The sequence below is a fragment of the Gordonia sp. 135 genome, from assembly GCF_009720185.1.
GTDB lineage: Bacteria > Actinomycetota > Actinomycetes > Mycobacteriales > Mycobacteriaceae > Gordonia > Gordonia alkanivorans.
This window is the reverse complement of sequence record NZ_CP046257.1, coordinates 2641770-2699440: the sequence shown is the minus strand read 5'-3', so window position 1 is coordinate 2699440 and position 57671 is coordinate 2641770. Positions and strand designations below refer to the sequence as shown.

47 protein-coding genes, 1 tRNA gene and 1 pseudogene (1 of these 49 only partly in view) are annotated in these 57671 nt (G+C 68.0%); 29 read left to right on the top strand and 20 right to left on the bottom strand.

Features of this window, described 5'->3' with window-relative positions:
• The first annotated feature begins 34 nt into the window (after positions 1-34).
• Positions 35-1744 (top strand): amidase, encoded by a 1710-nt coding sequence (locus GKZ92_RS12105; protein WP_155225307.1) that lies wholly within the window; start codon positions 35-37, stop codon positions 1742-1744.
• 96 nt (positions 1745-1840) lie between these two features.
• On the opposite strand, the gene GKZ92_RS12100 is transcribed toward GKZ92_RS12105, so the two are convergent.
• Together GKZ92_RS12100 and GKZ92_RS12095 are read right to left on the bottom strand one after the other, a co-directional pair.
• Positions 1841-2983: a lycopene cyclase family protein gene (locus tag GKZ92_RS12100; RefSeq protein WP_075863274.1), complete on the bottom strand. Its 1143-nt coding sequence runs from the start codon at positions 2981-2983 to the stop codon at positions 1841-1843.
• Between the two features lie 41 nt (positions 2984-3024).
• Entirely contained in the window at positions 3025-3840 is an 816-nt protein-coding gene (locus tag GKZ92_RS12095) for an SDR family oxidoreductase (RefSeq protein WP_155225306.1), read from the bottom strand.
• 99 nt (positions 3841-3939) lie between these two features.
• Between GKZ92_RS12095 and GKZ92_RS12090 the strand changes: the two genes are divergently transcribed.
• Positions 3940-5568 carry an ABC-F family ATP-binding cassette domain-containing protein gene (locus tag GKZ92_RS12090; protein ID WP_006357257.1) on the top strand — a complete coding sequence of 543 codons (1629 nt, stop codon included), beginning with the start codon at positions 3940-3942 and terminating at the stop codon, positions 5566-5568.
• A gap of 280 nt (positions 5569-5848) precedes the next feature.
• Here the strand turns inward: GKZ92_RS12090 and GKZ92_RS12085 are convergent, their stop codons facing one another.
• From GKZ92_RS12085 to GKZ92_RS12065, 5 genes are all read right to left on the bottom strand, one after another.
• Positions 5849-7237, bottom strand: a complete 1389-nt coding sequence (locus GKZ92_RS12085; protein ID WP_006360329.1) for an IS1380-like element ISGosp1 family transposase — start codon at positions 7235-7237, stop codon at positions 5849-5851.
• Positions 7238-7388: 151 nt separating this feature from the next.
• Positions 7389-8933: an AMP-binding protein gene (locus tag GKZ92_RS12080; protein ID WP_006360454.1), complete on the bottom strand. Its 1545-nt coding sequence runs from the start codon at positions 8931-8933 to the stop codon at positions 7389-7391.
• Positions 8934-9068: 135 nt separating this feature from the next.
• Positions 9069-10682, bottom strand: a complete 1614-nt coding sequence (locus GKZ92_RS12075) for a GMC oxidoreductase (RefSeq protein WP_042376255.1) — start codon at positions 10680-10682, stop codon at positions 9069-9071.
• A 106-nt stretch (positions 10683-10788) separates the two neighbouring features.
• A complete protein-coding gene (locus tag GKZ92_RS12070) occupies positions 10789-11355 on the bottom strand; it encodes a TetR/AcrR family transcriptional regulator (protein ID WP_006360452.1) in 567 nt (188 codons plus the stop codon).
• A 15-nt stretch (positions 11356-11370) separates the two neighbouring features.
• On the bottom strand, positions 11371-14172 hold the full coding sequence (locus GKZ92_RS12065; protein WP_040004350.1) for an aconitate hydratase: 2802 nt from the start codon (positions 14170-14172) through the stop codon (positions 11371-11373).
• A gap of 298 nt (positions 14173-14470) precedes the next feature.
• On the opposite strand from GKZ92_RS12065, the gene GKZ92_RS12060 reads away from it, so the two are divergent.
• The 9 genes from GKZ92_RS12060 to GKZ92_RS12020 all read left to right on the top strand — a co-directional run bounded on the left by GKZ92_RS12060 (position 14471) and on the right by GKZ92_RS12020 (position 24110).
• Positions 14471-15100 carry an Rv1476 family membrane protein gene (locus GKZ92_RS12060; protein ID WP_006360450.1) on the top strand — a complete coding sequence of 210 codons (630 nt, stop codon included), beginning with the start codon at positions 14471-14473 and terminating at the stop codon, positions 15098-15100.
• Between the two features lie 369 nt (positions 15101-15469).
• A complete protein-coding gene (locus GKZ92_RS12055; RefSeq protein ID WP_127963010.1) occupies positions 15470-17002 on the top strand; it encodes an NlpC/P60 family protein in 1533 nt (510 codons plus the stop codon).
• 142 nt (positions 17003-17144) lie between these two features.
• Complete coding sequence (locus GKZ92_RS12050) at positions 17145-18350, top strand: AAA family ATPase (RefSeq protein ID WP_006360448.1); 1206 nt, start codon at positions 17145-17147, stop codon at positions 18348-18350.
• A complete protein-coding gene (locus GKZ92_RS12045; RefSeq protein ID WP_035751538.1) occupies positions 18340-19278 on the top strand; it encodes a DUF58 domain-containing protein in 939 nt (312 codons plus the stop codon). The genes GKZ92_RS12050 and GKZ92_RS12045 overlap by 11 nt, the downstream gene beginning before the upstream one ends.
• A 3-nt stretch (positions 19279-19281) precedes the next feature.
• Positions 19282-20250: a VWA domain-containing protein gene (locus GKZ92_RS12040; RefSeq protein ID WP_006360446.1), complete on the top strand. Its 969-nt coding sequence runs from the start codon at positions 19282-19284 to the stop codon at positions 20248-20250.
• Between the two features lie 85 nt (positions 20251-20335).
• On the top strand, positions 20336-21070 hold the full coding sequence (gene fabG1, locus GKZ92_RS12035; RefSeq protein ID WP_005194943.1) for a 3-oxoacyl-ACP reductase FabG1: 735 nt from the start codon (positions 20336-20338) through the stop codon (positions 21068-21070).
• A gap of 70 nt (positions 21071-21140) precedes the next feature.
• On the top strand, positions 21141-21980 hold the full coding sequence (gene inhA, locus GKZ92_RS12030) for an NADH-dependent enoyl-ACP reductase InhA (protein ID WP_006360445.1): 840 nt from the start codon (positions 21141-21143) through the stop codon (positions 21978-21980).
• A gap of 17 nt (positions 21981-21997) precedes the next feature.
• Positions 21998-23089, top strand: coding sequence for a ferrochelatase (locus tag GKZ92_RS12025; RefSeq protein ID WP_035751541.1), 1092 nt, complete (start codon positions 21998-22000; stop codon positions 23087-23089).
• A 367-nt stretch (positions 23090-23456) separates the two neighbouring features.
• Positions 23457-24110 carry a hypothetical protein gene (locus GKZ92_RS12020; RefSeq protein ID WP_035751543.1) on the top strand — a complete coding sequence of 218 codons (654 nt, stop codon included), beginning with the start codon at positions 23457-23459 and terminating at the stop codon, positions 24108-24110.
• A 17-nt stretch (positions 24111-24127) separates the two neighbouring features.
• Here GKZ92_RS12020 and GKZ92_RS12015 read toward each other — a convergent pair whose 3' ends face one another.
• Positions 24128-24958: a hypothetical protein gene (locus GKZ92_RS12015; RefSeq protein ID WP_035751545.1), complete on the bottom strand. Its 831-nt coding sequence runs from the start codon at positions 24956-24958 to the stop codon at positions 24128-24130.
• A gap of 119 nt (positions 24959-25077) precedes the next feature.
• Here GKZ92_RS12015 and GKZ92_RS12010 point away from each other — a divergent pair, with 119 nt between their 5' ends.
• The 3 genes from GKZ92_RS12010 to GKZ92_RS12000 all read left to right on the top strand — a co-directional run bounded on the left by GKZ92_RS12010 (position 25078) and on the right by GKZ92_RS12000 (position 27631).
• Entirely contained in the window at positions 25078-25905 is an 828-nt protein-coding gene (locus tag GKZ92_RS12010; RefSeq protein WP_006360441.1) for a DUF3097 domain-containing protein, read from the top strand.
• A gap of 68 nt (positions 25906-25973) precedes the next feature.
• Positions 25974-26402: an NfeD family protein gene (locus GKZ92_RS12005; protein ID WP_035751548.1), complete on the top strand. Its 429-nt coding sequence runs from the start codon at positions 25974-25976 to the stop codon at positions 26400-26402.
• A 44-nt stretch (positions 26403-26446) separates the two neighbouring features.
• Positions 26447-27631 (top strand): SPFH domain-containing protein, encoded by a 1185-nt coding sequence (locus tag GKZ92_RS12000; protein ID WP_035751550.1) that lies wholly within the window; start codon positions 26447-26449, stop codon positions 27629-27631.
• 8 nt (positions 27632-27639) lie between these two features.
• On the opposite strand, the gene GKZ92_RS11995 is transcribed toward GKZ92_RS12000, so the two are convergent.
• Genes GKZ92_RS11995 through GKZ92_RS11985 form a run of 3 tightly spaced genes read right to left on the bottom strand, consistent with a single transcriptional unit; the run spans position 27640 to position 29701 of the window.
• Positions 27640-28269, bottom strand: coding sequence for a hypothetical protein (locus GKZ92_RS11995; protein WP_006360438.1), 630 nt, complete (start codon positions 28267-28269; stop codon positions 27640-27642).
• A complete protein-coding gene (locus tag GKZ92_RS11990) occupies positions 28266-28889 on the bottom strand; it encodes a hypothetical protein (RefSeq protein ID WP_006360437.1) in 624 nt (207 codons plus the stop codon). Before GKZ92_RS11990 ends, GKZ92_RS11995 begins: the two co-directional genes overlap by 4 nt.
• A gap of 53 nt (positions 28890-28942) precedes the next feature.
• A complete protein-coding gene (locus tag GKZ92_RS11985) occupies positions 28943-29701 on the bottom strand; it encodes a TVP38/TMEM64 family protein (protein WP_006360436.1) in 759 nt (252 codons plus the stop codon).
• 164 nt (positions 29702-29865) lie between these two features.
• Here GKZ92_RS11985 and GKZ92_RS11980 point away from each other — a divergent pair, with 164 nt between their 5' ends.
• Genes GKZ92_RS11980 through meaB form a run of 3 tightly spaced genes read left to right on the top strand, consistent with a single transcriptional unit; the run spans position 29866 to position 35080 of the window.
• Positions 29866-31800, top strand: a complete 1935-nt coding sequence (locus GKZ92_RS11980) for a methylmalonyl-CoA mutase family protein (protein WP_155225305.1) — start codon at positions 29866-29868, stop codon at positions 31798-31800.
• Positions 31797-34082 (top strand): methylmalonyl-CoA mutase, encoded by a 2286-nt coding sequence (gene scpA, locus GKZ92_RS11975; protein WP_035751552.1) that lies wholly within the window; start codon positions 31797-31799, stop codon positions 34080-34082. Before GKZ92_RS11980 ends, scpA begins: the two co-directional genes overlap by 4 nt.
• Positions 34082-35080 (top strand): methylmalonyl Co-A mutase-associated GTPase MeaB, encoded by a 999-nt coding sequence (gene meaB / locus GKZ92_RS11970; protein WP_006360433.1) that lies wholly within the window; start codon positions 34082-34084, stop codon positions 35078-35080. Before scpA ends, meaB begins: the two co-directional genes overlap by 1 nt.
• A 42-nt stretch (positions 35081-35122) precedes the next feature.
• On the opposite strand, the gene GKZ92_RS11965 is transcribed toward meaB, so the two are convergent.
• Positions 35123-36160, bottom strand: coding sequence for a nucleoside hydrolase (locus tag GKZ92_RS11965; RefSeq protein ID WP_075863271.1), 1038 nt, complete (start codon positions 36158-36160; stop codon positions 35123-35125).
• Between the two features lie 114 nt (positions 36161-36274).
• Here GKZ92_RS11965 and GKZ92_RS11960 point away from each other — a divergent pair, with 114 nt between their 5' ends.
• Positions 36275-37519, top strand: a complete 1245-nt coding sequence (locus tag GKZ92_RS11960) for a M23 family metallopeptidase (RefSeq protein ID WP_230461795.1) — start codon at positions 36275-36277, stop codon at positions 37517-37519.
• A gap of 81 nt (positions 37520-37600) precedes the next feature.
• Complete coding sequence (locus GKZ92_RS11955; RefSeq protein ID WP_006360430.1) at positions 37601-38530, top strand: mechanosensitive ion channel family protein; 930 nt, start codon at positions 37601-37603, stop codon at positions 38528-38530.
• 68 nt (positions 38531-38598) lie between these two features.
• Here the strand turns inward: GKZ92_RS11955 and GKZ92_RS11950 are convergent.
• Positions 38599-38684: transfer RNA gene (locus GKZ92_RS11950), tRNA-Leu, on the bottom strand.
• Positions 38685-38791: 107 nt separating this feature from the next.
• On the opposite strand from GKZ92_RS11950, the gene GKZ92_RS11945 reads away from it, so the two are divergent.
• Together GKZ92_RS11945 and GKZ92_RS11940 are read left to right on the top strand one after the other, a co-directional pair.
• Positions 38792-40126: a M20/M25/M40 family metallo-hydrolase gene (locus GKZ92_RS11945; RefSeq protein WP_155225304.1), complete on the top strand. Its 1335-nt coding sequence runs from the start codon at positions 38792-38794 to the stop codon at positions 40124-40126.
• Between the two features lie 61 nt (positions 40127-40187).
• The gene (locus GKZ92_RS11940) at positions 40188-40733 is read left to right on the top strand and encodes a YbhB/YbcL family Raf kinase inhibitor-like protein (RefSeq protein WP_006360428.1); all 546 of its coding nucleotides are present in this window, start codon (positions 40188-40190) and stop codon (positions 40731-40733) included.
• 69 nt (positions 40734-40802) lie between these two features.
• Here GKZ92_RS11940 and GKZ92_RS11935 read toward each other — a convergent pair whose 3' ends face one another.
• From GKZ92_RS11935 to GKZ92_RS11925, 3 genes are read right to left on the bottom strand one after another with little or no spacing between them, the layout of a single operon-like run.
• Positions 40803-41939, bottom strand: a complete 1137-nt coding sequence (locus tag GKZ92_RS11935) for a quinone-dependent dihydroorotate dehydrogenase (RefSeq protein ID WP_155225303.1) — start codon at positions 41937-41939, stop codon at positions 40803-40805.
• Entirely contained in the window at positions 41933-42256 is a 324-nt protein-coding gene (locus GKZ92_RS11930) for a DUF5703 family protein (protein WP_035751561.1), read from the bottom strand. Before GKZ92_RS11930 ends, GKZ92_RS11935 begins: the two co-directional genes overlap by 7 nt.
• A gap of 2 nt (positions 42257-42258) precedes the next feature.
• Positions 42259-43320: a hypothetical protein gene (locus GKZ92_RS11925; protein ID WP_006360425.1), complete on the bottom strand. Its 1062-nt coding sequence runs from the start codon at positions 43318-43320 to the stop codon at positions 42259-42261.
• A 157-nt stretch (positions 43321-43477) separates the two neighbouring features.
• Between GKZ92_RS11925 and GKZ92_RS11920 the strand changes: the two genes are divergently transcribed.
• The 6 genes from GKZ92_RS11920 (at position 43478) to GKZ92_RS11895 (ending at position 48479) form a co-directional block, all read left to right on the top strand.
• A complete protein-coding gene (locus GKZ92_RS11920) occupies positions 43478-44320 on the top strand; it encodes an undecaprenyl-diphosphate phosphatase (protein ID WP_006360424.1) in 843 nt (280 codons plus the stop codon).
• Positions 44321-44378: 58 nt separating this feature from the next.
• Positions 44379-45116, top strand: a complete 738-nt coding sequence (locus tag GKZ92_RS11915) for an MSMEG_4193 family putative phosphomutase (protein WP_035751563.1) — start codon at positions 44379-44381, stop codon at positions 45114-45116.
• 25 nt (positions 45117-45141) lie between these two features.
• A complete protein-coding gene (locus GKZ92_RS11910) occupies positions 45142-45849 on the top strand; it encodes a DUF3090 domain-containing protein (protein ID WP_006360422.1) in 708 nt (235 codons plus the stop codon).
• Between the two features lie 16 nt (positions 45850-45865).
• Positions 45866-46741, top strand: coding sequence for an SCO1664 family protein (locus GKZ92_RS11905; protein WP_006360421.1), 876 nt, complete (start codon positions 45866-45868; stop codon positions 46739-46741).
• A gap of 88 nt (positions 46742-46829) precedes the next feature.
• Positions 46830-48080 (top strand): cysteine--1-D-myo-inosityl 2-amino-2-deoxy-alpha-D-glucopyranoside ligase, encoded by a 1251-nt coding sequence (gene mshC / locus GKZ92_RS11900; RefSeq protein ID WP_035751706.1) that lies wholly within the window; start codon positions 46830-46832, stop codon positions 48078-48080.
• Between the two features lie 90 nt (positions 48081-48170).
• On the top strand, positions 48171-48479 hold the full coding sequence (locus tag GKZ92_RS11895) for a hypothetical protein (RefSeq protein WP_006360419.1): 309 nt from the start codon (positions 48171-48173) through the stop codon (positions 48477-48479).
• Between the two features lie 13 nt (positions 48480-48492).
• Here the strand turns inward: GKZ92_RS11895 and GKZ92_RS11890 are convergent, their stop codons facing one another.
• The gene (locus GKZ92_RS11890; RefSeq protein WP_040004349.1) at positions 48493-49599 is read right to left on the bottom strand and encodes an alpha/beta hydrolase; all 1107 of its coding nucleotides are present in this window, start codon (positions 49597-49599) and stop codon (positions 48493-48495) included.
• Positions 49596-50474 (bottom strand): PAC2 family protein, encoded by an 879-nt coding sequence (locus GKZ92_RS11885; protein WP_006360417.1) that lies wholly within the window; start codon positions 50472-50474, stop codon positions 49596-49598. The genes GKZ92_RS11890 and GKZ92_RS11885 overlap by 4 nt, the downstream gene beginning before the upstream one ends.
• Positions 50475-50525: 51 nt before the next feature.
• Here GKZ92_RS11885 and metH point away from each other — a divergent pair, with 51 nt between their 5' ends.
• Both metH and GKZ92_RS11875 read left to right on the top strand, forming a co-directional pair.
• Complete coding sequence (gene metH, locus GKZ92_RS11880) at positions 50526-54116, top strand: methionine synthase (protein WP_006360416.1); 3591 nt, start codon at positions 50526-50528, stop codon at positions 54114-54116.
• Between the two features lie 24 nt (positions 54117-54140).
• Positions 54141-54923: a crotonase/enoyl-CoA hydratase family protein gene (locus GKZ92_RS11875; RefSeq protein WP_006360415.1), complete on the top strand. Its 783-nt coding sequence runs from the start codon at positions 54141-54143 to the stop codon at positions 54921-54923.
• 85 nt (positions 54924-55008) lie between these two features.
• Here the strand turns inward: GKZ92_RS11875 and GKZ92_RS11870 are convergent.
• Both GKZ92_RS11870 and GKZ92_RS11865 read right to left on the bottom strand, forming a co-directional pair.
• Positions 55009-56595 (bottom strand): annotated as a pseudogene (locus GKZ92_RS11870) (DUF222 domain-containing protein).
• 153 nt (positions 56596-56748) lie between these two features.
• A protein-coding gene (locus GKZ92_RS11865) for a manganese-dependent inorganic pyrophosphatase (RefSeq protein ID WP_035751572.1) crosses the window boundary here: on the bottom strand, positions 56749-57671 show its 3' portion. The gene runs 1 nt beyond the window's last position; only the last 923 of its 924 coding nucleotides appear in the window; only part of the start codon is in view: it crosses the right edge, with 2 bases visible at positions 57670-57671; it ends in the stop codon at positions 56749-56751.

Below are 57671 nucleotides of genomic sequence, written 5' to 3'. Positions count from 1 at the left end.
CGCGAATCAGGCCAAGATCGAAAGAGGCTCCGGTATGGACGAGTCCGTTGTCGTCTCGAGCGGACTGACCAGAAGAGGTTTCCTGGGGGCAGCCGCCATCGGCGCCACCGGGGTGGCCGCGATGGGTGTGGGTGGGACGGCGGCGGGCCTACCCGGGGGCAGCGTCCGCACAGCAGCACGTCGTCTACCCCCGCCTGCGTCTATCACGGCCACCGATCCGGCGCTGCTCAGCGCCGTTGAGGCGGCGAGCTTGCTGCAGTCGGGCCGACTGCATCCGAGAGAGCTGCTCGACGCCTGTCTCGCTCGTAGTGGGGCTCTGGACGGACAGATCGGCGGCTGGGTTCGGATCTACCCGGAGATGGCTTACTCGGCCGCGGATGCCGCGGCCCGACGTCTCTCCGCCAAAGGTCGAAGTAGCCATGGTGAAGCGCCTCCCGTGTGTGGCATCCCGGTGGCTCTCAAGGACGTTTTCGCGGTCGCGGGCCTACCCCTCACGGCCTCGAGCAGGGTGCTCAAGGGGAATGTCGCGGCTGGAGATTCCACTGTATGGGCCAAACTTCGAGAATCCGGCATTGTGCTGATGGGGCACGCGCACACAGATGAGTTCGCTATGGTTATCGCCACTGAGCAGGTGGGGAACCCGTGGGACCCGGAATACTCGCCTGGCGGGTCGTCCGGAGGGAGCGCGGCTGTTCTCGCTGCACGGTTCGTCCCGCTTTCGACTGGCACCGACACGGGCGGCTCGCTGCGGTTGCCGGCCAGCGCGTGCGGTGTCACTGCGATCAAACCGACATTCGGTCGGTGCAGCGCCTACGGGGTGATCCCGTTGGTCTGGACCCGTGACCACGTCGGGCCGATGGGGCGCAGCGTCGCCGACGCCGCACTCTTGCTCGATCAAATGGTCGGCGCCGACCCGAACGATCCCATCACCGGCGTCGCTCCACCTGCACCGGCCGAGGGTTACCCCTTGGTCGCCAGGGGCGGTCGATCGCCTTTGGCCGGTTTTCGATTCGGCGTCGCGCGGCGCAAGGCGGAATCCCTCCCCCCGGCCCTCGCCGAGCTGTTCGATCGTTATCTCGACCTCATCCGGCGCATGGGTGGTCGAGTCGTCGACGTGTCGTTTCCGACCCCTGCTCCGTCGCTGTTGACCGGTGATCTAGCCGAGATGGGCAGCTACCACCGGCAGTTCGCCGACCGGATATCAAGCTACCGCGCCGACAACGCCGCGACTGTCGCCGCGGCCGCCGCGGCGCTCGGTATTCCATCGATCGACTACCTCACAGCTGCGCGAAATAGGCTTCGATATCAACACGAGTTCAACAGGATGTTCGCTGCTGACGATCTCGACGCTGTAGTCGTACCCGGCTCGACGGTGGACGGGGCGAAGCGAATCGAGGTGGCGGGGGTGTCGGTCTTCGGCGGCAACACCGGAGACGTCCAGTGGGCCAACCTTGCCGGCACACCTGTCATCTGTACGCCGGCCGGTCGTTCTGCAACGACGGGACTCCCGTTCGGCGTGCAGATCGGAGGGCGAGCTTGGGATGAACAACGTCTCATCGAGATCGTCCTCGAACTCCAGGCGGCCAGTCCGGATTGGCAGGACGCGCCTTCGGTCTCGGCGGCCCCTCGCGACATACCGCGGGCGCGGAGGACCACACCTGGTGCGGGGCCTGATCCCACCAACACGAGCAACGTGGGTGTCGCCTTCAACTTCGTCCCCACGAGGTCGACCGCCGAACTTTGAGTCACGCTTCGGATGTTTTCGGCGGCGACCGGACCCTGCAGGTTCTGCATCCGGGGTGGTGCTGGACTGCGGTAAAGGCCGTCGAGCGTCGCAGATTTACCGAATCGGCGCAGGGCCGACGTCCCCCGCCCAGTCCGGCGTGGACATGGCCCCGCGGGCCACGACGGCCCGCGTGCGCATGTCGACGGCCCGGATGACCCGGGTCATCGCGCCCATCGTCCCGGTCAGGTCGTCGCGCCGGCTGAGGTAGCTGCGCTGCGCTTCGATCGGCATCGCGAAGAACGCCTCGAAGAACGCGATCGTCTGGGTGGGGCTGAGTCGCAACAGGACGCTGAGTCCGCGCAGACGGAGATTGTGGACGGCGCGTGCCGAGGCAGGCCACAGCTCGGGCATCGGGTCCCGCCCCGCGGCCAGCGCGGCGACGACGTCGTCGACGCACATCAGTGAGTAGGCGACGCTGTAGCCGGTTGTCGGATTCTTGAAACCGCCTGCGGCACCGAACCGGAACGTCGGATCCCGCCACGGCTGCGGCGACGACCCCGTCATCGGGAACGCCACCCGTTCGGCCCGGCGGACACCCGACGGAAGCCCGCCGAGCCGGACGTCGAGCCGACGCTTCAACTCGTCGAGACCAAGTGCCGGCAGGCCGACCAGACAGGTCTCCTCCAGGAGGTACTCGTCGTCGCCGAGCGGCACCACATAGAGGAACGACGGCAGCGCCCGGCGGTCGACGATTCCGCCGCGCCAGTCCATCAGCAGCGCCTCGTGGTCTTCGAGAAAAGGTGCGGCGGTGGCCTTGTCGACGACGATGCCGTAGGCGGTCTGCCGGGGCGCCTCGTGGGTGAGCGCCCCCCGGCAGTCGACCACCACGTCGCCGGTCAGGACCCGACCGGACTTGAGATGTACTCGCGCCCCGTCGACCTCGGTCACCCGGTCGGTGACGATGTCCGCTCCGTCGAGTGTCAGGGAGCGTTGCAGACCGGGGGTGTCGAACACCGTGTAACCGCGGTCCACTTCATCGAGAGCGGTGCCGGCTACGCCGACGCGATCGAGGCGGGCGGCGAACGCCGCCGGGTCGAGCCAGTCGGGGAGCTCGTCGGACCAGCAGGCGAAGGTGGACTGCCAGACGCGGTCGGGGTGGGTGTCGACGACGGTCACCGGTACCGCGGCGGCGAGCAGCCGATGGGCCAGGGCACGCCCGGCCGGTCCCGCACCCAGAACGATCACTCCGCCGGCCATGCCCTCGATCCTGCCACGAACCGGCGAGAGCCTCCTTCTCGCTAGGCGCCGCCCGTGGCCAGCGTGCCGCCGTCCACGGCGAGGGTCTCGCCGGTGATCCAGGCCGCCTCGTCGCTGGCCAGGAAGGCGACCGCGCGGGCGACGTCCTCGGGTTCGCCGATGCGCTTCATCGGATATGCCGCGGCGGCGCGGGCCTCGTTCTCGCCCGCGATCAATCCGGAGGCGAACTTCGTGCGCACGATCGCGGGCGCGATCGCGTTCACCCGGATGTTCGGGCCCAGCTCCCACGCCAGTTCCGCGGTGAGACGGATCAACGCGGCCTTCGAGGTGCCGTAGGCCGCGATGACACCGGTCGACCGGAGACCGGCGACGGAGGAGATGTTGACCACCGCGCCCCCGGTGTCCTTTATGCCCGCCCGGTAGGCCTCCTGGACGAAGCCGAGGGCGGCGACGACGTTGGTGTCGAAGGTCTTGCGGTAGGCGTCCAGATCGGCGTCCATCAGTGGTCCGGCGAGCGGGGCGATCCCGGTGTTGTTGACCAGGATGTGGATTCCCCCGCCCTGCTCGACAGCCGCCGCGACCGCACCCGCCCGGTCGTCGGCGTCCCCGGTGTTGGCGGCGAACGCGGTCACCGCCGCCGACGGCACGGCCTCCCGGATACGCTCGGCGGCCTCGGAGAGCGGCTCCGCCTTACGGCTCGTGATGACGACGGAGGCGCCGCGTCGGGCGAGCTCGGTGGCGATGGCCTCGCCGATGCCCCGGCTGGCGCCGGTGACCAGAGCGGAACGCCCCGTCAGGTCGGACGTCTGGGGGAACGAGGACTGGGGAATCGTTGTGGATTGCGTCACGTCTGCCACCGTATCGGTCCACCGTGTCGCCGTGGGGCGACTCCGCGGCGTGGTCTGCGACCCTTTCGTGGACAAACCAGTGGACGCGCGCCGGTAGACTGGTCCGTCGTGATCACCGCGACCGACCTGGAGGTACGAGCGGGCGCTCGGACCCTGTTATCGGCGCCCGGCGACGCCCTCCGTATCCAGCCCGGCGACCGGATCGGCCTCGTGGGCCGCAACGGCGCCGGCAAGACCACGACTCTGCGCATCCTGGCGGGGGAGACCGAGCCCTATGCCGGCACCGTCCGGCGCTCGGGTGAACTCGGCTACCTGCCCCAGGATCCCAAAGAGGGCGATCTGGAGGTCCTCGCCAAGGACCGTGTTCTGTCGGCACGCGGACTCGACGAGATCCTGCGCGACATGGAGAAGCAGCAGGCGCGGATGGCCGAGGCCGCCGATGACAAGCTGCGCGACAAGGCCGTCGCCCGTTATGGACGTCTCGAGGAGCGCTTCGCCGCCCTCGGCGGTTACATCGCCGAATCCGAGGCTGCCCGCATCTGCAACAGCCTGGGTCTTCCGGACCGCGTGCTGAACCAGCCGCTGCGTACCCTCTCGGGTGGCCAGCGTCGTCGCATCGAGCTCGCTCGCATCCTGTTCGCCGCCTCGGACGGCTCCGGGAAGTCCGACACGACGCTCCTGCTCGACGAACCGACCAACCACCTCGACGCCGATTCGATCGCGTGGCTGCGCAGCTTCCTGATGAACCACGAGGGCGGGTTGGTCGTGATCAGTCACGACGTCGAGCTGCTCGCCGACGTCGTGAACCGCGTGTGGTTCCTCGACGCCGTACGCGGCGAGGCCGACATCTACAACATGAGCTGGAAGCGCTACCTCGACGCGCGCGCCACCGACGAACAGCGTCGCCGCCGCGAACGCGCCAACGCCGAGAAGAAGGCCTCCGCACTGCGTGCCCAGGCCGCGAAGCTCGGCGCCAAGGCCACCAAGGCGACCGCCGCCCAGAACATGCTCAAGCGCGCCGAACGCATGATCGACTCGCTCGACGAGGAGCGGGTGGCCGATCGCACCGCGCGGATCCGATTCCCGGAACCGGCCACCTGCGGCAAGACACCACTCATGGCCTCGGGACTGTCGAAGAGCTATGGCTCCCTGGAGATCTTCACCGGCGTCGACCTCGCCATCGACAAGGGCAGTCGCGTCGTCGTCCTCGGACTCAACGGTGCGGGTAAGACCACGCTCCTGAAAATGCTTGCGGGCGTGGAGAAGCCGGACACCGGACAACTCGAACCCGGTTACGGCTTGAAGGTCGGTTACTTCGCGCAGGAACACGACACCCTCGACGACCAGGCCACGGTGTGGGAGAACATCCGCCACGCCGCGCCGGATGCGGGTGAGCAGGACCTGCGGGGACTGTTGGGCGCGTTCATGTTCAGCGGTGCGCAACTCGACCAGCCCGCCGGCACCCTGTCCGGTGGTGAGAAGACCCGTCTCACCCTGGCCGGTCTGGTGTCGTCGGCCGCCAACGTGCTGCTCCTCGACGAACCGACGAACAACCTCGATCCGGTGTCACGCGAACAGGTGCTCGACGCCCTGCGCAGCTACACCGGGGCCGTGGTCCTCGTGACCCACGACCCCGGCGCCGCCGCGGCACTCGATCCGCAGCGGGTGATCCTCCTGCCCGACGGCACCGAGGACCACTGGAGCGACGAGTACCAGGAGATCATCGAGCTCGCCTGACCCCCTTGCTGGCTGATTGAAAGACGCGACACAATCCTCGCTGCCTGAGGTGCGAGGAGCGCAAGCGACGAGCCACGAAGGCCTGGTGAGACAACGTCGCCAGACCCTTCGTGGCTCGCTCCGCTCGCCCCTCAGCCTGGATCCGTGGAGGGGTGTGGGTGAGTGGTGGTGGGGTGTGCGTGAGTGGTTGATCGTGTTGTGGGCGTCGGGTATTCGCTGATCTTGCGTCAGCTTTTTCACTGGGTTTCCTGGTCGTGGGTGGGCGTGTTGGGGTGTTGGGTCAGGTGGTGTTCACCGCGGCCCACAGGGTGGTGAATGCGTGTTGGGATGGCCAGTGTCGGGGCAGGTGCAGGATGGGTGTTCGTGCTGGTCGGGCCAGTCGGGCGGGCACGGCGATGAGCGTGCGGCGCAGCGTCGCTCCGCGCGCGGCTCGTAGTCTGGGGGCCGCGCTGAGCGCGGCGAGGGTGCGCATGAGGTTGTGGCTGATGGCGGTCAGGGCCAGCCAGGCGGCGTTGGCGCCGAAAACGCCGGAGGGAAGATGCGCCAGCGGTCCGTCGATGAGGTCGGCGAACACGGTCTCGATGACGGCGTGGCCGCGGTGGTTGATGTCGGCGGTAACGGTGTCGTCGGTGGTGTTGGTGAAAAACGAGTGATACCGCCAGGCCGGCATCAGGGTGTCGGTGTCGGCGGGGTGATGGGCTTTGACTCGCCGCACGATGAGTCGGGCGGTGATCGGGTGCGGTGAGAGTGGTTTGACCGTGTAGGTGGTTTCGGCGACTTCGGCATCAGAGATCAACTCGCCGGTGTCGGGGTCGGTGACCGCCCCGGGATAGGACACCGGTGTCCAGGCGTCGTCGCCGATGGCGGTGATTGCGCGGGTGATCGCGGTGTTGGTCCGCAGGACCAGCGAGAACGTGGCGCCCAGGCGTTGGCAGGTAGCCATCACCTCGGCCGACCCGTAGGCGGCATCCGCGCGCACGGTGATCTCACCGGCGGCTCCGGCGCGGCGGGCGGTGGCGATGGTTTCGGCGAGCATCGTTGCTGCTCCGGCGCCGGAGGCGGCGCGCCCGGCGCGCAGCCAGGCGTTGGCGATCACCGGTGGGTGCTCGGGTGCACTGAGGGTGGCGATCAGCGGTGAGAGGCCCCGACGCAGCAGTTCACGTCCGGCGATCTTGGCGTGTCCGTAGGAGGCGCCGGTCTTCTGGTAGCCATAGACCGGGCGCAGCAGGGAATCGATATCGAGGAACACGCGGGCACCGTCGGTGGGTAACAATCCTGCCCGGGCACACATCGCCGGCAGCGAGCGCGTCATCACGGCGTTGAGTTGTCGGGTGTGCCCGGGGGTGAACTCCCGCAGGGTTTGTCCGATCGTGGCCGGGGCGTATACGCGGTCGAACAGGCGGGTGTGCCCACCGGCCCGGACGATGTCGAGGTCGTCGATACTGTCAGCGCCGCAACATAACCCGGCGATCACGGTCAGCAGTTTCGCTTCCAGGTTGGCTCCGGCGGAAGCGACCCGGGTGGTGCCCAGATCGACCCGTTCGGCCAGCAATGCGGCCACCCCGGTCGAGTGAGCCAATTCCATCACCGGCACCAACCCGGCATGCGACACCAGATTGTCATCGTCAAAGAGTGCCGACGTGGCCGAGAAGCTGTGTGATACTTTCACTGAAAGTGCCTTCTGAGCTGGGATGTTTAGTGTCTCAACACCACCAATCATCCCAGCTCAGAGGGCATTTTTATATCACCGACACCCCACACCCCTCCACGGATCCAGGCTCAGGGAGCGGTGGCGCGGCAGCTCCCTGAGGGATCGTGAACTAGCCTGCGGGCCAGTACTTCTTGCGCAGTTCGCCCTTGACCAGCTTGCCGGTCGGTGTGCGCGGCAGCTCGTCGACGAAGTCCACCGACCGCGGTGCCTTGTAGGCGGCGATGCTGTCCTTGGTGAACGCGATGAGCTCATCGGCCAGTTCGTCGGAGGGCTCACGACCATCGGCGAGCTGGACACACGCCTTGACGACCTCACCGAGATCCGGGTCGGGAACACCGATCACCGCGACGTCGAAGACCGCCGGATGGTTGATGAGGACGTTCTCGGCCTCCTGCGGGTAGATGTTCACGCCGCCGGAGATGATCATGAAGGCCTTGCGATCGGTGAGGTACAGGTAGCCCTCGTCGTCGACGTAGCCCACATCGCCTGTGGTGGACCAGTTCTCGTGTTCCGGGTGCTGGGCCTTGCGGGTCTTCTCCGGATCGTTGTGGTACCGGAAGGCGACGTCCTCGCGTTCGAAGAAGACCTGTCCGACCTCGCCGACCGGGAGTTCCTTGCCGTCCTCGTCGCAGATGTGGACCACGCCGAGCAGCGGCTTGCCGACCGAACCCGGGTGGTCGAGGGCCTCCTGCGGCCCGATGAAGGTGGCGCCGGCGGCCTCGGTGGACGCGTAGTACTCGTGGATGACCGGGCCCCACCACTCGATCATCGCCTTCTTCACCTCGACCGGGCAGGGCGCCGCGGCGTGGACGGCGATCTTGAGGCTGCTGACGTCGTATGAGTTGCGGACCTCCTCGGGGAGCTTCAGCATGCGGATGAACATGGTGGGTACCCACTGGCTGTGGGTCACCTTGTGGTTCTGGATCGCCGCGAGTGCGGCCTCCGGCTCGAAGCGGTCGAGCATGACCACCGTGCCGCCGACCGAGTTGGTCATGCCGCAATAACGCAGCGGCGCAGCGTGATACAGGGGAGCGGGGGACAGATACACCGACGAGTCGTCGAACCCGTACATCGGCGCGAAGATGGCTGTGTACATGTCGGGGACCTGATCCACCTGGCCGTCGGGCATCGGGGTCTTGATGCCCTTGGGGCGGCCGGTGGTGCCCGAGGAGTAGAGCATGTCGGTACCGCGCGGCTGATCGGCGCGAGGTTCCGCGGACGCGTTGGCCAGGACCTTGTCGTAGCTGTCGAAGCCCTCGAGGTCACCGCCCCACACGAGACGACGGCCGGTGCCGGTGAGGGCCTCGACCTCGCCCGACCGCGAGACGGCGTCGGCGACCGAGGCGCCGGCGAACAGCACCTGGGCGTTGCAGTCGTCGAGGATGTAGTTGGTCTCGGCCGCGGTGAGGTGGCTGTTGACCGCGGTCACGTACAGGCCGCTGCGCAGTGCCGCCCAGTACACCTCGAAGACATGGAGATCGTTGGCGGACACCACCGCAATGGTGTCGCCGCGCTCGAGACCCAGCGACTCCAGGTAGTTGGCGAGCCGCGTCGAGTTCTCGTCGAGCTGACGGTAGGTCAGCTGTTCGCCGGTGGCGGCACGGATGACGGCGGGCTTGTCCGGAGTGGACTTGGCGAAGACTCCAGGGAACAAGGGTGCACTCCTCAGACGAAGGGAACGTTCACCCCGAACGTCCGTTATCTAACGATCGTTCGGGGTGTTGTGTGTCACAGTACCCTAGGCCTCCCGGCCGATCTCACTGCCTTGTGAGGACGACCCGAGTTGTGCTCAGTGGTTCGCCAGGAACCGATCCATCGTGCGTTCGGCGAGTGCCGTGATCGTCAGCGCCGGGTTCACCAGGCCCACGGCACCCGGTACGAACGAGCCGTCGACGACGTAGAGGTTGCCGTAACCGCGGACCGCCCCGTCCATCGATGCCGCGTCTCCCATCACGACGCCACCGAGCCCGTGGTACGTACCCGCCGAACCGAATCCGACGGCGCGGGTGTAGATCGGGACGCCGTTCGCGGGACGGCCGTGGCGTGCCTCGGTGCGCTGGTGGAACTTCCCGACGAAGGCGGCCGCCTGGCGGTCGACCTTGTTGCGTCCCTCCGGGAACGGATAGTTCAGCTTCGCCGTCCGGCTCGCGTGGTCGAAGTCGACCGTGCCGCGTTCGTCGGTGTGTGTCTGTACGAGGTGGGTGGTCCCGGCCTTGCCCAGGGGCGCCGGAAGCGGTGTGGCCTGATAGACCATCGACATCGGCGTCTCGGTGAGACGGTCCTCGTAGATTCGCGCGTACCCCGGTCCGCCCTGGACCAGTCCGAAATCGTCGGACGGGTTGGTGCGGATCGTCAGGAAGTCGCCATTGGTCCCGAACCCGTCGCCGATACGGGGGGAGAGCCGGGGCAGAGTGCCTCTCGCCCGGGCCTCGACGAGCATGCGGGTGGTGTGGAATGAACCCGCCGCCATGAAGAGGTGATCGGCTTCGGCGGTTACCGTCCGGATGGTGCGACCCTGCTCGTCGCGGACCCGGGCGGTGACGACGAATCCCGCCCGGCGTGCGCGCGGTCGGATGTCGAAGACCTCGTGCATCGGCTTGATGGTGACGTTGCCCGTCCGCTCGGCGGCGGCGAGGTAGGTCCGGTCGGTCGACTTCTTGGCGCCGCTGTTCACGCCGTAGCTCAACTCGCCGACGATGACCGACGGGCGTTTACGGCCCGCCATCTCGGCGCGCACGATGTCCCAGTCGATCGCGAAATCGAAGAAGTGCGGGGTGGCGCCGTAGCGCGCGATCACCTTCAGCCAGGACCTGGGCCCGACATAGTTGGGGTGCCTGAGGATGTCGGCCGGCATCGGTGAGACGCCGAGGGTCCTCTTGGCGCGCGGATAGTAGGTCGAGAGGAGCTCGGAGTAGTTCGCCGCGGCCGGGAAGATGTGCTCGAAGTCCTGACGCCGGGGGACCGGGGTGAAGGAACCGAAGACCAGCGAACCGCCCCCGACGCCGGCTCCGTAGACCGCCTCGATGCCGTTGCCGACCACGTGGTCCAGCACGCCCGGGTAGGGCTCGACGGGGATGGACGTGGCGCTGTTCGCGCCGGCTCTGTTGCCGAACCAGGCGGCGCGTTTGTCGGGGCTGGAGAAGGCGGCGAAGGTATCGCCGTCGGGGCGGATCGGCCAGCGGCGGCCACGTTCGAACACTGTGGTCGTGAAACCGGCCTCTCCCAGCCGCAGCGCTGCGACCGACCCGCCGAAGCCCGTGCCGATGACGATCGCCGTACGGCCCGGCGCGGCGTGCGCAGGTGCCGAGGTGGCGCTACCCAGCGCGGCGAGTGCGCCGGCGCCGGCGGCTGTGCCGAGAACGGTCCGGCGTGAGACGGAAATGCTGGATATGTCCAAGTTCACGCTGGAACCCTAGCGTGAGATGAGTTAGGTAAGGAACGCCTTACCGGGCTTTCGTGATGTGGGATGGCTCACCCGAACCTACCCTTCGAGCAGGCTTGCCGGTGGGTCAGTCCTTGGCCCGCACCGATTCCTCGACGAGGTCGAGGACCGCGTGCAGGTCGTCGGTGGGCTGACCCGACGCCAGTCGGGTGATCAGTCCGTCGAGAACGAGGTCGAGGTACTTCAACAGGACGTCGGTGGGGACGTCGTCGCGGAGGCGCCCGGCCTGGCGGCCTCGTTCGAGACGCCTGAGGGTGGCTTGTTCGAGTTCGGCCGACCGGGCCATCCACTCAGCCCGGAAGCTGTTGTCGGTACGCAACTTTCGCGCGATCTCGAGGCGGGTGCCGAGCCAGTCGAAATCCTCCGGCCGCGTGAGCATGTCACGCATGACCTGCACCAGACCCTCTTCGGCGGCGACATCCGCCATCCGCTCGGCGTCCTCATGCGCGAGCGCGAGGAAGAGCGCCTCCTTGTCCCGGTAGTGGTGGAAGATCGCGCCACGGGACAGGCCCGTGGACTCCTCGATCCTCTTGACGGTCGCACCGTCGTATCCGTACTCCGCGAAGCAATGCCGCGCGCCGTCGAGAATCTCCCGACGACGCGCGGCAAGGCGGTCATCACTGACCTTGGGCACGTCGCGTGCTCCTTGTCAGCCGTTGATCATGTTCCGCAGCACGTACTGCAGGATGCCTCCGTTGCGGTAGTAATCGGCTTCGCCGGGGGTGTCGATGCGGACCTTCGCATCGAACTCCACCTTCGAGCCGTCCTCCTTGGTGGCGGTGACGTGCACGGTCTTCGGGGTCTTGCCCTCGTTGAGTTCCTCGATACCGGCGATGTCGAAGGTCTCCGTGCCGTCGAGGCCCAGCGACTTGTGCGACTCACCCTCGGGGAACTGCAGCGGGATGACGCCCATACCGATCAGGTTCGAGCGGTGGATGCGCTCGAAGCTCTCGGTGATGACCGCCTTGACGCCCAGCAGGCTGGTGCCCTTGGCCGCCCAGTCGCGCGACGAACCGGTGCCGTACTCCTTGCCGCCGAGGACGACGAGCGGGATGTTCTGCTCGGCGTAGTTCTGCGCGGCGTCGTAGATGAACGACTGCGGTGCACCCTCCTGGGTGAAGTCGCGGGTGTAACCACCGGACACACCGTCGAGCAGCTGGTTCTGCAGGCGGATGTTGCCGAAGGTCGAGCGGATCATCACCTCGTGGTTGCCACGACGGGCGCCCAGCGAGTTGTAGTCCTTGCGAGCCACACCGTTGGCGTCGAGGTACTGCGCGGCGGGGGTGCCGGGCTTGATCGTCGACGCGGGGGAGATGTGGTCGGTGGTCACCGAGTCGCCGAGCTTTGCGAGGACGCGAGCGCCCTTGATGTCGGAGACGGGCGACGGCTCGAGCTGCATGCCCTCGAAGTACGGAGGCTTCCGCACGTAGGTGGACTTCTCGTCCCACTCGAAGGTCTTGCCCGACGGGGTGGGCAGGTTCTGCCAGCGCTCGTCGCCCTTGAAGACGTCGGCGTAGTCGGCGGCGTACTGCTCCGGCGAGATCGACGAGGCGATGGTCGCCTCGATCTCCTCGTTGGTCGGCCAGATGTCCTTGAGGAAGACGTCGTTGCCGTCGGTGTCCTTGCCCAGCGGGTCGTTCTCGAAGTCGAAGTCCATCGTGCCGGCGAGGGCGTAGGCGATGACCAGCGGCGGCGACGCCAGGTAGTTCATCTTCACGTCGGGGTTGATGCGACCCTCGAAGTTACGGTTGCCCGAGAGCACCGCGGTGGCGGTCAGGTCGTTGTCGTTGATCGCCTTCGAGATCTCCTCGGGCAGCGGACCCGAGTTGCCGATGCAGGTGGTGCAGCCGTAGCCGACCAGGTAGAAGCCGAGCTTCTCCAGGTAGGGCCACAGACCGGCCTTCTCGTAGTAGCCGGTGACGACCTGCGAACCGGGAGCCATCGAGGTCTTGACCCACGGCTTGGAGGTCAGGCCCTTCTCGACCGCCTTCTTGGCGAGCAGCGCGGCGCCGAGCATGACCGACGGGTTGGAGGTGTTGGTGCAGCTGGTGATCGACGCGATGGTCACGATGCCGTGGTCGAGGATCATCGAGCCGCGCTCTTCGGAGTCCACGCGCACCGGGTTGGTCGGGCGGCCCTCGGCGCCGTTGGCGGCCGAGTGCAGGGGCTCCGCGTCATCGTCGGCGAAGGTCAGCGTGGCCGGGTCGGAGGCCGGGAAGGTCTCCTCGACGGCCTCGTCGAGCTTGGTGTGAGCCGGGCTGTTGCCGTTCTCGACGTAGTTGTGGATGTCCTTGCGGAAGGCGTTCTTGGCGTCCCACAGTTCGATGCGGTCCTGCGGGCGCTTGGGACCGGCGATCGACGGGACGACTTCGGCGAGATCGAGCTCGAGGTACTCCGAGTACACGGCCTCCTCGGCGTCCTTCTCCAGCCACATGCCCTGTTCTTTGGCGTAGGCCTCCACGAGGGCGAGCGTCTCCTCGCTGCGGCCGGTGAGCCGCAGGTACTTCACGGTCTCTTCGTCGATGGGGAACATCGCACAGGTCGAACCGAACTCGGGGCTCATGTTGCCGATGGTGGCGCGGTTGGCCAGCGGCACCTCGGCGACGCCGTTGCCGTAGAACTCGACGAACTTGCCGACCACACCGTGCTTGCGGAGCATCTCGGTGATGGTGAGGACCACGTCGGTCGCGGTCACGCCGGGCTTGGTGGAACCGGTCAGCTTGAAGCCGACCACGCGGGGGATGAGCATCGAGACCGGCTGGCCGAGCATCGCGGCCTCGGCCTCGATACCGCCGACGCCCCAGCCCAGGACGCCGAGACCGTTCTCCATCGTGGTGTGCGAGTCGGTGCCGATGCAGGTGTCGGGGTAGGCGACGCCGTCACGGACCATGATCGAACGCGCGAGGTGCTCGATGTTGACCTGGTGGACGATGCCGGTGCCCGGCGGAACGACGCGGAAGTCGTCGAAGGCGCCCTGGCCCCAGCGGAGGAACTTGTAGCGCTCCTCGTTGCGCTGGTACTCGATTTCGACGTTGCGCTCGAAGGCCTGGGCGTTGCCGAAGGCCTCGATGATCACGGAGTGGTCGATGACCATCTCGGCGGGCGCGAGCGGGTTGACCTTGTCCGGGTCACCGCCGAGCTCCTTGACGGCGTCGCGCATCGTGGTGAGGTCCACGATGCAGGGCACGCCGGTGAAGTCCTGCATGATCACGCGGGCCGGCGTGAACTGGATCTCGATGCTCGGTTCGGCACTCGGATCCCAGTTCGCCAGGGCCTCGATGTGTTCCTTGGTGATGTTGGCGCCGTCCTCGGTACGGAGGAGGTTCTCGGTCAGCACCTTGAGGGCGTAGGGGAGTTTCTCGGCGCCCTTGACGGCGTTCAGGCGGTAGATCTCGTAGCTGTTGTCGCCGACGTCCAGCGTGCCGCGGGCGCCGAAGGAATTGATACTCACGTCTAAATCCACTCTCCTCGTGTACCGACGGGCTGCGTCGGCAATGCTCGATGAATTTCTGAACCCGGCGGGCTGCACCGGTGCCATCGGATGTCCGCGAGGCGACCCGCGACAACATCGTCCAGTCTAACAGTACGAGCGTACTGTCCAAGCGGGGTGTCGACGACACGCCGTCGACGACTCACGCTGTGGGCGAATACCCGGACGAGACCATTGTGTCGTACCGTGCAGGTCGAAGTCCGGCGAGCGTCCGCTTTGCTCGCCGCGGGGTGTTACCGACAGACAGGGGTGAGGACAGATGGGTCCCGAGCCGACGATGATGGTGCTGGCCGCACCCGCGGAGAACACCGAACTCACCGGGCTCGTCGGCGTCGACATGGCGCAACTGTCGCGCGACATCGCCGACGACGGGGTCGCCGGCGCCACCCCTGAGCAGGTCCCGGCGATGCTCGAGGTCATCGAGTACGCCAAGAGCAAGGGCCAGGACTTCAGCTTCGTGGTCGTCGACCAGGTCCAGCCTCGGTTCAGCCTCTACCGCGACATCGCCAATCAACTCCAGGAGCAGGTCGGCGGCACCGTCATCGTCCTCGGACCGAACTCGGTGGGCAGCTCCTCGCCGGAGTTCAGCCGCGTCATCCAGGAGCAGGCGACGCAGAACCTGACCCTGACCGACCCGCCCGGGGCGGCCCGGCAGATGGTCGACTCGATGACCGATTCGCACATCGATTGGACCGTCGTCGGTCTGCTCCTCATCCTCGTCGTCGTCCTCGGTGCGGTCGGTGCGCGATTCCGCACGCGGCGCGCCCGCGCGGCGGCCGTGACCGGTGCGCTCGGTCCCGTGACCCCCACCGGGGCGGGTACCGCGTCGTCCGACGACGCGGACGCCCCTCGCGACGCGACCCCGGCCGACTCGTCGGCCTCCACCTGACCTCTCATCTGGTCGTTCCCCGGCGTCGCTGACGACCGCTTCCCGCGGTCCGGCGGCGCCGTCGTCGTCGTGTGGCGCCCGAACCGGTTCGTCTACCGGTTTGTTGCGAATTCGAGACCTGGGCCATGGTGGTGAACTATCTGCAGTTCACAGCATTTTCCCAGGTAATCACCTCTTTGTAATTCATAACTTCCGGTTTTCTCGTGTGGTTGATGTGACGTACGGTTCTGATGTCGCATGTGTGACCTGTGTTTCCTGCAGGGGCGGATGCGACGAATGTGCAGGGTGAGGTCGGGGCGGCCCACAGCGGCCGTTCGATCGACATCCGGGGATCGGACAGGTCTTCGGAAGGAACCGCGAGGAGTTCAGGTGAGGCGACTTAGAACAGGTGCGTCCTGGCCGGCGCGCGTCACGGCGGCCATGGCTGCCGTTCTCATCTGTGCGGTCGGCGCCGGTCATGCCGTCGCGACCCCGAAGAAGGCGCCCGAGTCGCCGGTGAGCGGACTGATCAACGAGATCGCCTCGGTGAACCAGGACATCGCCGACCTCGACGAGGCACTCGCGGTCCGGCAGGAGAACGTCAACCGCGCGATCGTCGACTTCCAGAACTCGCTCGCCCAGCGGCGGCTGGCGACCGTCGCCGCCCGCGGCGCGCGCACCGAGCTCGACCGCGCCGGCCAGGCCGTCACCGAGGCGCAGAAGGCCTTCGACAACTTCGTCCGACTCGCGTATCAGCAGGGCCCGGAGCAGGGTTCGATGTCGAACTACGTCGCGTCCCCGGACCCCCAGGCGGTCCTCGACCGGATGAAGCTTCTCGACCAGGTCGGCAAGAAGCAGCAGGAGACCATCCGTCGTCTCCAGGTCGCCCGCAACCAGAAGGCCAACCGCCTCGCCGCGGTCGAGGCGACCCGGCGGCAGGCGGCGTTCGCCGCCAAGAGCGCCGATCAGCGCAAGCGTGACGCACTGAGCGCGGTCACCGAGGCCAAGACCGCCATCGCCGACCAGCAGGAGCGCAAGTCCTCGCTGGTCGCCAAGCGTGATCGCGTGCAGAAGAAGATCGACTCGATCCGCGGATACGTGCCCAAGAAGCAGGCCGCCGGACCGTCGACCCGTGACCTGCTGAAGAACATCTTCCCGGCGGCCCCGACCCTCCCGGACCTGCCGACGACCAACGTCTCCGACAACGAACTGCTCGCGATCGCGGCGCGTGCCGCCGCCCGGATCGCCGTCGACGTGGGTTCCGCGGCTCTCGGCATGGGCCTCGACATGGGTTCGCAGATGCTCTCGACGATCATCGGCGAGCAGCGGCTCCCGCAGTCCGAACTCCTCAACGAGCTCGGCCTCGGAGGCATGGACCTCACCGGCAGCAGCGGCAACGACAGCCTGAGTTCCCGCCTGGGTTCGGGAAGCCTCGGCTCCCTGTTCGGCGGCTCCGGCGGCGGTGGCGGCTCCGGCGGCATGGTGCGGCCGGGTCTGCGCGGCCCGCAGGCGGTCGAGATCGTCGTCAACCGTGCACTGTCGCAGCTGGGCGTCACCTATGCCTGGGGTGGAGGCGACGTCAACGGTCCGACGCAGGGCATCCGCGACGGCGGCGTCGCCGACAGCTATGGCGACTACCGCAAGGTCGGCTTCGACTGCTCGGGTCTGATGATCTACGCCTTCGCCGGTGTCGGCATCGAACTGCCGCACTACACGGGCTACCAGTACACCTCGGGACCGCACTTCCCGCTCTCGCAGATGCGTCGCGGCGACATGATCTTCTACGGCCCGAACGCGAGCCAGCACGTCGCGCTCTACCTCGGTGACAACAAGATGGTCGAGGCCCCGCAGTCCGGCTCCGTCGTCAAGGTGTCGCCCCTGCGCACCAACGGTGCGATGCCCAACGTGGTCCGGCTGCTCTGAGAACGTCCGAACGACGGGCCGCGCATCTTCTTGGCGCCTTTTCAGTTCGCACGGCTAGGCTGGCACAAGCACACGGGGGTGTCTTCGGCCCCGACGTGGCCACACCAGTGAGCAGCAGAGTTCAGACGAACAGGAGCACGGGTTGACCGAATCGCACTCCCTCGACAAGGCGGCCACGGGGGACCCGGCCGCGGCAGGCGCCGACTCGTCGGTGCTGAGCGACGCCGACGTCGCACTGCTCGAGCGGGCCATCTACGAGGTCAAGCGCGTCATCGTCGGTCAGGACCAGCTCGTCGAGCGGATTCTCGTGGGCCTGCTCGCCCGTGGCCACATCCTCCTCGAAGGTGTCCCGGGTGTCGCGAAGACGCTCGCGGTGGAGACCTTCGCCAAGGTCGTCGGCGGTTCTTTCTCCCGTGTGCAGTTCACCCCCGACCTGGTGCCCACCGACCTCATCGGTACGCGTATCTACCGCCAGGGCCGTGAGGAGTTCGACACCGAACTCGGTCCGGTCGTCGCGAACTTCCTCCTCGCCGACGAGATCAACCGCGCGCCCGCCAAGGTGCAGTCCGCGCTCCTGGAGGTCATGGCCGAGCGGCACGTGTCGATCGGCGGCAAGACCTACGCGATGCCCGACCCGTTCCTCGTGATGGCGACGCAGAACCCCATCGAGAACGAAGGTGTCTACCCGCTGCCCGAAGCGCAGCGCGACCGCTTCCTGTTCAAGGTGCTCGTCGACTACCCGTCGGTCGAGGAAGAGCGGGAGATCGTCTACCGGATGGGCAACGTTCCGCCGACGGCCTCGCAGGTCCTCGACCCCGCGGCGATGCTGCGTCTGCAGAAGACCGCCGCGAACGTCTTCGTCCACCACGCGCTCGTCGACTACGTCGTCCGCGTCATCAACGCGACGCGCCGTCCGGCCGAGCTCGGTCTCTCCGACGTCGCGTCGTGGCTGTCCTACGGTGCCTCGCCGCGTGCGACGCTCGGCATCGTGGCCGCGGCTCGTGCGCTCGCGCTGGTCCGTGGACGCGACTACGTCATCCCGCAGGACATCGTCGAGATCATGCCTGATGTCCTCCGCCACCGCCTGGTGTTGTCCTACGACGCCCTGGCCGACGAGATCGACGCCGATCAGGTGATCACCCGGGTGCTGCAGACCGTGGGACTACCGCAGGTCGGTGCGCAGCCGGTGCAGTCGTCGTACCCGGCGGCACCTCAGGGCCAGGGGCAGGCCGGCGCGCCCCGGGCCGGTGCGTCCCAACCGGCCCCACAGGGCGCCAACGGCTATGCCGGACAGCAGGTTCCGCAGGGTTCCGGTCCCGTGAACCCGAATGCGCGGTATGGCGGCTAATCGCGACCTGCCGAGCCTCGGTGCCGGGCTGCTCGAGGAGCCCCAGCTCACCGCGGCTCTGAAGATGTTGGAGCTCACCGTTCGTCGCAAGCTCGACGGCGTGCTGCAGGGCGAGCACCTCGGACTCATCCCCGGCCCGGGTTCGGAACCGGGGGAGGCGCGTACCTACCAGCCGGGCGACGACGTCCGTCGGATGGAGTGGTCGGTCACCGCCCGCACCACCCAGCCGCATGTGCGCCAGATGATCGCCGACCGCGAGCTCGAGACGTGGCTCGTCGTCGACGCGTCGGCGAGCCTCGACTTCGGCACCGTCGGGTGTACCAAGCGCGACCTCGCAGTGGCCGCGGCCGCGGCGATCGTGCACCTCACCACCGGCGGCGGCAACCGGCACGGGGCGCTCGTGGTGACCGGTGACGACGTCGTCCGGGTGCCCGCGCGAGCCGGACGCGCCCACGCCCAGAACCTCCTCAAGGCGATCGCGACGACGCACCGCAGTGCGCCCGGCGTCCGCGGCGATCTCAAGGCCGGTATCGAGGCGCTGCGCCGTCCGCAGCGGCGCCGCGGTCTCGCGGTCGTGATTAGCGACTTCCTCGGGCCGATCGACTGGGAACGCTCGCTGCGTGCCATCGGCGCCCACCACGAGCTGCTGGCGGTCGAGGTGCTGGACCCGCGCGACCTCGAGCTGCCGGCGATCGGCGAGGTCACCCTGGCCGACGCCGAGTCGGGGGAGATCCACGACGTGACCGTCACCGAGGACCTGCAACGCGACTTCGCCGCCGCCGCCCGCGCCCATCAGCAGCGCGTGCACCGGACGCTGCGCAGTTGCGGAGGAGCGACGCTGTCACTCCGCACCGACCGCGAGTGGATCACCGACACCGTCAAGTTCATCGCCCAGCGACGACGCGGCCTCGCCGCCGGGGTGGGGTAGCCCATGCTGTCCAGCCCCTTCTGGTTGTTGCTGCTGCTCGTCGTGGCCCTACTCGGTGCTGCGTACGTGTACATGTTGCGTCGCCGCAGGCAGCGGGCGCTGACCTTCGCGAACCTCGATCTCCTGAAGTCCGTCGCTCCCGCCGACCGCAACCGGCTGCGCCACGTGCCGATCGCGCTGCTGATCATCTCGCTGATCCTGTTGACGGTGGCTCTGTCCGGACCGCAGGCCGACCGCAAGGTCCCGCGCAACAAGGCGACGGTGATCCTCGTGATGGACGTGTCCCGGTCGATGAACGCGACCGACGTCTCGCCGTCACGCATCAAAGCCGCGCAAGAGGCGGCGAAGAAGTTCGCCGACGAGCTGACCGAGGGCATCAACCTCGGCCTGATCTCCTTCGCGGGCACCGCGGCGAGTCTGGTCTCGCCGACCCCGGACCACAACGCGACCAAGGTCGCCGTCGACAAGCTGAGACTCGACGACAAGACGGCGACCGGCGAGGGCATCTTCGCAGCGTTGCAGCAGATCAGCACACTCAACGCCGTTCTCGGCGGCGGAGAGGCGGCCCCGCCGGCGCGGGTCGTGCTCCTGTCGGACGGCAAGGAGACCGTGCCCGACGATCCCGACGACCCGCGCGGCGCCTTCACCGCGGCACGGAAGGCCAAGGAAGAGAAGATCCCGGTCTCCACGATCTCCTTCGGCACCCGGACGGGCACCGTCGAACTCGAGGGTGATCGCGTGCCGGTCCCCGTCGACGACGATTCGCTGCGCAAGATCGCGAACCTCTCCGGCGGAGACTTCTTCACCGCGGCGAGCCTAGACGAGCTCAACAAGGTCTACGAGAAACTGCAGAACGAGATCGGCTACGAGACACGACGCGGGGACAACTCGAAGCCGTGGCTGATCGCGGGTACGTTGTTCGCGCTGGTCTCGGCGTTTGCAGCCCTCGCGATCAACCGCAGGCTGCCCTGACCCGACCCCGGGCCCGGGCCACCGGCAGCCACGTCCGACGACCACCGCGACGCCGACCCAAACAGAACGGATAGGTTAGACACCCATGACGGCATCCAGCAACGAAGCGCAGAACCCTTCCCGTTCGGTCCTGGTGACCGGCGGCAATCGCGGGATCGGCCTCGCCGTGGCCCAGCGCCTGGCCGCCGACGGCCACAAGGTCGCGGTCACCCATCGCGGCTCCGGTGCCCCCGAGGGACTGTTCGGCGTGAAGTGCGACGTCACCGACTCGGAGTCGGTCGACGCGGCCTTCGCCGAGGTCGAGGCCCATCAGGGCCCGGTGGAGATCCTGGTGGCCAACGCGGGCATCACCGACAACATGCTGCTCATGCGTCTGTCCGAGGAATCCTTCGAGAAGGTCCTCGACGCCAACCTCACCGGCGCCTTCCGCTGCGCGAAGCGCGCCACCAAGGGGATGCAGCGCGCCAAGTGGGGCCGCATGATCTTCCTCGGCTCGGTCGTCGCGATGTCGGGCATCCCCGGCCAGGTCAACTACGCGGCGTCCAAGGCCGGTCTCATCGGCATGGCGCGCTCTATCGCCCGTGAGATCGGATCGCGCAACATCACCTCCAACGTCGTCGCGCCGGGCTTCATCGAGACCGACATGACCGCCGCCATGGAGGATCGCTACATCGAGATGGCCAAGCAGGCCATTCCGCTGGGTCGTACCGGCAAGCCGGAGGACGTCGCCGCCGCGATCAGCTTCCTCGCCTCCGACGAGGGCGGCTACATCTCCGGCGCGGTCATCCCGGTCGACGGCGGCATGGGCATGGGCCACTGATCCTCCGGGTCACCACCGGCCGACGGCCACACCACATCTCAATCAACGTCGATCTCAGGAGCACATCTTCGTGAGCGGAATCCTGGACGGGAAGACCGTCCTCATCACGGGCATCATCACCGATGCGTCGATCGCCTTCCACGCGGCCGCCATGGCGCAGGAGCAGGGCGCGACGGTGATCATCACCGGCATCCCGGAGCGGCTGCGGCTGATCGACCGCATCGCCAAGCGCCTGCCGAAAGAGGTGCCGCCGGCCATCGGGCTCGACGTCACCAACGAGGAAGACCTCGAGTCGCTCGCCGACAAGATCCGCGAGATCGCCCCGCAGGGCATCGACGGTGTCATGCACTCGATCGCGTTCGCGCCGCGCACCCTGATGGGCCCGGAGGCCAAGCCGTTCCTCGAGGGTCCCGGCCCCGACGCCGCCAAGGCGTTCGAGATCTCGGCCTGGAGCTACGCGTCGCTGGCCCGCGCCGTGCTGCCGGTCATGAACGAGGGTGGCTCCATCGTGGGTATGGACTTCGACCCGCGCACCGCCATGCCGTACTACAACTGGATGGGCGTGGCCAAGGCCGCCCTCGAGTCGGTGAACCGGTACGTCGCGCGAGAAGTGGGCAACGCCAAGAACATCCGCTCCAACCTGGTCGCCGCCGGACCCATCAAGACCCTCGCGGCCAAGGCCATCGCCGGCACCGCGACCGACGACGCCAAGCAGCTCAACATGCTCAACGAGTACTGGGACGGCGCGTCGCCCATCGGCTGGGACGTCGACGACCCGACCGTGGTCGCCAAGTCGGTCTGTGCCCTGCTGAGCGACTGGCTGCCCGGCACCACCGGTTCCATCGTCTACGTCGACGGCGGCGCCAGCCACAACACCTGGTTCCCGGAGGGCATGACCTCCGGGTCGTGAGCCCGGGGAGAGACGTCGTGGAGACCGCCTTCGATTCCGTCCTGTTCCTGTCCTTCGGTGGTCCCGAGGGTCCCGACGAGGTCATGCCCTTCCTGGAGAACGTGACCCGGGGCCGGGGCATCCCGCGCGAACGCCTGGAATCGGTGGCGGAACACTATCTGCACTTCGGCGGGGTGTCGCCGATCAACAGGTTGAACCTGGACATGATCGACGGCCTCCGCGCCGATCTGGCACGCCGCGGTCTCGATCTGCCGGTGTACTTCGGCAATCGCAACTGGCACCCCCTGGCCGAGGACACCCTGGCCGAGATGTACCGGGCCGGGCATCGTCGCATCCTGGTCTTCCCGACATCCGCCTGGGGTGGCTACTCGGGGTGCCGTCAGTACCACGAGGACATCGACCGGTCCCTCAAGGCACTCGCCGATCGTGAGCCCGGGTCCACGACGCCCGAGGGTGCCGTGGTGCTCCGCAAACTGCCGCAGTACTGGTCGCATCCGGCATTCACCGCGGCCGGCGCCGACGCCGTCCGTCGCGCCATCGAGAAGCTCGGCGAGTCCGAGGACCCGGTGCGGCTGGTGTTCACCGCGCACTCCGTCCCGAGCTCGGCCGACGCCGCGTCCGGACCGGCTGCCGAGGGCGGTGGTCTCTACTCGCGCCAGGTGATGGCCGCCTCGCAGGCCGTTGCCGACGCACTCGGCGTCGACGACTTCGACCAGGTCTGGCAATCGCGGTCGGGCCCCCCGCAGATCCCGTGGCTCGAACCGGACATCTGCGATCATCTGGAAGAACTTGCGGCGCAGGGTGTTCGCCGGGTTGTGGTCTATCCCGTCGGATTCATCTCCGATCACCTCGAGGTGATCTGGGACCTCGACAACGAGGCAGCCGAGACGGCGCAGCGACTCGGGATGGACTACGTGCGGGCCGACACCGTCGGCACTGATCCGCGCTTCGTCGAGATGATCGGCGAAATCGTGGAGAACTACGTCGGCGGCGCCGGCGATCTCGCTGCGATGGGCTGCGGCGACAACGGTCGGGTGTGTCGAGACCGTTGCTGTGTGCCCGCCGCACGGCCGTCGCGGCCGTCGGCCCACGCATCTGACGGTACGTAGAGACAGCTGATCTCAAGCCCATTGTTAACGATCGTTTCGATGAGTTCGTTGCATCATTTGCGATGATAACAATCGGATAACAGGAGTCGTCATATATGGCTCCGTTGTTCGACAGATGACATTCTGTGGATACGCTGCCTCCCCCCGGGCAGCGATTACCAGAGAGAGGAATCTGCAATGGCAGATGGACCAATCGAATTGGACGGCGAGATTCTCGGACCGATCCTGGACACCCTGATCACCGGCTCGCTCGAGGAAGAAACGCCGACCGTGTGAGAAGTCTTCTCGGGTGGGCCGCGTCGATGACGCGGCCCACCCGTTTTTCTGCGTCGTTTCCGGCATGTCGCACCGGGGAATGCGAGCTGCGATGACTGATGAACAGTACGAATCGATCGAAACGGTCACACTCACCGGCGACGATCTCGACCCGGTCATCGAGTTGCTCGCAGACGGTCTCGACGAGATTCCGTTGTACTCGTGGCTGCTCGGGGAACACATGGCCGACCGCTCTCTGCGGAAATGGTTGGCGGAAATCCTCGTACGACCATTGCTGAACGCGAAATGCGTCGTCGGTGCCCGGCGCGGCGTACGTCTCGTCGGATTGCTGGTGTTTCAGCCGCACGACGCCGATCTGGCCGTCGACGGCAAGCCGCCGCTGACGCCGGCCGACTTCGCCGCGGTCGCGACCGTTCCCGGGGTGCGCGAACGTGTCGCGGAGCTGTTGACCAGTTCGAAGCTCGCGCCTCCGGCGGACGACGCGGTCAACCTCCGGATCGGGGTCGTGGCGCAATCCGAACGCGGCGGCCGGGCCACGATCGGCATGATGCGCGAGATGGAGCGGTTCTGCACGGCCGCATCTCGACCCTATTACGCGTGGACGGGTTCGGAGAGTCTGCGTCGCTACTACACCGAGGTCTGGGGTGCCACCGAGTTCGGGGTCGAGGACTGGAACGGCATCACGATGTACGGACTCGTCTCCGACCGGCCACCGCGGCGCCGGACCTGGTCCGAGCCGGTCTGACACGTACCGCTCGCAGGTCAGCGGCGGAGCAGCTCACCGATCGTGTGATTGACCGCGGCCGCCCGTGCGGTCCGGGTGAGCGTCTGCAACCCGCGCAGGGCGGAGTCGCCCGAATCCCATTGCCCCGCAGTGTCGCCGATCTCGACCCGGCGGGCGCCCGCCAGATCGACGATGGCCTCGACCTGGGCGGCGGTGTCGATCAGGCGCGTCGAGCGGGTGTCGAGCGCATGTGGGGGCAGGGCGACGCGATGCCGGGCGGTGAGGGCCGCGAGTTCCTTGCGGAGGTCGCCGGCGTCGACCGACCGGCGTCCGCCGAGCCCGCCGATGATCGACGCGGCATCGCGAACGGCTTGCCGGAGATCGTATTCCAGGTCACCGGCGGACGGCCCGGACGACACGAGGTGGGCGAGGTCCAGCCGATCCGCATACCGGAAGGTCGTCCACCGGCACGTCACGTACGGGGGATCGACGCCGAGAGTGGAGAACTCGGGGACGAGTGCGAGGGTTCCGGCCGTATCGGAGTCGTCGACGAGGAGTACCTCGCCGGCGACCAGCGCTTTCGCTGTCGCAGGATGCGGTGGCAGGCCCTGCGGATCGCCGGTGGAGGGCAGGCGCACCACCAGCTGCCGGGCCGGTTTCAGGGAACCCAGCAGGTTCACCATGCGGTTCCCGGATCCCGTTGCGGACCTGGACTGTTCGGTCGACACCTCATGCCGGTCGGCTGATTCGGCGAGCGCCTCGATCACGTCGTCGGGGGAGCAGCGGCCGGCGAGCCACGCGGCCGCCCACGCGCCCAGTGCGCAGGTCGGCCAGGCGACGGTGGAGGGGAGGATGTCGCTGCGATTCATCAAGGAGCCAGGATACCACCGGGCCCCGACCGGTCGCCGGGCGTGGCAACCCGCCGCCGGGAGTCCGGGCGCTTACGGTGTTGGGCGCAGATGTCCAGGGACCGAAGAGGTGGAGCGCGATGGATGACCGGTACGGGCGCGATGTGCTGTCTCAGCCACGCCGGGCCAAGCCGCGTCCGGTGGAGGTCGCGGCCGAACGCGATCTCGTCGTGGAAGACGCCGCGACCGGTTTCTGTGGTGCCGTCGTCGGCCTGGAGAAGAGCTACGCCGGTGACCTCGTCCGCCTCGAGGACCGGCACGGCCGGACCCGCGTGTTCCTGATGAACCCCGGCGCCTTCCTGATCGACGGCCGGACAGTGACCCTCGTCCGGCCGCGCACACGTGGACCCCAGAAGCCCGCCATGACGGCGTCGGGTTCCCGCGCCGCGCCCCGCACCCGGGCTCGCACCGCGCGGGCCAGCCGGATCTTCGTGGAGGGTGTGCACGATGCGACCCTGCTCGAACGGGTGTGGGGCGACGACCTGCGGGCCGAGGGCGTGGTCGTGGTGAGCCTCGACGGTCTCGACAACCTCGACGAGGCGCTCGCCGAGTTCCAGCCCGCGCCGCATCGTCGCGCGGGCGTTCTCGTCGACCATCTCGTGGCCGGTTCGAAAGAGGCCCACCTCACCGCAGAGGTCGGCGAGCACGTGCTGGTGTGCGGGCATCCCTACATCGACGTCTGGGAGGCGGTGAAGCCCGCCTCGGTCAAGATCCGGGCCTGGCCGACGATCCCGCGCGGCACCGACTGGAAGACCGGGGTGTGTGCCGAGCTCGGCTGGGGCGACCCGCGGGACGGCTGGCGCCGGGTGCTGGGCGGGGTCAGCAGCTTCCGCGACCTCGAAGTGCCACTCCTGCGATCGGTGGAGGAACTGATCGACTTCGTCACCGCGGCCGAAGAGGCCGGTTAGCGTCGGATCCGCGCGCTCGCGCATCGAACGCGCCGAGGCTGCTCGGACATCTCTGGCAGACTGGACACATGAGCGCCCTGCTGTGGTTGGCGGCCGCGATCGTCCTGGTGGTCGCGGAGATGTTCGGTGGCGAACTGGTGCTGCTCATGTTGGCCGGTGGTGCCTTGGCCGCGGCCGGTGTGGATTTCGTGTGGGAGCCGCCCCTCTGGGTGGACGGCCTGGTGTTCGCGGCGGTGTCGATGCTGCTGCTCGTCGCGGTGCGCCCGGTTGCCAAGCGCCACATGCTCAATCGCCCCTCTGTGCTGATGAACACCGAGGCCCTGGAGGGGCAGCCGGCGGTCGTCACCGAGACGGTCGACGGCGACGACGGCCGCGTGAAGATCGGCGGTGACATCTGGTCGGCGCGGTCGGTCGATCCCGCACAGGTGCTCGAACCCGGAACCCATGTGACCGTCGTCGAGATCGACGGTGCGACCGCGGTGGTGTGGCACGTCTGATAGCTCGATCCGACCTGCTCGACGGTTCGCGAGAAAGGTGAATTGTGGACGATTTCCAGATCTTCGGCCTGGTGGTGGTGGTACTGCTGGTCCTGCTCGTGGCGGTGGTACTGGTCAAATCGGTGGCCCTGATCCCGCAGGCGGAGGCCGCGGTGATCGAACGTCTCGGCCGCTACACGCGCACCGTGTCAGGGCAGTTGACGCTGCTGCTGCCGTTCATCGACCGGATTCGCGCGCGGGTCGACATCCGTGAACGGGTCGTGTCCTTCCCGCCGCAACCGGTGATCACCGAGGACAACCTCACCCTGTCCATCGACACTGTCGTCTACTTCCAGGTGACCAATCCGCGGTCGGCCGTCTACGAGATCGACAACTACATCGCCGGCGTCGAGCAGCTCACCATCACCACCCTGCGCAACGTGGTCGGCGGTATGACCCTCGAAGAGACCCTGACCTCTCGCGACTCCATCAACGGGCAGCTGCGCGGAGTGCTCGACGAGGCGACCGGCCGTTGGGGCCTGCGTGTCGCCCGCGTCGAACTCAAGTCGATCATGCCTCCGCCGTCGATCCAGGAGTCGATGGAGAAGCAGATGAAGGCCGATCGCGAGAAGCGCGCGACGATCCTGGCCGCAGAAGGTCAGCGTGAGTCGGCGATCAAGACCGCCGAGGGCAACAAGCAGTCGCAGATCCTCGCCGCCGAGGGTGCCAAGCAGGCCGCGATCCTCGCCGCCGAGGCGGAGCGGCAGTCGCGCATCCTGCGTGCCCAGGGTGATCGTGCGGCGGCCTACCTGAACGCGCAGGGCGAGGCGAAGGCCATCGAGAAGACCTTCGCGGCGATCAAGGCGGCCAAGCCGACCCCGGAACTCCTTGCCTACCAATACCTCCAGCAGTTGCCGGAGATGGCGAAGGGGGAGGGCAGCAAGGTCTGGGTGGTGCCCTCCGATTTCGGTTCGGCGCTCCAGGGTTTCGCGAAGTCCTTCGGCATCCAGGGCGACGACGGGGTGTTCCGGTACGAGCCGACCGACTCGCCGCCCTCACAGGTCGACGAGTCGGAGACCGAGGACTGGTTCTCGCTGGCATCCGATCCCAAGGTCGCGCAGGCCGTTGCCGAGGCCGAGGCGGTGGCCCGCAAACCCGTCGCCCCCGAGATCGGCACCGGTGTGGGCCGGTTGTCACGTCATGCGTCGCTCGGCGCCGCGATCGAGGAGACCGGAACCACCCCGGGTTAGACCGGCCGTCAGGTGGTGACCAGGTGTGCGATCCCGGCGAGGCCGATCGCCCAGAGCACCGAGGCGAAGGTGCCCATGATGAACTGCTCCGACGCCTGCGGCGCACGTAGTTCGGGATAGCGCGCGAGGCTCTTCACCGCCAGGATGATCGCCAGACCCTCCGGCCATCCGGCCATCAGCGTCGTGACGACGGCCAGCCGCTCGAGATGACCGATGACGCGGCCGCCCCGGAGTGGTCCTACCTCGTTCGGGTCGGACTGTTCGGTATCTGCGTCGTCCGGGGTCTCGGTGTCATCGGGGCTCTCCGGGTCAGGCGTCGGCGTCGGGTTCGCCCGGACACCACCCAGTTTGAGGACCGCCCGCACCACCGGGCCACCACCCGTGACCGCAGCCACGGCCGCGATCACCGTCGCCGCCGCGGCGGGGAACCCGGCTGCGGGTCCGGCGGTGGCGGCGACGACCGCCGTCGCCCCGGCGAGTCCCAGCAGAATCGTGAGTCCGACGGCGTGGACGATTGTCGCCGACGGCGGCACGGTGAGACCGTCGAGTGCGCGGTCACGCATGAGCCGCTCCACCCCGAGCCACCCCACAGGTGCGATGGCGGTCAGCACGAGCAGGACGAGGGCGATCCCGGTCATCGCGCGACCTCCCCGTCCGGCGCCTGCTCGACGGCGTGGAGGCGGTCGGCCTCGGCGAGTGCATCGGCGAGGAGGTCCAGCGAATCGGGTTCCAGATCCCAGCCGGCGGCGCGGAGTCGTTGGCTCATGGCCTGGGGTGAGATGTCGAGGACGCCCGCCGCGTCGGCCTGGGTGAGTCCTCGCCGCATGAGTGCCACCGCCTCGATGCCGGCAGCGCTTCGGGTGGCGACGATGTCGCTGATCAGCCGGCCGGCGGTTTGTGCGTGGCGGCACCATCGGGCATCGGGGCCGCGTACACACAGCGGTATGCGTTGCCGCTTGGCCGCCTCGACCGCGTCCCGGGCGTAGAGGAAAGCGGCTCCGCGGCCTGCGCGGGTCGAGGCGGGGAGCGGCTGTTCGACGTCGCCGGTTCCGATGCCGACGCTCCAGTGACCGTCGGCGGTCAGTTCGACGGCGAGCTGTGCGAGGGTCACCGGGTCGTCGAGGACGCCTTGGATCTCGTCGCCCGCGGTGCGCTCGAAGGGGCGAACCGAGTCGATGGTGCGCAGCCGGTCGAGCACGGCTTCGACGCGATCGATGTCGGTGCGGCTGCCGCGCTGGTCGACGGTCATGACGAACATCACACAAGCCTACTGGCTTGATTAGGACTGATCAAGCCTTTTGGCTGGACCGATCAATCATCAGAACTTGATTCGTCCTTCTCAAGTCTGGGAGGTTGAGGGCTTCCGGTGGTCACCGGCAACCGAGCGTCGAGGACCAGTCCGGCGATCCCGACCGCGAAGAGTGCTCCGCTGATCAGAAGCTGCGCGGGGTTGGTGTCGCCGGTCAGCGAATCGCCGAGCATCACCACCGCCGCGGTTCCGGGGGCCATGCCGATGATGCTCGCCACGGTGAACGGCAGTGGCCGTACCGAAGACAAAGCCGAGCAGTAGTTGGCGACGGAGAACGGACAGGCCGCGATCAGGCGGAGCGAGCCGACGGCCAGCCAACCGCGCCGTTCCAGGCGGTACTCGACGGCCTTGACGACCGGCTTCTTGAGAAACGGTCGCACCCGGTCGCGGCCGAGCACACGCACGAGTCCGAAGGCCGCGACCGCCGCGATCGACGACGCGATCATCGCGCCCACGAAGCCGACGACGGGGCCGAAGAAGATCCCGGACATGACGGTGAAGGTCGAGCGGGGGATCGGGGCGATTGTGACAACGGCGTACGCCGTGAAGAACAGCCACGGAAAGGCCGGACCGAGGTCGTCGCCCCAGGCGCGGACGCTGCCGATCGAGGGGAGCGGGATGAAGTAGGAGCCGAGCAGGACCAGGGCCACGACCGCCGCTGCGACGAGTGCGCGCCGGACGACCCGCCGGTCGAAGGTGACGCGGCGTCGGCTGCCCGTCGCGTCGGGTGTCACCTCGGTGACGGGAGCTGGCTCGGGCACCCGGACACTCTACTCCGGACTGCACGGGGCGCCTCGACGTCGCGACCTGCTCGCACCCGTTGCGTGGTCCATTTCACGCCGACCTCGGTGATGGGCCGAGCGAGCGATCGGCTAAGGTCGTGTACGCGCTCGCACAGAGCATTCACGGAGGTGTGCTTCCCCACATGCCACAGCAAACTGACCAGCCCAAACCCGAGTCAGATCTCGATGGCGCCTACCAGGCGTGGTCGAAGGCCGCCGCGGCCGTTCTGGCGAAATCGCGTCGGGTGGACGTCGACGAGCTCCCGGATACACCGGAGGCCCTGCTCTCGACCGACACCGCCGACGGGCTGACCATCCGGCCGCTGTACACACGTCGCGACGAGACGACCGAACCCGGCCTGCCGGGCCGGTTCCCGTTCGTCCGCGGCGCCGATCCCGCCCGTGACGTGACCACCGGGTGGCGCGTCACCGAGCGGTTCGGCGACGACGAGACCCCGGCCGAGGACGTCAACGAACTCGTTCTCGAGGCGATGACCAACGGCACCAGCGGACTCTGGCTGTCCGTCGGCAAGCCCGGTGGCGGTCTCGGTGTCACCGACCTCGCCGCCGTCCTGCGCGGCGTCTACCTCGACCTCGTGCCGGTGACGCTCGACGCCGGCACCGAGGGCATCGCCGCCGCCCGGGAACTGCTGGCTCTCAAGGAGAAGGCGCAGGCCGCACCGGTCGCCGCCGCTCCCACCGCGGCGACCACGCATTCCTTCGGGCTCTCGCCGCTGACCGCGGCGTTCTCCGGCCGGGCCACGGTCGACGCCGACGAGGCCACGGCACTTGCCGCGTCGAACCTCCCCGTCGGGGTCCGGACCTTCCGCGTCGACGGCAGCGACTTCGCAACCGCGGGTGCCGACAACGGCCTCGAACTCGCCCTCGTGGTGGCCGCCGCGGTGGCGCACCTGCGTGACCTGACCGCCGCCGGCCTGTCCGCCGAGGCGGCCCTGAACCAGATCACCTTCGGTGTCTCGGCCGACGACGACCAGTTCGCGACGATCGCCAAGTTCCGTGCGCTGCGCAAGATCTGGGCCCGTGTGGCCGAGGTCGTCGGTGCACCCGACGCCGGTGGGGCGATCACCCACGGCGTCACGGACCTGTCGATGTACTCCCAGCGTGACCCGTGGGTCAACATGCTGCGCAGCACCATCGCCGCCTTCGGCGCGGGTGTCGGCGGCGCCGACCAGCTGACGGTCCTGGCCTACGACGCGACGATCCCGGCGGACAAGCGCACCTCGAGTGCGTCCTTCTCACGCCGCATCGCCCGCAACACCCAGCTGCTGCTGCTCGAGGAGTCCAACATCGGACGAGTCCTCGACCCGGCCGGCGGTTCGTGGTTCGTCGAGTCGCTGACCGACGACCTCGCCGCCAACGCGTGGGCCGTCTTCACCGAGGTCGAGGCCGCCGGTGGCTACCGCGCCGCCCTGGACAACGGCTGGATCGCCGAGAAGGTCGGGGCCTCGCTGGCCCGCCGCGACGCCGAGGTCGCGCACCGTCGCATCTCGGTCACCGGTGTCAACGAGTTCCCGAACATCGACGAGCGGGCCCTCTCCGACGCCCAGGGCGTCCCGGCGTCGAACGTGACCGACGTGGTCACCGGAACCCCGAAGCTGGCCCGTGTCGGCCGTGCCTTCGAAGCACTGCGCGACCGGTCCGATGTGGTGCTCGCCGAGCAGGGTGCGCGCCCGTCGGTCCTGCTCATCCCGCTGGGCAGCGTCGCCGAACACAACGGTCGCACCACGTTCGTGGCCAACCTGCTGGGTGCCGGCGGCATCACCGTCGTCAACCCGGGTCCGCTGACCGCCGACAGGATCGGCGACGCGGTTGCCGGTGCGAACACCCCGATCGCGGTCATCTGCGGCACCAAGGCCCGCTACGCCGACGAAGGTCCGGCGGCCCTCGCCGCCGCCCGCGCGGCCGGTCTCGCGAAGGTCCTGCTCGCCGGCCCGGACCGGGAATGGCCCGAGTCCGGCGATCGTCCGGACGGTTCGCTGCGTGTCGGCATCGACGCGGTGAGCACGCTCTCCGAACTCCTCGATCAGCTTCTCTCAACCTCGGGAGCGACGGCATGACCCAGACCGAACCCAAACTGTCACAATCCAACTCGGGCCGGTCGATCCCGAGCTTCGCCGGGGTCGAGCTCACCGACGGAACGGCGGCAGCAGCAGCCGGACCGGGCGCGCCCGTCACCGAGGAACTGGCGTCGGCGCACGGCTACTCGGTCGACCAGGTCACCTGGAACACCCCCGAGCAGATCGACGTCGCGCCGGTGTACACCCGCACCGACCGGAACGCGATCCTCGACGACGCCGAGCACCCGTACCCGCTCGACTCGGTTCCGGGTGAGGCGCCGTTCATCCGTGGCCCGTACCCGACGATGTACGTGAACCAGCCGTGGACGATCCGCCAGTACGCGGGCTTCTCGACCGCCGCCGAGTCCAACGCCTTCTACCGCCGCAACCTCGCGGCCGGCCAGAAGGGTCTGTCGGTGGCCTTCGACCTCGCAACCCACCGCGGCTACGACTCCGACCACCCGCGCGTCGCCGGCGACGTCGGCATGGCCGGTGTGGCGATCGACTCGATCCTCGACATGCGTCAGCTTTTCGACGGCATCGACCTGGGCAACGTCTCGGTGTCTATGACGATGAACGGTGCGGTGCTGCCGATCCTGGCGCTCTACGTCGTGGCGGCCGAGGAGCAGGGTGTGCCGCCGGAGAAGCTGGCGGGGACCATCCAGAACGACATCCTCAAAGAGTTCATGGTCCGCAACACCTACATCTATCCGCCGAAGCCGTCGATGCGGATCATCTCGAACATCTTCGAATACACCAGCCAGAAGATGCCGAAGTTCAACTCGATCTCGATCTCCGGCTACCACATCCAGGAAGCCGGCGCGACCGCCGACCTGGAGCTGGCCTACACGCTGGCCGACGGCGTCGAGTACATCCGCGCCGGTCTCGAGGCCGGTCTCGACATCGACAAGTTCGCTCCGCGTCTGTCCTTCTTCTGGGGCATCGGCATGAACTTCTTCATGGAGGTGGCCAAGCTGCGCGCGGCGCGTCTCCTGTGGAGCGAGCTCGTCGCCGAGTTCGGTCCGAAGAACGCCAAATCGCTGTCGCTGCGCACGCATTCGCAGACCTCGGGCTGGTCGCTGACCGCGCAGGACGTGTTCAACAACGTGGCCCGCACCTGTGTCGAGGCGATGGCGGCGACCCAGGGTCACACCCAGTCGCTGCACACCAACGCGCTCGACGAGGCGATCGCCCTGCCGACCGACTTCTCGGCCCGTATCGCGCGCAACACCCAGCTGCTGCTGCAGCAGGAGTCGGGTACCACCCGCCCGATCGACCCGTGGGCCGGCTCGAACTACGTCGAGACGCTGACCCACCAGCTGGCGCAGAAGGCGCGCAAGCACATCCGCGAGGTCGAAGAGGCCGGCGGCATGACGCAGGCCATCAACGAGGGTCTGCCGAAGCTGCGCATCGAGGAGGCCGCGGCCCGCACCCAGGCCCGTATCGACTCGGGTCAGCAGCCGCTGATCGGCGTGAACAAGTACCAGGTGGCCGACGACGAGGAGATCGAGGTCCTCAAGGTCGAGAACTCCAAGGTGCGCGCCGAGCAGCTCGAGAAGCTCAACACCCTTCGCACGCAGCGTGATTCCGCTGCGGTCGAGGCGGCCCTGGCCGACCTGACCCGCGCCGCGGCGTCGTCGGAGGGTGGCATGGAGAACAACCTGATGGCCCTGGCCATCGAGGCTGCGCGTCATCAGGCGACGGTCGGGGAGATCTCCGAGGCGCTCGAGAAGGTCTATGGTCGCCATCAGGCCGAGATCAAGACGATCAGCGGGGTGTACCGACATGAGGCAGGCGAGGTGAGCAACATCGACGCGGCCATCGAGGCAGTGCGCCAGTTCGCCGAGGCCGAGGGTCGCCAGCCGCGCGTGCTGGTCGCCAAGATGGGTCAGGACGGCCACGACCGCGGCCAGAAGGTCATCGCGACGGCGTTCGCCGACCTCGGCTTCGACGTCGACGTGGGCCCGCTGTTCGCCACGCCGGAGGAGGTGGCCGCCCAGGCCGCCGACAACGACGTGCACGTGGTGGGTGTGTCCTCGCTGGCAGCCGGTCACCTCACCTTGGTTCCCGCCCTGCGGGAGGCGCTCAAGGAAGTGGGGCGCGAGGACATCATGATCGTCGTCGGCGGTGTCATCCCGCCGGGCGATTTCGCCGAGCTCTACGAGGCCGGCGCCGCCGCGATCTTCCCGCCCGGATCGGTCATCGCCGACTCGGCCGTGGAGCTCATCGGCAAGCTCGCCGACACCCTCGGCCTGGAGCTGCCCGGGGTGGCCGCGAACTGATGGCGGACAGTCCTCGGCGTCGGGTCGACGTCGACGCGCTGGCCGATGCCGTCCTGGCCGATCGCCGCGCCGACCTGGCGCGCGCGATCACCCTGGTGGAATCCAAGCGCCCCGATCATCGGGCCGCCGCCCAGGAATTGCTGCTGAAGCTGACCCCGCACGCGGGCAACTCGTTCCGGGTCGGCATCACCGGCGTTCCGGGCGTTGGCAAGTCGACGACCATCGAAGCGCTCGGCATGCACCTGGTCGAGCTCGGGCACAAGGTGGCGGTTCTCGCCGTCGACCCCAGTTCGACACGCACCCGCGGGTCGATCCTCGGTGACAAGACCCGTATGGGCCGCCTGTCGACGGAGAAGAACGCCTACATCCGGCCGTCGCCGACGTCGGGCACGCTCGGCGGTGTGGCCAAGGCGACCCGTGAGTCGATCGTGCTCGTGGAGGCCGCCGGCTTCGACGTCGTGCTCGTGGAGACCGTCGGCGTCGGGCAGTCCGAGGTCACCGTCGCCAACATGGTCGACACCTTCACCTTCCTGACGCTGGCCCGCACCGGGGATTCGTTGCAGGGCATCAAGAAGGGCGTCCTGGAACTCGCCGACGTGGTCGTGGTGAACAAGGCCGACGGCAAGCACCTCAACGAGGCGAAGGGCGCGGCGCGCGAACTGCGCAACGCGCTCGGGCTGATCTATCCGCACGACGCCCTGTGGACGCCGCCGGTCCTGACGATGAGCGCGATCGAGAAGACCGGCGTCGACGAGTTCTGGAACACGGTCGTCAAGCACAACCAGACCCTCAGGGAGGCCGGCGAGTTCACCGCCCGCCGCAACCAGCAGCAGATCGACTGGACGTGGTCGATGGTCCACGACATCGTGCTCAGCAGGCTCGCGGAGTCGCCCAGCGTCCGCGACATCCGCGACGAGGTCGAGGACGAGCTGCGCGAAGGTGTGTTGACGCCGGCACTCGCCGCGCAGCGCATCGTCGACGCTTTCGACAACAGGTAGGTGAAGTCGGCGATCTGAGCCGAGTCGCCTCACGGTTCGACGCTATGCGGGTGCGTGCCTGAGGTTTCGGACGAAGGCGCCGATCGTCTCGATCAGGTCGTGGAAGACGGCGTCGAGGTCGGTGGCGGTGGCGATCCGGGCGTTCGGGCCGAGCGGCGACATCCAGCGTTCGTCGGCGACCGTCATGCCGCGGGTGAGGGTGCCGACGAGTTCGACGTCGACCCGCGCCGGGATGGTCGTGACGAGGTCGGGGTTCAAGGCCACCATCGCCGCGAACGGGTCGTGGAGGTGGGCGATGTAACCCTCGTCGTGGTCGTGGTGGAACTCGAAGTAGAAGCGCAGGGCGTCGGTGAGGTGCCGGATGATCTCGTTGTCCGCGACCGAGCGCAGACCCCGTTCGTCGCCCGGGTCAGGGCGTTCCAGGGGCGAACTCCCCGCTGCGGCGGACAGGCGCACCACGTGGCCGGGGGTCAGCACGACCTGTTCGGTGAGATCCAGCGCGCACACGATGGGCTCCGGCGCGCCGTCGGTACCGAATGCGGCGAAGACCTCGGCGGCGGCCTCCGGGTCGACGGCGACGTTCCACTCCGAGGTCGGCGTCGTGTTGCCGTGGGTGTGGAAGGCCCCGCCCATGATCACGAGGCGGTGGAGGCGGGCGGGCAGTGCGGGGTCCCGGCGGATCGCGGTCGCCAGCGAGGTGAGCGGACCGGTCACCAGCCCGACCAGTTCTCCGTCGTGCGTGCGCGACGCCTCGATCCACGCATCCGGGGCGTCGAGGTGGCTCGGCGTGCTGGTCGGTGTGGGCAGCGCCGCGTGACCGACCCCCAGCGGTCCGTGCGTGTCCTCGGTCGTCATGAGTTCGGCGACGAGCGGCGCGGCCGGCCCGACGTGAACGGGGACCTCCGGGCGGCCGCAGAGTTCGAGCCAGGCGAGGTTGTTGGTGGTGACCACGTCGACGGGGACGTTGCCGGCCGTCGAGGCGATGCCGACGAGGTCGACGTCGGCGCGCGCCAGCAGGTAGAGGAGTGCGACCGAATCGTCGATGCCGGTGTCGCAGTCGAAGAACAGGCGCTGGGTCACGTCACAATTGTGCCCGGTGTGCGGAGGGGGCGGCGCGTCGGCCCGGGGGTCCCTAGTATTCCGACGCAGGAAGCCGGGGCGGATCGCCGTCGGCGCGGCCGCGGAGGAGCGCACATGCACACACCACGACGTCCATTCGCGGTCTTCGGGGTGTGCGCAGCGCTCGTCCTGTCCGCCTGTGGCGGCGGCGAGGAGAACGGAGATGGTACGGCGGTACCGGTTCCGCCCGACCCGGTCCTCACCCCGGTCGTTGGGTCGGTGATGTTCGCTCCGACGCCGTTCGCCGGGTCGGACGGATCCGATCACCTCGTCTACGAGGTGTCGCTGACCAACTTCATGCGCACCCCGGTGACCATCACCGGCGTCAAGGCGCTCGACGCGGGGGTGGACGGTACCCCCGAGCTGCTCGGCCTCGACCAGGCCGATGTCGGGGAACGGCTCAAGCCCACCGGGGCGCCCTCCGTCCCGCCGAGACCCGGTGTGCCCGAGGGATACTCGGACGTGCTCGCACCGGGGCAGAACGGCGTCCTGTTCCTGCATCTGAAGTTCGAGGGAGCGGCGCCGACGAAGCTCGTCCACGAGATCTCGGTCCGTGCCGACGGGGCGCCGCCGGAGATGCGGGAGACCACCGAGCGGATCGCGGAGGTCGAGGTGAACGACGGTGTGGTCCCCGTCCTGGGTCCGCCCCTGATCGGCGAGCACTACATCGCCGCCGACGCCTGCTGCGACGCGGTCCGGCACACGCGCGCGATCCTGCCGTTGGACGGCGCTCCCGTCGTCGCCCAGCGATACGCGGTGGACTGGGAGCAGGCCGGACCCGACGGCAAGATCTTCGTCGGCGACGCCAGGAACCCGGCGAGCTACCGGATCTTCGGCGACGACGTGCTCGCCGTCGCCGACGGCACCGTCGTCGCCAGCCGCAACGACCTGCCCGAGCAGGTACCAGGGGAGTTCCCCGCGAACCTGCCGATCGCCGAGGCCGACGGCAACAACCTCGTCCTCGACATCGGCGACGGGTTCTTCGTGAACTACGCCCACATGCAACCCGGTTCGGTGCGATTCAAGCCGGGGGACCGGGTACGACGCGGCGAGGTCATCGGCAAGGTCGGCAACACCGGCAACTCGGTCGCACCCCACCTGCACGTCCACGTCATGAACGGGCCGTCGTTCCTGATGTCCCAGGGTGTGCCGAGTGTCACCGACCTGTTCACGATCACCGGCCGGGTGGCCGGCACCGCCGCCTTCGACGCCTCGGAGGGCACCGGTGTGCCGCTCGAGATGGCGCCCGGTGTGACCGTCTCCACACAGCAGGACCGGATGATCCTCGATCAGAACGTCGTCACCTTCCGCGCAGGCTGACAACGGTTCTCGGCGTCGACACCGACGCTCTCGGGTCGATCCCGACTGGACAACGAATTCAACGTCCGTACGGTCGGGGTCATGACCATTCAGAACCTGGCCTTCGAATGGACCGAGACGAATCGCGAATGGATCATCGAGAATCCGATCCGCATCGCGGCCTACATCCTGGCCGCACTCGTCGTGCGTTTCGCCATTCACCGCACCATCGACCGGGCGACCCGTCCACGCTCGCGGGACGGCGAGAAGTCGCGTGGAGCGACCCTCATGCGCGGTCTGCGGCCCAAGACGGTGACCACCGAACGCAGCGCCCAGATCGCCGCCCGGCGCGCGCAGCGGGCCGCCACCATCGGTTCGGTGTTGAAGTCGACGGTGTCGATCGTGTTGCTCGTCTGGGTGGTGCTGTCGGTGCTGAGTGTCCTCGGCGTGAACATCGCGCCGTTCATCGCCTCGGCCGGAATCGTCGGTCTGGCGATCGGCTTCGGTGCCCAGAATCTGGTCCGCGACTTCGTCACCGGGGTGTTCATGCTCCTCGAGGACCAGTACGGGGTCGGCGACATCGTCGACCTCGGCGAGGCCATCGGCGAGGTGGAGACCGTGGGTCTGCGCGTCACCACGCTCCGCGACATCGACGGCACCCTCTGGTATGTCCGCAACGGCGAGATCGCCCGCGTCGGCAACATGAGCCAGGAGTTCGCGGTCGCTCGCGTCGACACCCCGGTTGCGCCGGGCGCCGACATCGACAAGGCGCAGCGGGTCGCCGCCGAGGCGGCACGTCTGGCCGTCGAGGAGGACGACACCGACATCCTCGGAGCCATCGAGATGCTCGGTGTGCAGGAGGTGTCCTCGGATCAGGTCGTCCTGCGCCTGACGGTCAAGACCAAGCCGAACGGGCAGTGGGCCGTGCAGCGCCGGCTGCGACGCGCCATCCTGCAGGCCTTCGTGGAGAACTCCATCGCCCTGCCGTACTCGCGCGCCTGGGGTTCGTTGCTGGAGACCGCCGGCACCTGACCTCCGATCAGGGTGAACCAACGAGAAAACCCCCGGCCGGAGCCGGGGGTTTTCTCGTTGTTCTGCGGTGTCCGAGGGGGGACTTGAACCCCCACGTCCGTTAATAGGACACTAGCACCTCAAGCTAGCGCGTCTGCCATTCCGCCACTCGGACTTGCTTTGCTGCGTTGCTCCGGTGGGGATTTCTCCCCGCCATCTCGCGGCAGCGGGATAACACTAACCGAGGTTGCCCGTGTATCCCAAATCCCGTAGGAGTGAGGGGTGTCTTCACAGTCTGCGACCACTGAAGTAGTCGATCTCGTCAGCCGGTTGATCCGGTTCGACACCTCCAACACGGGGGAGCCGGAAACCACGAAAGGCGAGGAAGAGTGCGCCAAATGGGTGGCGCAGCAACTCGAGGAAGTGGGATACACCACACAGTACGTCGAATCGGGTCGTCCGGGCCGAGGGAACGTCTTCGCACGGCTCGCGGGACCGCCTGATTCCGACCGCGGTGCGCTCCTGATCCACGCCCATCTCGACGTGGTGCCGGCCGAACCGGCGGACTGGAGCGTCCACCCGTTCTCCGGAGCGGTCAAGGACGGCTACATCTGGGGACGCGGTGCGGTCGACATGAAGGACATGGCCGGCATGGCGCTTGCGCTGGCCCGCCAGTTCAAGCGCGACGGCACCGTCCCGCCGCGCGAGATCGTCTTCGCCTTCCTCGCCGACGAAGAGGCCGGCGGCACCTGGGGTGCCCACTGGCTCGTCGAGAACAGGCCCGACCTCTTCGAGGGGATCACCGAGGCGGTCGGCGAGGTGGGTGGCTTTTCCCTGACCGTCGACCGACCGGACGGCACCCAGAAGCGCCTGTACCTCGTCGAGACGGCGGAGAAGGGCCTGGGCTGGATGCGACTCACCGCAGAGGCCCGTGCAGGTCACGGCTCATTCCTGCACGCCGACAACGCGGTGACCGAGGTGGCCGAGGCCGTGGCACGGATCGGTCGGCACACCTTCCCGCTCGTGATGACGGAGTCGGTGAGTCAGTTCCTCGCCGAGGTGAGCGCCGAGACCGGACTGGACTTCAGCCCCGACGCACCCGATCTGGAGACGTCGCTGTTCAAGCTCGGCAATCTCGCCCGCATCATCGGCGCGACGCTGCGCGACACCGCCAACCCGACCATGCTCAAGGCCGGATACAAGGCCAACGTCATCCCGCAGAAAGCCGAAGCCGTCATCGACTGCCGCGTGCTGCCCGGACGGCAGAAGGCCTTCGAGAAGGAGATCGACGAGCTCATCGGGCCCAATGTGACCCGTGAGTGGATCACCCACCTCGATTCGTATGAAACGACGTTCGACGGCGACCTCGTCGACGCCATGAACAACGCCATCCTCGCCCACGACGAGCTGGGAAAGACGGTGCCCTACATGCTCTCCGGCGGCACCGACGCCAAGGCGTTCGCCAAGCTGGGGATCCGGTGCTTCGGCTTCGCGCCGCTGCAACTGCCGCCCGACCTCGACTTCGCGGCGCTCTTCCACGGAGTCGACGAGCGGGTGCCGGTCGACGCGGTTCTGTTCGGCACCAAGGTGTTCGAACACTTCCTGCTCCACAGCTGAACGCTCACATAGAGTGTTGGACAGATCGTTCCGATGCGCGAAACGTCAGAAAGGTGAACACATGTCGTCCTTCGACCCGTACTCCCCGCTACCGAGTCTGCCCGGTTTCACGCTGACCTCGGAAAGCCTCACCGACGGCTCGCCGCTGGCCAACGGTCAGGTGAGCGGAATCATGGGCGCGGGTGGAGATGACCTGTCACCGCAGCTGAGCTGGTCCGGATTCCCCGCGGAGACCAAGTCTTTCGCGGTCACCGTCTACGACCCCGACGCACCCACCGCGTCCGGATTCTGGCACTGGGCCGTCGCCGACATCCCCGTGTCGGTCACCAGCCTGCCCGAGGGCGCCGGTGATGAGGACGGCTCGGGCCTGCCCGACGGTGCCGTGACGCTCACCAACGACGCCTCGCTGCGCCGCTACATCGGTGCCGCACCGCCTCCCGGTCACGGCCCGCACCGCTACTTCGTCGTCGTGCACGCCGTCGACACCGAGTCGCTGAACCTGCCCGAGGCGGCCACCCCGGCCTACCTCGGTTTCAACCTGTTCTCCCACGCGATCGCCCGTGCGACCCTGGTCGGCACCTACGAACAGCCCGGCGAGAACGTCTGAGAAGCAGAACAACGACAATGGCGTCCCGACCACTGGAGGTCGGGACGCCTTTGTTGTCAGAGCAATTCGCTAGGGCTGCTGGGCGGCGGCGCAACCCACCGCGTCGGAGATCGACGCGAACCCGCCTGCTCGGACCCGCTCGGCGAGACCGGAGTGCAACTCGTACAGCCACAGCGGTCCGCCGTAGATGAACCCGGTGTAGACCTGGAGCAGATCGGCGCCGGCGCAGATACGTTCCCAGGCCTGGTCGACGGTCTCGATGCCGCCGACACTGACAATCGCGATCTTCCCGCCCACGCGGTTGTAGAGCCGCTTGAGGACGGCGAGCGACCGGTCGGCCAACGGGGCACCGGACAGTCCGCCCGCACCGATTTCGCGCACCTCGGCGTCCGGAGTCCGCAGACCTTCGCGGCCGATGGTGGTGTTGGTCGCGACGATGCCGGCCAGTCCGAGCTCGACGGCGAGGTCGGCGACCGCGTCGATGTCGTCGTCGACGAGATCGGGTGCGATCTTCACCAGGACCGGGACGTGGACCTCCGCCTGCACCGCGGCGAGGATCGGCCGCAGCGAGTCGACAGCCTGCAGGTCACGCAGGCCGGGGGTGTTGGGTGAGCTCACGTTGACCACGACGAAGTCGGCGAGCGGCCCGAGGAGGCCCGCGGAGAGCCGGTAGTCGTCGATGGCCTCGTCGAGCGGAACCACCTTGGTCTTGCCGATGTTGGCGCCGATCGGGGCGGACACCGGACCGTGCCGGACCTCTTTGAGATGTTCGGCGGCGACGTGCGCACCGGGGTTGTTGAAGCCCATCCGGTTGATGAGGGCACGGTCGGCGGGGAGCCGGAACAGGCGCGGCCGGGGATTGCCGGGCTGTCCCTGGCCGGTGATGGTGCCGATCTCGGCGAAGCCGAAACCGATTTGCCCCCAGGCGTTCACGGCGTCGGCGGTCTTGTCGAAACCGGCCGCCAGGCCGATGGGCACCGGGAAATCCACACCGAACACACGGCTACGCAGGACCGGATCGTGGTGGGCCAGCAGCTTGGCCACCGGGAAGGAGAGGACGGAGAACCGGCTCACCGCGCGCAGCAGCACGAAGACGATGTGGTGGATGCGTTCCGGCGGCAGCAGGAACATCAGCTTGAGCAGCAGGGGATAGCACCGCCGGTTGAGTGCGATCAGCACCTTGGTGGCGGTTCGTGCGGTCAGCATGCCTGGGCGCTCCGGGGATCGTGGTCGGTGGAACGGTTCTCGTCGAGCGCGCGGGCCCCGCGCGGCGGACGTTTGCGCTTGAGCAGGATCTTGCGTGTGCCGTCGGAGTAGAGGCGGACCCGCGACAGCTCCCAGCCGCCGAACTCGGCCTCGAGCGCGAGACGCATCGACGCGGTCACCCGGGTGACGTCCGGCGGTAGCTTCAGCAGGATGTACTCGACGTCCTCCGAGGTGACCTCCCAGCCGGCGGGGTACTGCGCGCCGACGCGGGCGAAGGTCCGTGAATGCCGCGTATGGGGCCGTCGGTCAGAACCCATGGTCACCGACCGGGCTCGACCGCCGTGACACCGAGAGGGGTGCCGGGCGGCGGGACGACCTGGAGTTTGCCGTCGCGTGCCGAGAGGACATAGACGGTGCCCGCATCGTCGACGGTGATGGTGTCCGGCTGGACCACGGACGCGAACCGCTGCATCTCGGTCGGCTCGCCGTCGGCCAGGTCATACGCAACCACCTCGTTGTTCCCGGTTGTCGACACCCAGAGCAGGTTTCGGGTGTCGTCGTAGTCTACGGCGTACGGGCCATCGGCCACCGGGTAGCGGAATCGCATGACCAGCGGTGACCCGAAGAATCCGAGGATCTCGCCGTCGCGGGTGTTCGCGACCAGGATGCGCCCGAATCGGTCGACCGTCGAGGTCGTGGCGCCGTTGCCCGCACGTAGGGCAGGCCCGGTCTCGCCCGACTCCGGGTCGATCGGGGTCACCGACGACTGTGCACGGTCGAGGACGACGACCTGGCCGTCGAGGCCCTCAGCCGATGCCGGGGCCGCGGTGAGCGAGTCCACACGGACGAACTCGCGCAGGTCGTGCTTCTTCTGGAACTCACCGTTCTCGGACCCGGCGTCGTAGATCAGGACCCGGCCGTCGGCGGTTCCCACGACGATCTCACCGGACGCGGCGCGCACGACCGCGGTCGGTTCGTCGGTGTCGATTCCGGTGGTACGGGCCCGGCCCTCGGCATCAACGACGACCAGCGAACCCGGTCCGACACCGAGGTAGCCGCCGTCGGTGTCCGCGGCGAGCGCGGTCAGGCCCGGCACCTGGATCGGGGTGGGTGGCGCGGTCATCGTGGCGGCGTCGAAGCGGAGCAGTCGGCTGCCGTCCGGCGAGACTACGGCGACCGTGCGACCCGAGGAGGCGAGTGCCCGGGAGCCGGCGGGTGCGGGGACCGTCAGGCCGGCCGGCTCGGAGGTCGCGGGCGCCTCGACCGCGGTCGCCGGAGCGACGGTCGGGACGTCGGGGGTGCCGGATTCGTCGGACCCGCATGCCGTGATCATCGCCACACCCACGGCGAGGGTCGCCGCCGCGGCGACCGGGCGCCGCAACCGTGCGAGACCTCTCGGGGGCTGGTGACGGGGGCGCGGTCGTCGAGACGAGTGCATGGACCCATCTTGCGTGACCGGTCGCGCGCGATGCTCAGGCGGGTCGACGCGTGTCGCCGAGCCGGGTCGGCGGGCGGGTCGCCGCGTAGCATCGGGCGCCGTGACCGACACCATGACCTGGACCCAATCGATCGTCCTCGGGGCGCTGCAGGGTCTCACCGAGTTCCTGCCGATCTCGTCGTCCGGGCATCTCCGTATCGCCTCGGAACTGATGTTCGGCGAGGACGCCGGGGCGTCGTTCACCGCGGTCACCCAGCTCGGCACCGAGGCGGCCGTACTGTTGTTCTTCGCCAAGGACATAGTCCGCATCATCGCGGCCTGGTTCCGTGGCCTGTTCCACGCGGAGGAGCGCAGCCTCGACTACCGCATCGGCTGGTATGTGATCCTCGCGACCATCCCGATCGGCATCATCGGCTTCGTCCTCAAGGACCAGATACGCACCACCGGCCGCAACCTGTGGCTGGTGGCGATCATGCTGATCGTCTTCGCCGGTGTCTTCTGGCTGGCCGAACGCTACGGCAAGAAGCAGCGCCCGCTCGAGAAGCTGACGCTGCGCGACGGTCTGGTGATGGGCGGCGCACAGTGCATGGCCTTGATCCCCGGGGTCTCCCGATCGGGTGCGACCGCCAGCGCGGGTCTGTTCCTCGGCCTCGAACGCGAGGCCGCGTTCCGGTTCTCGTTCCTGCTGGCCATCCCCGCGGTGACGGCCTCCGGCCTGTTCAGCCTCCCGGACGCGTTCAATCCGAGCGGCGAGGGCATGGAGGCCACCGGGCCCCAGTTGCTGGTCGCGACGATCGTCGCGTTCATCGTCGGATATGCCGCCATCGCCTGGTTGCTGAAGTTCGTCAGCAATCACTCGATGAACTGGTTCGGCGCTTACCGCGTGGTCCTCGGTGTCTTCCTGATCATCCTGCTGTCCACCGGCGCCATCTCCGCGACCTGACGTTCGCGGCGGTCCTCGTCGTGTGCGGGTCGCCTGCGCACATGCCTATGGTTGTGGCATGACCGTGATCCTTCTCCGGCACGGCCGTTCGACGGCGAACACCTCGGGTGTGCTCGCCGGTCGTAGCCCCGGAGTCCACCTCGACGACCGGGGCCGTGAACAGGCCGACGACCTCGTGAGCCGCCTCGGCGACCACCTCGCCGAGATCAGGGCGATCGTGCGTTCGCCGCTCGACCGCTGTGCGGAGACCGTCGCACCGCTACTCGCCGCACTCGGCACCAACGGCGACCGCCCGCCGGAGGTCGTCGTCGACGACCTCGCCGAGGTCGACTACGGCGGCTGGACCGGACGTTCGATCTCCGAGCTGCTCTCCGAGCCGCTCTGGAAGGTCGTGCAGCAGCAGCCGTCGGCCGCGGTCTTCCCCGACGGCGAGGGTCTCGCCGACGTCCAGGCGCGGGCGGTGCGCGCCATTCGCGAACTCGACCGCGTCTACGGCGGGCCGGACGGTTCCGGGGTGTGGGTCGCGTGTTCGCACGGCGACGTCATCAAGTCGATCGTCGCCGACGCCATGGGCAGCCATCTCGACGCCTTCCAGCGCATCGTCGTCGAACCGGCGTCGATCAGCGTGATCCGCTACGCCTCGTCGCGTCCGTACGTGCACACCGTCAACAACACCCAGAAGCTCTCGATACCGACCCCGCGTCCGCCCACCGGCGACGACCAGCAGTCCTCCGACGACGCCGTCGTGGGCGGGGACACCGGTGCCACTGCGACGATCCCGGCGACATCGGGATAATGAACTCAACAATCAAGGAGGTGTGATGTCCCGAGCGATCCACGTGTTCCGCAGCCCGGACCGGTTCGTCGCCGGCACGATCGGGCAACCCGGTGACCGCACGTTCTACCTCCAGGCCGTCCACGAGACCCGCATCATCAGCGTGATGCTCGAGAAGCAGCAGGTCCAGATCCTCGCGGACCGGATCGGTGCGCTGCTCGACGAGATCCATCGCCGGTTCGGGACGCCGATCCCGCCGGCGACCGATCGGGTCGGCGACCTGAGCCCGCTCGTCATGCCCGTCGACGCCGAGTTCCGGGTCGGCACCATGGGATTGGGCTGGGACGCCGAGTCCGAGGCCGTCGTCGTGGAACTCCTCGCCATCACCGAGGGGGAGTTCGACGAGAGCGTCGTACTCGACGACACCGACGAGGGACCCGACGCGGTGCGTGTGTTCCTGACCACCACGGCCGCACGGGAATTCGCCGCCCGGTCGTCGAAGGTGATCTCGGCCGGCCGCCAGCCGTGCCCGCTGTGCAGCGAACCGCTCGACCCCGAAGGCCACCTGTGCGTTCGCACCAACGGCTACAAGCGTGATGCGCAGCTGAGCAAGTCGATCGACTTCATCGACCCCGAGGTGTTCAACAGCCTTGCGGCGCAAACCGATCCGAGCTTCCTCGTCGACGAGGACGACGACGACCCGGAGGATCCTGACGACGAGGATCCGGGCACGTCCGGACCCTCGCAGGCGTGAGACAGGGGCACGGTCGTTGACGACGGAGGCCGCGAGTCCGCAACCCGAGCCCTCGGACCCGGTGCCGACCGAGGTGTCATCGCTCGACATCCTCCGCGACGGTGAGCTGACCATCCTCGGCCGGATTCCGTCGGCGAGCAACGCCACCCTGGTGTGCGACGCCGTGCTCGACGAACAGTCGGTCCGCTGCGTGTACAAGCCGATCCGCGGCGAGGTCCCGCTCTGGGACTTCCCGGACGGCACGTTGGCCGGCCGCGAGGTCGCGTCGTACCTGATCTCGGAGGCCCTCGGCTGGGGTGCCATCCCGACGACCATCCACCGGGACGGGCCGGTCGGTCCGGGGATGGTCCAGCGCTGGGTCGAGACGCCGGACAACACCGAACACCCGCCCGTCGAGAACCAGCCGCGGATCGACCTGGTGGACCTGTGCCCGGTCGACACGGTGCCGACCGGCTTCTTCGCCGTCCTGCAGGCCTACGACCCGTACGGCGAACCCGTCGTGCTCGTCCACGCCGACGACCCGAGACTCCAGCGCCTGGCGGTGCTCGACGTCGTCCTGAACAACGCCGACCGGAAGGGCGGCCACGTCCTCGAGGGTCTCGACGGCGGTGTCTACGGCATCGACCACGGCATCTGCCTGCACTCCGAAGACAAGCTCCGGACCGTCCTGTGGGGTTGGGCGGGGGAGAAGGTGCCCGGACACCTGGTCGCCGACGTTGCCGAACTGGCGGAGAAGCTGGAGACCGACGGGTGCACGCTGCGCGACGAGCTGCAGCGTCACATCACCGCCGACGAGGTCGACGCACTCACGGTCCGGGCGGTCGTCATCGCCGAGAGCGAGACCATGCCACTCCCGCCGGGGCACCGGCCGATCCCGTGGCCACCGTTCTGACGTCATACTGTGATCCGCGTCGCCGGCCCACGCAGGCTGGGACCGGGCCGTGAACACCTCGCGGTCCGTGGGCAATACAGTGGACGGCATGCAGTCGTGGCCCGATGTGGAACTTCCGGAGGTACCCGGCGAGGGGCCTGCCCTTCGTCTCTATGACACCGCCGACCGTGCGGTGCGTCCGGTGACCCCCGGACGGACCGCCACCATGTATGTCTGCGGGATCACCCCGTACGACGCCACCCACCTCGGCCATGCCGCCACGTATCTGACCTTCGATCAGGTGAACCGCGTCCTGCGGGACCAGGGACACGACGTGCACTACGTGCAGAACGTCACCGACGTCGACGACCCGCTGTTCGAGCGCGCCGACCGCGACGGAGTCGACTGGCGCGACCTCGGCGCGCGGGAGACCCAGCTCTTCCGCGATGACATGACCGCCCTACGCGTGCTGCCGCCGCGCGACTACATCGGTGCCGTCGAGTCGATCGGCGAGGTCATCGAGGTCGTCGAGAAGCTGCTCGCCTCGGGTGCCGCCTACACCGTCGACGATGCGGAGTACCCCGACGTCTACTTCCGGACCGACGCCACCGAGCAGTTCGGCTACGAGTCCGGCTACGACCGGGAGACCATGGCGCGGTTCTTCGCCGAGCGCGGCGGCGACCCCGACCGTGCCGGCAAGCGTGACCCGCTCGACGCCCTTCTGTGGCGTGCGAAGCGGGAGGGCGAGCCTTCGTGGGACTCGCCGTTCGGTCCGGGACGTCCGGGCTGGCACATCGAATGCTCGGCGATCGCACTGAACCGGCTCGGTATCGAGTTCGACATCCAGGGCGGCGGCAACGATCTGATCTTCCCGCACCACGAGTTCTCGGCCGCCCACGGTGAGGCGCTCACCGATTCGCGACGCTTCGCCCGCCACTACGTGCACACCGGCATGGTCGGCCTCGACGGCGAGAAGATGTCGAAGAGCCGCGGCAACCTGGTGTTCGTGTCGGTTCTGCGACGCGAGGGCGTCGACCCGGCCGCGATCCGTCTGGCGCTGCTCGCCGACCACTACCGCGGCGACCGCATGTGGACCCAGTCGGTGCTCGACACCGCCGTCGAACGTCTCGACCGGTGGCGTACCGCGTTCGCCGCACCCACCGGACCCGACGCGGCAGATGTGATCGCGCGTGTCCGCCAGCATCTCGCCGACGATCTCGACACCCCGAAAGCGCTTGCCGCAGTGGACGCCTGGTGCGCCGATGTGCGCAGCGGCATCGGCTCGTCGGCGGCGGCGCCCGCGACACTCGCGGCCGCGGTCGACGCGCTGCTCGGCATCCCGGCGACCCGTCAGGACTGATCCGGTCGCCGGCGTTCTCCGGATGCCGGCAAACGTCGGGCGGGTTGTACGGGGCGAACAGTGAGTGGCCGCTCTGGGTACAGTGCTCTCGTGGCGCGCGTGCAAGAGATCAGACCAGACACCGACTCCGGGGTGTTCACCGTGGTCACCCGGACATCCACCTACCTCCTCGACTTCGGGGAGATGACGCTGTTGCGTGCTCCCGGTGTCGGCGGCACGGACAGCGAGGACTGGACCGTCAGTCGGCTGCGCCGTGATTCGGAGGACATCCCGCTGCTCGGGGTGAAGTCCTGCCGGCTCGGCGAATCGGCTCAGTTCTGGGTGCGGGCCGCTGACGATCCCGACGTCCGGACGTGGCGGATCACCACGCCGGTCGTCTCCATCGAGAAGATCGGCTGACCCGGGCCGTCGCTCACCTGATCCGTCCGCTCAGGGCGTTGATCGAGTCGACGAACAGCGCCGGACGCTGCCGATGGATGTCGTGCCCGGCCGGGATCCGGTCGACGAGTAGGCAGTCCGGCATCAGGACATGGGCACGACGTGCGTCGTCGTGTGTCATCGCCCCGAGCAGAACGCCGTCCTGCTCGTGCACGGTCGCGTGCAGCAGCGTCGCGGGTGCGCGGACCCTCGTGAGGGTCTCGGTCTGGTCGAAGCCGTCGAACCACGTGTTGTCGTAGAACATCTCGCCGTAGCGGAGGTCGTAGTCGCCGGTGCCGTCCTGCAGGCAGGCGGTCAGGGCGAGGGCCCGGTTCATCGTCGGCGGCAGCCACCAGAGAGGCGGGATTCGGTGCGGATCGCGGTCGAGCCGGCGCTCCACCGGGTCGCGGACCAGACGCGTCCAGCCCTTGTCGCCGAACAGCGTTCGTAGGTGACTGTGGCGCACCCAGTGGCGCGTCCAGGTCATCGACGCGTCGTGGCGGGTGGCCAGGAACTCGTGCATGGGCCGGAAGCCGTCGAGCCATGCGAAGGTGCCCGGTGCGCGGTCGGGTTCGGTGGCGAAGAACGGTGCGTCCTCGATGAGGACGGCGCGGACCAGGTCGGGGGAGTCGGCTGCCAGGCGTGCGGCGAGGAGCCCGCCCGACGAGTGCCCGGCCACCACCGCGGGCGTTCCGACGACCGACTCGATGAACCAGGTGAGTGCCGTGGTCTGCCGTAGAGCCGGATAGTGCGCCGGATCCTTGGTGGACCCACCGTGCCCGAAGCAGTCCACCGCGAAGACGTGCCAGTTGTCCGACAGCGCGCCGAGCACGGACGCGTAGTCGGTCCAGGAGACCTGCTGTCCGGGGATGAGGAGGAGCGGCGCGCCGCCCGGTGGGCCCTCGCCGTAGCCGATCACCGCGCCGTCGGGCATGGTGACCGACCGTGAGGTCACCCCGCTCGAGGCGAGGAGGGACGACTCCCGGCGATCATAGGTGAGGTTGCGGGTCACAAACGTGGCGGCGCAGGCCGACACGACGGACATGCACACCGCACCCACGGCAGCGGCGCGGCTCGCCGCTGCCTTTCGGGGAGCCGTCACGCGCTGAACGGCCCCTGGCCGCGACGCTTCAGATATCGCTCGAACTCGGCGGCCAGGGCGTCGCCGTCGATCTTCGCCATCACCTCGTCCGGATCCATCTCGGCGTCGCCGCGTTCCTCGAGCCCGCGGACGTAGTCGGCGATCTCCTCGTCGTCCTCGGTCATCTCGGTGACCGCGCGTTCCCACTCCTCGGCCTGCTCGGGCAGGGTGCTGAGCGGGACCTCGATGTCGAGGACCTCCTCGACGCGTGTCAGCAGCGCGACGGTGGCCTTCGGGTTGGGCGGGGTCGACACGTAGTGCGGCACCGCGGCCCAGAAGGACACGGCGGGCAGGCCTGCCTGCACGAAGAGGTCCTGCAGCACGCCGGTGATGCCCGTAGGGCCCTCGTAGCGGCTCTCCGCGAGGTTGTACCGGGCCGCCGACTCACCGCTGTAGGCCGTCCCGGTGACCGGCACCGGGCGGGTGTGCGGGGTGTCGGCGAGCAGTGCGCCCAGCATGACGGTGGTCTCGACCTCGAGCTCCTGGGCCAGATCGACGATCTCGGCGCAGAACGCGCGCCACCGCATGTTCGGTTCGATGCCGCGGACCAGCACGATGTCGCGGTCGGCGCCGCGCGGACTGCAGTACGAGATCGACGTCGTCGGCCATTCGATACGCCTGGTCACGCCGTCCACCTGCTTGACCGTGGGACGGTTGACCTGGAAGTCGTAGTATTCATCAGAGTCGATGTCGGCGAGCGGACGAGCGTCCCACTCGAGGGCGAGGTGCTCGACGGCGCTGCTGGCGGCGTCCCCGGCGTCGTTCCATCCCTCGAAGGCCGCGAGCAGAATGGGTCTGCGCAGCTGGGGGAGGTTCGACATCTGCTCAGCGTTCACCGAACCAGCCTACGACCGAACACGCAGAGAGGGCGAACTACGCTGTCAACCATGTCCTTCGAAAACTCCGGCCATCGACCGAGCGACTTCGACACGACGTTCCTGTCGTCGATGTCGCGGCGCGTGCTGATCGGAGACGGGGCGATGGGCACGATGCTCCAGGCCGCGGACCTCACCCTCGACGATTTCCACAACCTCGAGGGCTGCAACGAGATCCTCAACGACACCCGGCCCGACGTCCTCGAAGGCATCCATCGCGCCTACTTCGAGGCCGGGGCCGACGCCGTGGAGACCAACACGTTCGGCTGCAACCTGTCGAACCTCGGCGACTACGACATCGCCGACCGCATCCGCGAGCTGGCCTACAAGGGCACGGCGATCGCACGCGGCGTCGCCGACGAGATGGGTCCGTCCGCCGACGGCACCGGCCGTTACGTCCTCGGCTCGATGGGTCCCGGCACCAAATTGCCGAGCCTCGGCCACACGACGTTCGCCACGATCCGCGACGCCTACCAGGAATGCGTCATCGGCATGCTCGAGGGTGGCGCCGACGCGGTGCTCATCGAGACCTCGCAGGACCTGCTGCAGGTGAAGGCCGCGGTGATCGCGGCGCAGCGCGCCATGGATCGGGTGGGTCGCCGGATCCCGATCATCAGCCACGTCACGGTCGAGACGACCGGCACGATGCTGCTGGGTTCGGAGATCGGTGCCGCGCTGGCGGCGATCGAGCCGCTGGGCGTCGACCTCATCGGTTTGAACTGCGCCACCGGTCCGGCGGAGATGAGCGAGCACCTGCGCTACCTGTCGAAGCATGCGCGCATCCCGGTGTCGGTCATGCCGAACGCCGGCCTGCCCGTCCTCGGGGCGAACGGTGCCGAGTACCCGCTGACGCCGGAGGAACTGGCCGAGTCGATGGCCCAGTTCGTCGGCGAGTTCGGACTGTCCTTCGTCGGCGGCTGCTGCGGCACCACACCGGAGCACATCCGCCAGGTCGCCGAGGCGGTCGCGCAGGTCACCCCCGCGACGCGTACGCCCGAGCACGAGTCGGAGACGTCGTCGCTCTACACCGCGGTTCCCTTCGATCAGGACGCGAGCTTCCTGGTCATCGGTGAGCGCACGAACACCAACGGCTCCAAGGCATTTCGTGAGGCCATGATCGCCGAGGACTACCAGAGGTGCCTCGACATCGCCAAGGACCAGACGCGCGACGGCGCGCACATGCTCGACCTCAACGTCGACTACGTCGGTCGTGACGGCGCGGCGGACATGACCGCTCTCGCGAGCCGCTTCGCGACGTCGTCGACGCTGCCGATCATGCTCGACTCGACCGAGCCGGAGGTGATCCGCGCGGGTCTCGAGGCGCTCGGCGGTCGTTGCGCGGTCAACTCGGTGAACTACGAGGACGGTGACGGTCCGGATTCGCGGTTCAACAAGATCATGCAACTCGTGGTGGAACACGGTGCGGCTGTCGTCGCCCTGACCATCGACGAGGAGGGGCAGGCGCGGACCGCGGACTGGAAGGTCAGCGTCGCCGAGCGCCTCATCGCCGACATCACCGGCAACTGGGGTCTCGCCGAGGAAGACATCATCATCGACGCCCTCACCTTCCCGATCTCCACGGGTCAGGAGGAGGTCCGGCGCGACGGCATCGAGACGATCGAGGCCATCCGCCGGCTGCACGAGACGCATCCCGACGTGCACTTCACGCTGGGCATCTCCAATATCTCGTTCGGCCTGAACCCGGCTGCTCGGCAGGTGCTGAACTCGGTGTTCCTGCACGAGTGCGTGCAGGCCGGCCTCGACACCGCGATCGTGCACGCGTCGAAGATCCTGCCGATGGCGCGCATCCCGGAGGAGCACCGTCAGGTCGCGCTGGATCTGGTCTACGACCGCCGGCGCGAGGGTTACGACCCGCTGCAGAAGCTGATGGAGCTGTTCGAGGGTGTCTCGGCGGCGTCGGCTCGCGAGTCGCGCGCCCAGGAACTGGCCAAGCTGCCACTGTTCGAGCGGCTGGAACGACGCATCGTCGACGGTGAGCGCAACGGCCTGACCGACGATCTCGACGAGGCGATGACCCAGGTCCCGCCGCTGTCGATCATCAACGACACCCTGCTGTCGGGGATGAAGACCGTCGGCGAACTCTTCGGCTCGGGTCAGATGCAGCTGCCGTTCGTGCTGCAGTCCGCCGAGGTCATGAAAGCGGCTGTGGCGCACCTCGAACCGCACATGGAGGCGACCGGTGAGGACGGCAAGGGCCGTATCGTGCTGGCGACCGTCAAGGGCGACGTGCACGACATCGGCAAGAACCTCGTCGACATCATCCTGTCCAACAACGGGTATGAGGTTGTCAACATCGGCATCAAGCAGCCGATCGCGACCATCCTCGACGTCGCCGCCGACAAGAGGGTCGACGTCATCGGCATGTCGGGTCTGCTGGTGAAGTCGACCGTCGTCATGAAGGAGAACCTCGAAGAGATCAACACGCGGGGCCTCGCCGACGAGTACCCGGTCCTGCTCGGTGGTGCGGCGCTGACGCGCTCCTATGTCGAGAACGATCTGTCGGACGTCTACGAGGGCGACGTGCACTATGCGCGTGACGCTTTCGAGGGCCTGCGACTGATGGACGACATCATGGCGCGCAAGCGCGGTGGCGGCCCCGACCCCGACAGCGACGAGGCCAAGGCCGAGGCGGCCAAGACCGCCGAGCGCAAGGCACGCCATGAGCGGTCCAAGCGCATCGCCGCGAAGCGCAAGGCCGCCGAGGAACCCGTCGAGGTGCCGTCGCGTTCGGACGTGGCCGCCGACAACGAGATCCCGACCCCGCCCTTCTGGGGTTCGCGCATCGTCAAGGGCGTGCCGATCGCCGACTATCTGCAGCTGCTCGACGAGCGTGCGCTGTTCCTCGGCCAGTGGGGTCTGCGTGGCGCCCGCGGCGGTGACGGCCCCTCGTACGAGGAGCTCGTCGAGTCCGAGGGCCGGCCGCGTCTGCGCTACTGGATCGATCGGCTCGCGACCGAGAACATCCTGCAGCACGCCGCGGTCGTCTACGGCTACTACCCGGCGGTCAGCGAGGGTGACACCGTTCACGTGCTGACCGAGCCGGATCCCGATGCGCCGGTGCGGTTCAGCTTCTCGTTCCCGCGCCAGCAGCGGTCGAGGTTCCTGTGCATCGCCGACTTCATCCAGTCACGCGAGGCCGCGAAGGCCGCCGGCCGGGTCGATGTCATGCCGTTCCAGCTCGTCACGATGGGGCAGCCGATCGCCGACTTCGCGAACAAGCTGTTCGCCGAGGACGCGTACCGCGACTACCTCGAGGTGCACGGCATCGGTGTGCAGTTGACCGAGGCGCTCGCCGAGTACTGGCATCAGCGCGTGCGCAGCGAGCTGAAGTTCGGTGACCGGTCGATGGACAGCGAGGATCCCGAGCACGCACAGGGCTTCTTCGACCTCGAATATCGTGGTGCGCGTTTCTCGTTCGGTTACGGCGCCTGCCCGGATCTCGAGGACCGCGCGAAGATGATCGAGCTCCTCGAGCCGGAGCGGATCGGTGTCCAGTTGTCGGAGGAACTGCAGCTTCATCCGGAGCAGTCCACGGATGCGTTCGTGCTGCACCATCCGGAAGCCAAGTACTTCAACACCTGAGTCTTCACCACGATCGGAGGGGCGATGGGCGGGTCGGGAGTGATCGAACGGCCGCAGGGACCGGTCCGGATCATCGGGATCGACCGTCCCGACCGCCGCAACGCCGTGGATCGGGCGACCGCCGATGCCCTGGCCGACGCGTTTCGTCGGTTCGACGCCGACGAAACCGCCTCGGTGGCCGTGCTCTACGGCGAGGGCGGGACGTTCTGCGCCGGAGCCGATCTCAAGGCCATCGCCGACGGAACCCCCAACCGGGTGGAGTTCGACGGTGACGGCCCGATGGGCCCGACCCGGATGCGGTTGTCCAAACCGGTGATCGCGGCGATCTCCGGTCACGCGGTCGCCGGTGGCCTCGAACTCGCGCTGTGGGCCGACATGCGCGTCGTCGAGGAGGATGCTGTCTTCGGCGTCTTCTGCCGGCGCTGGGGCGTTCCGCTGATCGACGGTGGGACGGTGCGGCTTCCTCGGTTGATCGGGGAGAGCCGCGCGATCGACCTGATCCTCACCGGGCGCGCGGTGGCCGCGGACGAGGCGCTGCAGATCGGACTCGCGAATCGGGTCGTACCGTGCGGGACATCCCTCGACGCCGCCGTCGAGCTCGCGACCCAGATCGCACAGTTCCCGCAGACGTGCCTTCGCCAGGATCGTCTGTCTGTCCTCGAGCAGCCGGGCATGGACACCGACGCCGCCATGGTCAACGAGCTGCGCCATGGGATGGTGTCACTTGCCTCCGACACCGTCGCAGGAGCCGCGCGATTCGCCGACGGCGCGGGCCGTCATGGTCAGGGCATCACCTCTGCTCCCTGATCCGAAAGAACGCGACATAGCCCTCGCTGCCTGAGGTGCGAGGAGCGCAAGCGACGAGCCACGAAGGCTCACAGACCATTCGGCGTCACCCGCGCGGGTACGCCGCGGCGAGGAGTATCGAGGCAAGTGTGGCTTCGGCGTCGGAGGCGTTGCGGAGGTCGATGATCTGGCGCATCTCGAAGCGCGGTTGATCGCCGGACTCGGGTTTGGGTCAGTGGATATCGGTGCGCACCTGTTTCAGTTGTTCAGCGAATCGGCGGGGTATGTCGGGTCGCCGGTTGATGCGTTCGGGGTTGGGTGGTGCGCCGGGTTCGGCGTTGAGCCGCCAGGCGCAGCGGCCTTCGTCGGGTCCGTCCCGAACCATGCGGGTGGTGTACTGGCCGGGCTGGTCGCCGACCAGGCGGTTGTGTTTGGGACAGGCGGGGGCGAGGTCGGTGATGTCGGTGAGTCCGCCAAGGCCCCAATCCAGTTGGGCGTGGTGTATTTCCACGTGTGCGGCGGCTATGCCGCAGTCGGGGGTGGAGCAGCTTTCGCCGTCGGGTCTGGCGAAGGACACCAGGCGTTGTTCGCGGGTGGCCAACCTTTTGCCGCGGCCGAAGTAGAGCGGGACGGCGGTGGCGTCTTTGAATACCGCCAGCCAGGGTTGGGTGTCAGCGGCGAGTTTGATGAGGTCGGTGATGGGGATGAGGGTGCCGGTGGCGGTGGTGGCGAAACCGGCTTCGCGGACCAGGTCGTCGAGGTCGGCCTTGATGATCAATTGCGTGGGTAGTCCGCGGTGGCTCTTGCCCAGCAGGCCGTCGTCGAGGACAGCTTTGAGGAGGGCGTTGAAGGCGTCGTGATTGAGTTGGGCGGGGGTGCGGGTATCGCGTTCGGCAGCCGCCTCGACTGCTTCCGGATCGGCATCCTCGACTGAGCCACAGGGTGATTCGGGGTCATCCGGATTGTTCATGCCGGGTTTGGCCCACACGGCAAGCAACATGGTGACGCGCGCAAGCAGTTCGGGTGTGAGGTTGGCGGTCATTTTCGCGGTGCCGTCGGCGCGCTGGCGGTTCACGTACAGCTGGCGGCGGCGTTTGCGGTCGGTGTCGTCGGCGAGTGTGCCGTCGGGGTCCACGAGTGCCAGCAAGCGCGCCCCGAGGGCGGCGATGTCGGCGGGGGTGTGGTCGACGGCGATCTCGGCCATCTGTCGTTCGGCGGCGACTTTCACGTCGTGGTCGACGGCGTGGGGGATCTGGTCGAGGACGTCGAGCACGGCGTGCACGTGGGCAGATCCGACACGTCCGTCGGCGAAGGCTTCGGCCAGGGTGGGGTGCTGGGGTGGGAGTGGTTCGCCGGTGAGGCTGGGAAAGGTTGCGGTCGCTGACATCTGGTCGCGGCGCCGCATGGGGTGGGCGACGCGTAGGCGGTGGGTCATGAACTGGATGACGCTGCGGTGGCCGGTTTTGCGGGGCAGGTCGCGTTCGGTGGCTTCGACGATCTGTCGGTCACCGGCGAAACCCAGTCGAGCGATGGCTCGTTCGGTCTCGGCCGCGACATCGACGAGTGCGGCATCTGAGCACTGCGTGAGATCGACGGCCTGCAGTTCGGTCGTGATCCGGTGGAGTTCACCCACCAGTTCCTCGGCACGCGAGATGGGCTCGTCGGCGACGTCCACCTGCGAGGTATCCCTCATGGCGGCCACCCCCGACACCTGGTGCGAAATGTATGTTCGACAATACCCGCGATTGTGTTGTCGTGCAACGAATATCGTCGGTTCTTCCGGTCGCCAAGACTGTCGGTGCGGTGTGGTAACGCGGCTACCGTCCGACCTGTCAATCGGGCGAACTCAGCTCGTCAGCTCCTCGGTCAACTGCGGCACGATCTGCTTCTTCCGCGAGACGATGCCCTTGCCGAAGGCGTGCCCGTCGGCAACCGTGATCCCGAGCGCACGCTCGACGGCGTCGACGGGTTCACCGACCACGAGAAGGTCTGAGTCGCAGGCGATCACATCGGTGATCAGCAGCAGGAACAGATTGTGGCCCGCGGTCTCCCTCTCGGCGGCCATGGCCTCGAAGAACTCGTCGCGGCGGGCGAGGACGGCGTCGGAGTCGACGGTGGTCAGCTGGGCCACGCGCACGCTGGCCGATCCCATCGAGAAGGTCTTGGCGTCGAGTCCGATGATCGACGACGCCGGTTGGTCACCGAGGTCCGTTCCGGCGCGGAGTAATCGGTTCCCGTAGTCCACGAGGTCGACGCCGGCGATCGTCGCGAGCTCCTCGGCGGCGATGCGATCGGAGTCGGTGGTCGTGGGGGAGTTCAGCAGGAGGGTGTCGGAGATGATCGCCGACAACATGATCCCGGCGGTGTCGGCGGGGATCTCGACCTCGCTCTCCGCGTACATGCGGGTGAGGATCGAACACGTACATCCGACCGGCTCGACTCGCATGTACAGCGGCGCGGCGGTCTCGAAGTTGGCGATGCGGTGATGGTCGATCACCTTGCGGACGGTGACGTCGGCGATGTCGGCGACGCTCTGCTGGCGTTCGTTGTGGTCGACGAGCATCACGTCGTGGGGGCTCGCGTGCTCGATGACGCGCGGCGCCGCGAGGCCGAAGTGGTCGAGCGCAAAGGCCGTCTCCGGGCCGGGTGAGCCGAGGGCGACGGCTTCCGCGTCAACTCCGAGTGCCTGTTCGAGCCGTGCCAGGCCGATCGCGGACCCGATCGCGTCGGTGTCGGGATTGCGGTGTCCGATGACGAGGATCTTCGACA

What these genes read in the sequence shown, in the direction of transcription:
- GKZ92_RS11955 (WP_006360430.1), top strand. Translation starts at nt 37,601, where the DNA reads ATGACCATTCAGAACCTGGCCTTCGAATGGACCGAGACGAATCGCGAA.
- GKZ92_RS12060 (WP_006360450.1), top strand. Translation starts at nt 14,471, where the DNA reads ATGGGTCCCGAGCCGACGATGATGGTGCTGGCCGCACCCGCGGAGAAC.
- mshC (WP_035751706.1), top strand. Translation starts at nt 46,830, where the DNA reads ATGCAGTCGTGGCCCGATGTGGAACTTCCGGAGGTACCCGGCGAGGGG.
- GKZ92_RS11960 (WP_230461795.1), top strand. Translation starts at nt 36,275, where the DNA reads ATGCACACACCACGACGTCCATTCGCGGTCTTCGGGGTGTGCGCAGCG.
- meaB (WP_006360433.1), top strand. Translation starts at nt 34,082, where the DNA reads ATGGCGGACAGTCCTCGGCGTCGGGTCGACGTCGACGCGCTGGCCGAT.
- GKZ92_RS11930 (WP_035751561.1), bottom strand. Translation starts at nt 42,256, where the DNA reads ATGGGTTCTGACCGACGGCCCCATACGCGGCATTCACGGACCTTCGCC.
- GKZ92_RS11915 (WP_035751563.1), top strand. Translation starts at nt 44,379, where the DNA reads ATGACCGTGATCCTTCTCCGGCACGGCCGTTCGACGGCGAACACCTCG.
- GKZ92_RS11875 (WP_006360415.1), top strand. Translation starts at nt 54,141, where the DNA reads ATGGGCGGGTCGGGAGTGATCGAACGGCCGCAGGGACCGGTCCGGATC.
- GKZ92_RS12005 (WP_035751548.1), top strand. Translation starts at nt 25,974, where the DNA reads ATGAGCGCCCTGCTGTGGTTGGCGGCCGCGATCGTCCTGGTGGTCGCG.
- GKZ92_RS12045 (WP_035751538.1), top strand. Translation starts at nt 18,340, where the DNA reads ATGGCGGCTAATCGCGACCTGCCGAGCCTCGGTGCCGGGCTGCTCGAG.
- metH (WP_006360416.1), top strand. Translation starts at nt 50,526, where the DNA reads ATGTCCTTCGAAAACTCCGGCCATCGACCGAGCGACTTCGACACGACG.
- GKZ92_RS11980 (WP_155225305.1), top strand. Translation starts at nt 29,866, where the DNA reads ATGCCACAGCAAACTGACCAGCCCAAACCCGAGTCAGATCTCGATGGC.
- GKZ92_RS11990 (WP_006360437.1), bottom strand. Translation starts at nt 28,889, where the DNA reads ATGTTCGTCATGACCGTCGACCAGCGCGGCAGCCGCACCGACATCGAT.
- GKZ92_RS11935 (WP_155225303.1), bottom strand. Translation starts at nt 41,939, where the DNA reads ATGCTGACCGCACGAACCGCCACCAAGGTGCTGATCGCACTCAACCGG.
- GKZ92_RS11910 (WP_006360422.1), top strand. Translation starts at nt 45,142, where the DNA reads ATGTCCCGAGCGATCCACGTGTTCCGCAGCCCGGACCGGTTCGTCGCC.
- GKZ92_RS11995 (WP_006360438.1), bottom strand. Translation starts at nt 28,269, where the DNA reads ATGACCGGGATCGCCCTCGTCCTGCTCGTGCTGACCGCCATCGCACCT.
- GKZ92_RS12105 (WP_155225307.1), top strand. Translation starts at nt 35, where the DNA reads ATGGACGAGTCCGTTGTCGTCTCGAGCGGACTGACCAGAAGAGGTTTC.
- scpA (WP_035751552.1), top strand. Translation starts at nt 31,797, where the DNA reads ATGACCCAGACCGAACCCAAACTGTCACAATCCAACTCGGGCCGGTCG.
- GKZ92_RS11940 (WP_006360428.1), top strand. Translation starts at nt 40,188, where the DNA reads ATGTCGTCCTTCGACCCGTACTCCCCGCTACCGAGTCTGCCCGGTTTC.
- GKZ92_RS12010 (WP_006360441.1), top strand. Translation starts at nt 25,078, where the DNA reads ATGGATGACCGGTACGGGCGCGATGTGCTGTCTCAGCCACGCCGGGCC.
- GKZ92_RS12040 (WP_006360446.1), top strand. Translation starts at nt 19,282, where the DNA reads ATGCTGTCCAGCCCCTTCTGGTTGTTGCTGCTGCTCGTCGTGGCCCTA.
- GKZ92_RS12020 (WP_035751543.1), top strand. Translation starts at nt 23,457, where the DNA reads ATGACTGATGAACAGTACGAATCGATCGAAACGGTCACACTCACCGGC.
- fabG1 (WP_005194943.1), top strand. Translation starts at nt 20,336, where the DNA reads ATGACGGCATCCAGCAACGAAGCGCAGAACCCTTCCCGTTCGGTCCTG.
- GKZ92_RS12015 (WP_035751545.1), bottom strand. Translation starts at nt 24,958, where the DNA reads ATGAATCGCAGCGACATCCTCCCCTCCACCGTCGCCTGGCCGACCTGC.
- GKZ92_RS12100 (WP_075863274.1), bottom strand. Translation starts at nt 2,983, where the DNA reads ATGGCCGGCGGAGTGATCGTTCTGGGTGCGGGACCGGCCGGGCGTGCC.